This window comes from Sphingomonas sp. CFBP 13720, from assembly GCF_014842075.1.
Lineage (GTDB): Bacteria > Pseudomonadota > Alphaproteobacteria > Sphingomonadales > Sphingomonadaceae > Sphingomonas.
The window spans coordinates 1-57671 of sequence record NZ_JACYVA010000005.1 but is presented as its reverse complement, the minus strand read 5'-3'; the positions used below and the strand labels follow the sequence as shown (position 1 = coordinate 57671).

The following is a 57671-nucleotide window of genomic DNA, read 5'->3' as shown; positions in this document are numbered from 1 at the left end:
GCACGCGATCCGCTCGACCGGCGGTTCGATTCGGTACGGGCGCTGCTGGTCGCCGACCCGGCGCGCGGCCTGCGCGAGGGCATGGCGCTGGAACACGACGCGGCGCTGCGCAAGGGGCGCACAAGCCGGTTGGTGGCTGCGAGTAAATGGCTTCAGGCCGAAGCCTATGTCCGGCTGGACGATACAGCCAATGCACAGCGCAAGGTCGCGGAGGCGCTCGCGATCCTCCAGAAGGTCCGGCCCCGAACATCGATCGAAGGCGACGTGTTGCGGACGCGCGGCGATATGGCCGCCGACCGCGCCGACGTATCGCGCGCACTGTCGGATTATCAGGGGGCATACCGGGTCTATCGCGCCACCGGCAATCCGCGCGGGCAGGCAATGGCGTTGCTCAGCATTGGATCGCTGTATCGCGAAGGCGCCGATTTCGACGCCGCGCTACGCTATTACGGACAGGCGATCGATACCTATGACGCCGACCCGCTGTTGCTGGTGTCGCTCCTGAACAATCGTGGAAACGTCCTGACCGACATGGGCGAGTACCGCCGGGCGATCGTCGATTTCGAACGCGCGCTCGACGGGGTCCGCAAACTCGACAATCCGGCGTTCGAAACGCAGATTCTTCGGAATTTGGCGCGCGCGCAGCGTGGAACCGGTGCGACTGACCTCGCATGGCAGACCGTCGGGCGCGGGATGCGATTGGCGCGGACGCTGAATTCCAAGGCGACCCTCGACCAGTTCCGCACGCTGGCAGCAAGATTGGCGATCGACCGGGGTGACAAGGCGCTGGCGCATGAACTCGTCGACACCGCCTTCGCAGGCGTCGATCTCGAAACCACGCCGCTGGCTTCGCGCGATAACCATGGCAATGCCTATGCCGTCTATCTCGCCACTGGTGATACGGCCAAGGCGCTGGCCCATCTGGCGGCGCTCGACCGGCTGAACGAACGCGCCACGCAGGTCGCGATTTCGGCCAAGACCGCGCTGATGGCGGCACGGTTCGACTTCCAGAACCAGGAACTGCGCATCGCGCGGCTCCAGCAGGAAGAGTTGCGCCGCAAGGTCGAGCTCGAACGCGCCGGTGCGCGGTTCCAGCGTATCCTGTTCGGCGCGATCGCTGCGGCGGTCGCAGTGCTCGTTGCGCTGTTGTCGTTCGGTGTCGTGACGCTGCGCCGCAGCCGCAACGCGGTACGCAGCGCCAACGTCGAACTGGGCGCGACCAACGCGGCGTTGGGCAAGGCGCTCAAGGCGAAGGGCGATTTTCTGGCTACCACCAGTCACGAGATCCGCACGCCGCTGAACGGCATTCTCGGCATGACGCAGGTGATGCTGGCGGACCCGGCGTTGACGCCGTCGCTGCGCGATCGGCTGGATATCGTCCATGGCGCGGGGCGGACGATGGTGTCGCTGGTCAACGACATCCTCGACGTCGCCAAGATGGAGGCGGGCAATTTGAGCGTCGAACGGCTGCCGACCGATCTGGTCGAAACCATCACCGACGTGGCGCGGCTGTGGCGGCAACAGGCGCGGGACCGTGGGATCGCGTTCGTGCTCGATATCGGCGACGTGCCGCGCTGGATCGAAGGCGATCCGGCCCGGCTGCGCCAGATCGTGTTCAACCTGTTGTCCAACGCGCTGAAATTCACGCAGGCAGGCGAAGTGGCGGTGCGGGTGACGGACGCGGACGGGCGGCTGCGAATCGCGGTGTCCGATTCGGGTATCGGCATTCCCGCCGACAAGATCGACGACGTGTTCGAATCCTTTCACCAGGCCGATACCAGCACGACGCGCAATTTCGGCGGCACCGGGCTGGGGCTGACCATCTGTCGCAACCTCGCGCGGGCGATGGGCGGCGATATTCTGCTCGCCAGCGTGCCGGGCGTCGGATCGACCTTCACCGTCGACCTTCCTCTGGTCGAGGTGGCGCAGCCGGGTGACGCGACCGTGCCGTGCGTCGACGATGCGTGCCGGTCGCTGATCGTGCTGGAACGCAATCCGATCGCGCGCGGCATGTTGCGTGGCCTGTTCGAAGGAAAGGCGTCGACGGTGGAATTCGTCGACGATGCCGATGCGCTGATCGCGCGCGCCGAACAGGGCGGCGTGGCCGCCATCCTGGTCGATGCCGCCGGTTTGCGCACCGCATCGGCCGATCCCGATGCCGACATCGCCCGCATAACGGAAACCGTCCGCGCCACCGCCGCGACGGGCGTTTTGTTGTTGCCGCGTGGCGAGGATCCATCGATCGATGCGCCCGGCATGCGGGTCTTCGCCAAGCCGGTATCGGGAGCCAAGCTGATCGAATCGCTGATCATTCCGCCTGCGACCGAAGATAGCCCTTCGGCCGCTCTTGTATCCGACGCAGCGTAGCGCGATAGCTGGTTCCAATATGTGTCAATCGCGCCCACCCTGTACGGACCGGACACGACGGTCATGAACATCCTCTATATCGAGGATGATGCGATGAACCGCCGGGTCGTGCGCGATATGCTCGACGTCGCCGGTGCGACCATGACCGAAGCCGATCTGGCGATTGAGGGATTGCGCCGGATCGACGACGAATCGTTCGATCTGGTACTGCTCGACCTGCGCATGCCGGGAATGGACGGGTTCGAGACCATCGCCCGGATCCGCGCGCGGACCGATGCCAAGCGAACGCTGCCGGTCATCATCGTCACGGCCGATACCGCCGTCGACCTGACCGAGCGCTGTATCGCAGCGGGTGCCGACGAAGTCCTGTTCAAACCGGTGGCGATGGATGCGCTGTTCGACGCGATCGGACGCATCCTTGCACGCAGCGGCGGTGCCGACCTGCTGTTCTGAGCCGCCCGGCTGGGTGCTTGCTCGCACGCGTCACTCCTGTTAGGGGGACGTGTCACGCCGCGGCCCTGCTTCGGCGAACCTATTTCTATTGCGATTTAAGATTCGGAGTTAGACGGCCCCATGCAGATCATTGTCCGCGACAATAATGTCGATCAGGCACTTCGCGCGCTGAAGAAGAAGCTTCAGCGCGAAGGCGTCTATCGCGAGATGAAGCTGCGCCGTCATTACGAAAAGCCGTCCGAAAAGCGTGCGCGCGAGCGTGCCGCGGCCGTGCGTCGCGCCCGCAAGCTGGAGCGCAAGCGCGTGGAGCGCGACAGCGCACGGTAAAGGCCGTGCCGGCATGAGCGCCGGCACCACCATTCCAAGCGTTGCGGTGTGCTATTGACGCACCGATAGGGGTTCCGATGTCCATTACCGCTGTTCCGATCCATCCCGTAAAGTCGCGTTACCTCGTCTGGGTCTGGGGCGGTATCGCGCTGGCGCTGGTGCTGGCCGCCAGCCTCGCATGGGCAGGCACACGAACCGGTGTGGGCTCGTTCCTTTCCGACAACGCCGGGCGTCCGGGCGTGGTGACGACCGCGAGCGGATTGCAGTACGAAGTGCTGGACAAGGGCAAGGGTGGGCCGACCCCTACCGATGCCGACGTGACGCTGGTCAACTATGTCGGCAAGTTCGTCGACGGGGCCGTGTTCGACAAGAGCGAGCGTCCGACGCCGATGTCGCCCAAGGGCGTGGTGCCGGGCTTCGGCGAGGCGCTGAAGCTGATGCCGAAGGGTTCGCGGTATCGGTTCTGGCTGAAGCCCGAACTGGGCTATGGCGCGCCGCGACCGGAAGGGGCGCCGCCGATCCCGTCGGAAATGGCGGAAATGGCGACCAAGGTTCTGGTGTTCGACGTCGAGATGGTCGACTTCATCCCCGAAACGGTACTCCAGCAGATCCAGATGCAGCAGATGATGCAGCAACAGGGCGCGGGTGCGCCGCCGCCGCCGCCGTCGGGCCAGTAAGGCAACCAGTCACGTGTCGAACCGAACGATGCCGGAAGCAATTCCGGCGTCGTTTTCGTTTGAGGGCCAGCGTGCTAGATCGCCCGGCGACGGGAGGGTTGGCGGGAGCGGAATGACGTTGGCGAAGAATTCGCAAAGGGCGCTGACGACGACGATCGGATCGATTCGTCGCGTTCGGTGGCGTGTTCTTGCGATCACGATCATGATGGGCATGCCCGGCGCGTCGGCGCTGGCGGGCGATACGGCGTCACTGGAAGTCCTTCGCGCGGGCGACGTGCGGTTGGCGACGATCGGCTATCGGCTGGCGCGGGCCAATGCGACATTGTGTGTCGATCGTGCGCCGGTGACCGGCATGGTCGTCCATGCGGTCGATCAATATGCCGCGGCGGAACAGGCCGATGCGCGGCGAGTTTTCGGATTCGAAACCGCGATCGCGGTTGAAGGCGTGGTGCCCGGCGGCGCGGCCGCGCAGGCGGGGATACGCGCCGGCGACTCGATCGTGCGTATCGCGGGCAAGCCCGTGCCGGCAGCACGGGGAACGGGGCATGTTGCGACACGCGACGCGTTCGTTGCGCTGCTGGACGGGCAGGCAGCCGACCGGCCGCTGGCTGTCGTCCTGCGACGCGCCGGAGTGGACCGGAGCGTTACCATCGCGCCGTCGCCGGGTTGCCGGACGCTGTTCGAATTGCGTGTCGGTACGGCGTTCGATGCGGCGGCGGACGGGCGGCTGGTCCAGATATCGAGTGCGTTCCTAGACCGGTTCACCGATCCCGAACTGGCGGTCGTCGTCGCACATGAGCTGGCGCATAATATCCTGCGCCATCGCGTGCGGCTGAACGCGGCGAAGGTGAATCGTGGGCTGTTGAGCGAATTCGGCCGGAATGGACGGCTGTTCCGTCGGACCGAGGACGATGCCGACCGGCTGGGCGTTCACCTGTTGCGCAATGCCGGTTGGGACCCGGCGCTGGCGGTCGCGTTCTGGCGCGGACCGGGCGCGCGCATCGACGGCGGCATCTTTCACAGCCGGACGCATTCGTCCTCCGGCACCCGCGCGACCCTGATCGAGCGGGAGATCGCGGCATTGCCCGCAGGGGCGGCGATTCCGTTCACACCGGTAGTGCTGGGGACGAGAGATCAGCCGCTGCGATAATGGCATGGGTGGCTGGGGACGGACTGGCCTAAACCAACGGCGGCCGCGGGTCGCGCGGCATTGAGTACGGTGTTGCCCGCCTTACTGGCAGGTCACGCACGTTGCTCCGCCGGTAAGCGGCTACGCCATTGGCGGGGTGATTCGGACGGGTGCCGGGTGTCATCCCGGTCCGCTCGTTAGCGAGCCATAGGGCGACGTAGAACGAAACGGTCCGCTCGACATTCCGGTCAGGCGTTTGCCGAGGAAGGATCGTCCTCAACGCCGACAGGGCCGAGCTTCCGCTCCGCCGCCGAACGTCGCCGCGGCGAACGGCATTCTCCATCCGTTGCAGGCAAAAAAATAGCGGCCCGAAGGCCGCTATTCTCTCAACAGAGCGATAAAGCTCAGTTGCTGTCCGCATCGTCATCGCTGTCGGCGACGACGACGATGCCGGCGACAACCGCTGCAGCGGCGAGCAGAGCGACGATGATGCCGCCGCCAGCCAGCTTGTTCTTTTCAGCGACCGGTGCCGAAGCGCGAGCCGACTTGGCAACCGACAGGCTGGCGGCCGGGTTCGACGCGGCGAGGGCCGGCGAGGTAACGAGCGACGCGGCAGCGGCCACGGCGAGAATCTTGTTGAGACGCATTTTCAAACTCCCTTGCTTGAACTCAGGCGGACACATGTCCCAAGATTGCGCAGTGCGCAACCCATTTTCGACCGACCCTGTTGCGATGCGGCAGGTCTATGGCCCCATGGCAACACTTGTTCATCGAACATCGTAATTAACATCCGAGTAATATATTGCCGAATTGTTACGTAACGATTTTATTTGAAAACCTGTGACAGTAAAGCCGTCGATCAATCGGAAACGGTGATCGGCCAAGCCGCATCGCCTTCGAGTCCGACCGCCGAAAGACGACCGCTTTGATAGGCGCCGGTGTCCACTCCGATGCGGTGCGGCATGAAGGCGACCGCTTCGCTGATCGTATGACCATGGACGATGCGGTGGGACAGCAGCCCGCGATGGTCCAGAAACGGTTCGCGAATCCAGCGCAGGTCGGACGGTTTCTGCGCGTCCAGCGCGATGTCCGGGCGGATGCCGGCATGGACGAAGGCATAGTCGCCGATCACGATCTGGTCCTCGAACCCGCGCAGGAAGGCGATATGATCGGCCGGCACAGCGGCATCGATCATATCGGCCAGTTCGGCATATCCGGCAGCATCGTAGCTGTCGCGATCGATGCCATAGCTCAGGATCGTTTCGCGCCCGCCGATCCGGGTGAAGGTGCGCAACGCGTTAGGCCGTCGTTCGATCGCGGCCAGAAACATCTCTTCATGGTTGCCCAGCAGGAACCGGGTCGCGAGCGGCCCGGCGTCCAGCTCGCGCAGCCGGTCGATCGCACCCGCCGAATCGGGGCCGCGATCGACGATATCGCCAAGGAAGATGCGAGTCGTCGCCATCGGCGCACGCGCCGCGTCGTCGGCGGCGATCGCGTCGATCAGCCGGTCGAGCAGCGTGCGACAGCCGTGCACGTCGCCGATGGCGTAGACGCGCTGTCCTTCGGGAATGCGGAAGACCGGTGTCGAGCGGCGACGACCGGCGAGTAGTTTCTTGAGCAACGGCAAGCCTTGCGACGCATAGGACGGGTGGGGTTCCGGTTTCCCTAGCTTCCTGCGACGCGCGACGCCAGCGTGCTACAGCGTTACCAGCCGGTCTTCGTCCAGCGTGGCGAGCAGTTCGATCATGCCCCCGCCGTCGACGCCCAGCGCCTGTGCCGACGATCCGGCCAGCGCCAGTCCGGTCTGACAGGCGATGATGCGCACGCCGCTCTCCGCCGCCATCGCGCGCAATTCGTCAATAGCCGGCAGTCCGGGCGGGACCGGATGGGTCTGTCCCAACAGTGCGACTGCCCCCTCATGCAGATATACGCGTGCGCGGCCGTCCAGTGCCGCCGTCGCGCATGCCAGCGTCAGCGCGGTGCGCAATCGGTCCGGGTCGCCGGTTGCGACGACGACGGTCAGGCCGCGCATCGGCAGCCGGGATCCTTGACCAGTGTCAGCGTGCGGAAACGGAACGCCAGAAGGTCCGCGATCAGCAACTTGCCGGCGGGATCGTCGCCGAATCCCACGATCGCGCGCATCGCCTCCAGCGCGGCCATGCTGCCGATCACGCCGGTCAGTGCGCCCAGCACGCCCTGATCGGCGCAACTGACATCCGCCCGGTCGGGATCGTCGCCAACGAGGCAGCGATAGCAGGGCAGGGCGGGTTCCCAGCCGCGAAACACGCCCAACTGTCCCTCGAACGATCCGACCGCCGCCGACACCAACGGCACCCGTGCCTTCAGCGCAGCGTCGGCCACCGCCAGCCGCGTCGCGAAATTGTCGCAGCCATCGACCACTACATCGGCGCCGCGCAGGATGGCGGGCGCGGAGTTGGCATCGATCCGCAGCGCGATCGGATCGACCGTGACGAACGGGTTGATCCGGGCGATGGCGTCCATCGCCGCCGCCACCTTGGGCCGCCCGATATCGCCATCGCCGAACAGCGTCTGGCGTTGCAGATTGCTGGCATCGACCACGTCGTCGTCGACCACGACCAGCGTACCGACCCCGCCCGCCGCGAGATACTGAAGCGCAGGCGATCCGATACCGCCTGCGCCGATCACGACGACCCGGGCTGCTTTCAGCGCGGCTTGGCCCGCGCCGCCGACTTCGCGCAGCACGAGGTGCCGGGCATAGCGATCGAGTTCGGCGTCCGAAAAATTCATGCCGGCCAATCGAACAGGATCGTGGCGCGATACCATCCGCCGTCGTCGACCAGCCGGGGAATCATGTTGTTGCGCGAAAAGCTGATGACCAGTCCCGCAGCATATTGTTCGACCACCGGACACGCGATCGCGCGGGGGATGGTGGCCCGGACCAGCCCTTCACTGCCGATCAGGACGGCGACGTCGACCTGTACCTGCATCCGTCCGTCGACCGGTGCCGGGGCGGGACACGCGGTGCGCTGCATTTCCGTCGCGACGAAGCCGGTCATGCGCGGCGTTACGCGCGGCGCGTGGCGATAGGGCAGCGGCGGCAGCCGGTCCCAGTCGATCGGCCGCACGGTGGCGACGCTCGCCGGTGGCACCGCCTGCGCCGGTAGCTGCGGCACGACGCCGCCCAGCAGCGCGAGCGCGATCACCGCCCGGTGGACCCGAATCCGCCGATGCCGCGCGCCGTGTCGTCGAGCGTCGCGACCTCGACCAGCGCAGCGCGGGTGACGGCGGCGGGAACCAGCTGCGCGATGCGTTCGCCGCGCACCACATCGAACGGCGCGTCCCCCAGATTGGCGAGGATCACCTTCACTTCGCCGCGATAATCGCTGTCGATCGTGCCGGGGGTGTTGAGACAGGTGATGCCATGGCGCAGCGCGAGGCCGGAGCGCGGACGGACCTGGACTTCGTACCCGTCCGGGATCGCCAGCGCGAAACCCGTGGCGACTGCTGCCCGTGCACCGGGGGCCAGCGTCAGCGTTTCGGCGGCGACGACATCCATCCCCGCCGCCCCGGCGGTGGCATAGGCGGGCAGCGGCAGGCCGTCGCCATTCGGGAGGCGCAGGATTTGCAGGTCGATCATCGGGTCATCGCCGTCCGCGTGGGTGATACGGCCGGGGCGGCGGCGATGCGGCGGACGGCGTCGATCAGGTCGCGATCGCCCAGCAGGTCGTGCCCGCGCCCCGGCAGCACGCGGTAGTCGGTCGCGATCCCGCGCAGGGCCAGCGCCTCGGCATAGGCGCGCGAGAAACGTTGCGGCGTTTCGGTATCGTCCGACCCGACCAGCAACGCGACCCGCGTACCGGGCGCGATGCCGCCGACGGTCATCAGCGGATCGAAGCTGCCCGGCGATCCGGTGAACGCAATGCCGCGCCGCTTCGCGATGTACCGGCGCCATTCGGGCAGCATGCACGGGCATCCCGCCAGCACGACACCGTCCACCAGCCCCGGCCGCAATCCGGCGATCGTCGCCGCCATTGCCGCGCCGCCCGATTGCCCGACCAGCACGGTGCGCGCCCGGGGATAGCGTGCGCGCCATGCCGCGACCGTGTCCGCGACCGCGCCGATCCGTTCGACGGTATAGCTGTCGCCGACGGTGCCGCCGCGCAGCCCGGGCGACCGGTTGCCCGCCGCATCACCATAGCCCGGGCGCAGCAGCGCCACCGCGCGTGCGCCGGGAATCGCATTGGAAATGGCGTGCGTCGCGTCGACGAACGACGCCGGCACGACCCCGTCGCCATCGCCGTGCAGCACCAGCACCAGCGTCTGCACGTCGCGCGGGGCGTCGGGGCCGAACGCCTGTCCGGCCAGCTGCGGCGGAACGGGCGGCGGCGCGGTCGTCGTGCACGCGGCGAGCGCAAGCAGCATCGGAAAGAATTTAGCGAAGCGCATCGGCGATCCTGTCGGCAAGGCGATCGGCGATCTCGCTTTTGGGGGCATCGGGCCAGCGTTCGGCACCGGCGGCGGTGACCAGATGCACTTCGTTGCGATCGCCGCCCATCACGTCGCCGCCGACATCGTTGGCGACGATCCAATCGGCGTTCTTCGCGGATCGTTTGGCCGTGGCATGGACGAGTACGTCGTCGGTTTCGGCCGCGAATCCGACCAGCAGGCGCGGGCGGCGGTCGGATGCGCCCAGCGTCGCGAGAATGTCGGGGTTGGGCCGCAACGCCAATACGGGCGCGCCGCCGTCCTTCTTCAGCTTGGACGGGGCGGCGTCGACGTGCCAGTCGGCGACGGCAGCGACCATGACGGCGACGTCGGCCGGCAATGCCTGCGTCACCGCATCGGCCATCTCGCGTGCGGTTTCCACGTCGATCCGGTCGACCCCGGCAGGCGTCGCCAGTGTTACCGGCCCCGCGACCAGCGTCACCCGCCCGCCCCGCGCGGCGCAGGCGGCGGCGATCGCGAAACCCTGTTTCCCCGACGACCGGTTGGCGAGATACCGCACCGGGTCGATTGGCTCGTGCGTCGGCCCTGCGGTGACGAGGATATGCCGTCCGGCCAGCGACGGCGCCGGTTTCGAGGCAGGGGTGCCGGTTAACGCTTCGATCGCGGCGACGATCGCATGCGGTTCGGGCAGTCGACCGGGACCGAATTCACCGCACGCCATCGGACCTTCATCGGGTTCCAGTACGGTGATGCCGTCGCCGCGCAGGGTGGCGATGTTGCGCCGGGTGGCGGGATGCTGCCACATCCGCACGTTCATCGCCGGGACGGCGAGCACCGGCTTGTCGGTCGCCAGCAGCAGGGTGGTCGCCAGATCGTCGGCAACGCCGCCCGCCATCCGCGCCATCAGATCGGCGGTAGCGGGGGCGACGACGACCAGATCGGCCTGCCGGCTGAGCTGGATATGGCCCATCTCGGCCTCGTCCTTCAGATCCCACAGGCTGGTGTGCACCGGCCGTTCGCTGAGCGCCGCCAGCGTCATCGGCGTGACGAAATGCGCGCCGCCATCGGTCAGCACGCAGCGCACGTCATGGCCGCCACGGCGCAGCAGGCGGATCAGCTCGCACGCCTTGTACGCGGCGATGCCGCCGCCGACGATCAGCAGGATGCGTGTCATCGCGTGATCCTGTGCACCCGAACGCGCCGTCTGTCGAGAAGGCCGCGCGTCAGATCGCGGGTGGCATCGGGTACGAAGGCGAGACCGACGAGGAAAGCGGGGGCGACGACCAGCGCGATCTCTGCCCGGCCCGTCAGCGCGGTCGCCAGCGCATAGCCGCCGAACACCAGCGCCGCCCGCCCGCCAAAGGGGCCGGGCGCGGCGATCCAGCCCGCCAGCGCCAGCAGCGCGACCGGCGCGCCGATCCATCCGGGCAGCAGCGTCAGTACCGTCGATTGCGCCATGGTCGCGGCGAACGGGCCAGGTACGTGCAGCCCGCCCCACCATGACGTGGCAGGATCGAGCGGCCCGGTGGCGAGCCCCGCCGCACGCGCGTGGAGCGCGAGAATCGCGAGGAACACCGCCACCACCATCGCCCAGCCCAGCGCCTCGTGCCGTCGACGGTCGAACAACGCCGCGCCCAGCATTACGACCGCGTAGAGCGCCGCCGTCTCGCGCAGCAAGGTCGCGCAACACGCGATCGCCGCCGCTTCGACCCAGCGATCCTCGCGCCGCATCGCCAGCGACCATGCGATCAGCAGACCGGCCCAGATGTCGTGGACGCGCACCAGTCCCGGCTGGACGAACGCGACCATTCCGCCGGCCAGCAGGAAATATGCGGTGGTCCGCGCGGCGGGGCGGACGAACCATTCGCGAATTCGCTGCGCCCATGCCAGCACGCTCGCGACCGCGATACCCAGCAGGATCAGCACGACGACGATATCGGGCAACGCCGCCTGCACCACCGCCAGCGTCGGCAGGCGGAAGGCGGGCAGGCGCGCGGGGACTTCGCCTTCGGCGCGCAATGCCTGTGCCGCGACCGAATAATAATCGCCGCCTTCGCGCATCTCCTCGACGATCGCATCCTGCGCCACCGGGTCGGGGCGTGCGGGCTCGCCGGGTAAGACGAGCACCGCGAGCAAGGCCGCGACGATCAGCAGCAGCACCGCCACCGCATGGCCGGGGCGCAGCGACGCGAACCGGCCGGGCGTGCCGAGCCACACCGGCGGCCGCGCGCGAATCATCCCAGCAGCGCCACCAGCGCCGCACCGATCGCACCGCTGCCGATCGAAACCAGTGCGTACCGCCAGCCGCTGTCGGTCCGCACCACGGTCACGTCGCGCAGCGGGGGGGATGGGGGGGCGCCGCCGGGGCCGGGGAACCGTGCTTCTATATTGCGGATCAGGTCCGGCAGCCGGGCAAAGGTGCGCAGGTCAGTGATGATCCGGTCGGCGACGATCGCTTCCGGCCCCAGTTCGTCGCGAATCCAGCCGCGCACGAACGGTGCCGCCGTTTCCCACAGGTTGATATCGGGATCGAGCGCGGTCGCGACCCCTTCGACCATCACCATCGTCTTTTGCAGGAGCAGCAGGTGCGGTTGTGTCTGCATGTCGAAGTCGCGGGTGATATTGAACAGCGAATCGAGCATCATGCCGACCGACATGTCCTTGACCGCAAGGCCCCGCATCGGTTCGCCCACCGCGCGCAGCGCCGTCGCGAATTCGGCGACGTTGTGATGCGCGGGGACATAGCCCGCCTCGAAATGGATTTCAGCGACACGTCGGTAGTCGCCGGTGATGAGGCCGTACAGGATCTCCGCCAGCCATACCCGCGCGCGCCGGTCGATCCGGCCCATGATGCCGAAATCGATCGCGGCGATGCGTCCGTCGGCCAAGGCGAACAGATTGCCCTGATGCATGTCGGCATGGAAAAATCCGTCGGCGATCGCCTGTCGCAGGAACGCGCGCACCAGCCGCGTCGCCATCGCGGTCAGATCATGCCCCGCCGCGACCAGCGCAGGGCGATCCGACAGCTTGATGCCGTCGATCCATTCGGTGGTCAGGATCTTCGACGTCGTACGCTGCCAGTCGATCGCGGGGATCACGAAGTCCGGTTCGGCCTCCATCCCGTCGGCCAGCTCGGACGCCGACGCCGCTTCGCGCCGCAGATCGAGTTCGCGCGCGGTCCAGCGCTTCATCGTCTCGATCACCAGCCGTGGGCGCAGGCGGCGCAATTCGCCGCCCATCGTCTCCAGCTTGGTCGCGGCCCATTCATAGGTGTCGATCGCGTCGAAGAACTGCGCCTCGACCCCCGGACGCAGCACCTTCACCGCGACCCTGCGACCATCGGTGGTAACGGCGCGGTGCACCTGCGCGATCGATGCCGCGCCGACCGGCGTTTCCTCGATCGAGGCGAACAGCGCGTCGATCGATTGCCCGAGGCCCGATTCGATCGCCGGGCGAATGATGTCCCATGACAGCGGCGGCAGCGCGTCCTGCAACGTCAGCAGATCGTGCGCCACGTCCTCCCCGACCAGATCGGGACGGGTCGCCAGCGTCTGCCCCAGCTTGATCGCCGCCGGGCCAAGCGCCGCGAACGCCTCCGCATAGCGCGGCGTCTTCGGCACGCGCGCGCCGAGCCGGGCGAGCCGCACGACGCGGCGCAACCGCACCGGACTGCGCGGATTGCGCTCGATCTCGATCAGCGCGCCATGCCGCGCCAGCGTGCGGCCCCATTTCAGGATGCGCCAGTAATGGGTGAGGGTGGAGGTCATGCGACCCTTCGGCCCGATGACGCCGCCGTCAAATCTTCCATCCGCTATGAATCGCGACCAGCCCGCCCATGATCGGCTCGACCCGCGTCCGCACGAACCCGGCGTCGGCGATCATGCGTTCGAACGTCGGCATGTCGGGAAAGCGGCGGATCGATTCGACCAGATAGCGATAGCTGTCCTCGTCGTTCGCCAGCAGCTTGCCGAGCTTCGGGACCAGCTTGTGGGAATAGCCGTCATAGACGTCGGCGAACCCCGGCCACGTGACCGTCGAGAATTCGAGGCAGAAGAACCGCCCGCCGCGCTTGAGCACCCGGTGCGCCTCACGCAACGCCTTCGGGATATCGGTCACGTTGCGGATGCCGAACGCGATCGTATAGCCGTCGAAGAACCGGTCGGGGAACGCCAGCACCTCCGCATTCTGTTCGGACCAGACCAGCCCGTCGATCCCGCGCTTGGCCGCGCGTTCCATGCCGACGTCGAGCATCGCCGGATTGATGTCGGACACGGTCACCGCCGCGCCGTATTTCGCCATGCGGAACGCGATGTCGCCGGTGCCGCCGGCCATGTCGAGAATCTGTTCGCCCTTTTGCGGTTTCACCCGCGCGACGAAGCGATCCTTCCACAACCGGTGCATGCCGCCCGACATGGCGTCGTTCATCAGATCGTAGCGCGAGGCGACGCTGGCGAAGACGTCGCCGACGCGCCGGGTCTTTTCGGCGGGGGCCACCTGTTCGTAGCCGAAGGATACCGTTTCGTTCATGGCGACAGCCCTAGCCGCGCCTTGTGGCAGGAGCAAACCGAACCTAGCTTCCGCGACCGATAACGACGTGCGGTCGACGCCGCCGTGCGGGAACGCACCAAAGGACGCCGCATGCCCGAATTGCCCGAAGTCGAGACCACCGTGCGTGGGCTTACGCCCGTGCTGGGCGGACAGCGCCTGACACGGGTCGTCGCCAACCGCGCCGACCTGCGTCGCGCGATGCCGGTCGATCTGGGCCAGCGGCTGACCGGGGCGACCGTCACGGGGTTGCGCCGACGTGCCAAATACGGGCTGATCGATACCGATCGCGACGATACGCTGATCTTCCACCTCGGCATGTCGGGGCGCTGGCGGGTCGATCCGGCCGAGCGGCTGGTCCACGATCATCTGGAACTATCGACCGCGAACGGGCGGCAGGTGGTGCTGAACGATCCGCGCCGTTTCGGGTCGATCGACCTGATGCCGACCGCCGAGGTCGCGACATGGCCGCCGTTCGTCGCGCTGGGGCCGGAGCCATTGGGAGCGGACTTCACCGCCGATCACCTCGTCCAGCGATTCGCGGGGCGGATCGCGCCGATCAAGCTGCTGCTGCTGGACCAGCGGATCGTGGCCGGGCTGGGCAACATCTATGTCTGCGAGGCGCTGAACGTCGCGCGAATCGCACCGACCCGGCCGGCGGGACAGGTGGCGCCCGAACGCCTGTCGGCGCTGGTCGACGCGACTCGCGCCGTCCTGCTCGCCGCGATCGAGGCGGGGGGATCTACGCTGCGCGACTATGCCCGGCCGGATGGCGAGCTGGGCTATTTTTCCAAACAGTTCCGGGTATATGGCCGCGAGGGCGAGGCGTGTCCGTGCGGCGGTGTCGTGGAGCGTCGGGTAGATGGCGGTCGGTCCACCTTCTGGTGCGCGCGATGCCAGCGATAGTTGACCGGCGGCGCCCGAGCCGTTAAGGGGCGCACCTTCACCGGTCGGGTCCTGCCCGTTCGGACCCAATCATTTCGAAAAGTCGAGGACGGCATGGCGAATACGCCACAGGCGAAGAAGCGTATCCGGCGCAACGCGCGTCGCGCGGAAATCAATGGTGCGCGCGTCGGCCGCATCCGGACCTTCGTAAAGAAGGTCGAAGCGGCGATCGTCGCGGGGGACCGTGAAGCAGCCACCACTGCGCTTGCCGGTGTCCAGCCCGAGCTGGCCCGTGGCGTCGCCAAGGGCGTGCTGCACAAGAACACTGCGTCGCGGAAGTTCTCGCGTCTGACCAAGGCGGTCGGCGCGATCGCCTGATCGCCTGAACGACTGCAAGAAAATCGCCCCGCCGACCCCGTGTCGGCGGGGTTTTTCGCGTGTCCGTCGCGGACGAACCGGACGGATCGAGCCCGGTTGGCGACTGGTTATTTGGTTCCTGTAACAGGGGACGAATCAACCCGTTCAAAAACGGCGGAAATGCGTGGATTCGACTCCGCCGCGCTACCGTTAACTATGTAAAATACTGATTAAAAACGATAAAAATTAAATCCGACGCGTTTCTGCGGGCCGTGGCGTGTCAACTGCCTTTATTTCGGTTTCGTGACTTGATCGAATCCCGCCACGGTTCCTAAACAGCAACTCCCGCCGCCGGTCAGGCGATCGGGACCGGTACAAACCGTCGCGAGCGTCCATCGTTCGAAACGGTGGACGGGGGCCTTTTGAACGACAGAAACCGCGCGGCGGAAAGGCATGCCTTTTCGCGCCGGAGAGGTGTGTGCGAGTGACAATGCCGGTGAATCATGAACAGGTGGAGGTTGCGGCGGCATGGGCCCGCGTGCGCCAGAACCTGCGCATGTCGGCCGGACAGCGATTGTTCGACCGCTGGCTGAAACCGATGGAACTGGTCGCCGACGACGACGCCGGAGTCGTACGGCTGGCACTGCCGTCGGCATTCATGACCGATTGGGTCCGCAACCATTATGCCGAACGGCTGACGCACGAATTTCGCGCGCACCTGCCGCAACTGCGCGAAGTGGTGGTCGAGACCGCCAGCACGCTCGCCGCCCGAGTCGTCCCCGCCGCGCCGGTCGCGGACGCCGTGGACGCGGGCACTGACATGGACGCAGCGGTGCCGGTGACGCCGTCGATGTCGACGCCCGCCATCGTGACCCGCACCGCCGCCGAACGGCCGGTGTTCGACGCCCGCTACCGATTCGACCGGTTCGTCGTGTCGGCATCGAACCGTGTGGCGTTCAACGCCGCCAAGGCGCTGGCCGAACCCGGCGTGCCGCGGTTCAGCCCGCTGTATCTCCATAGCGGCACCGGCCTGGGCAAGACGCATTTGATGCATGCGATCGGCCATGCGTTCCTTGCCGCCGATCCGTCGGCCGGCGCGGTCTATCTGCCGGCCGAGCGGTTCATGTTCGAGTTCGTCGCGGCGGTTCGTGCGCGCGATACGCATGCGTTCAAGGCGCGGCTGCGCGGGCTGGACCTGCTGATGATCGACGACCTGCAATTCGTTGCGGGCAAGGATGCGACGCAGGAGGAATGCCTCCACACGATCAACGCGTTCATGGATGCGGGCAAGCGCGTGGTCATCGCCTGCGACCGCTCGCCCGGCCTGCTCGAAGGCATCGACCCCCGGCTGGTGTCGCGACTGGGCGCGGGGCTGGTGGCGGATATCAAGCTGCCCGAAACCGATCTGCGTCAGGCGATCCTTGCCGCCAAGCTGGCCGAGGTGCCGGGCATGGCCGTGCCTGACGAGGTGCTGGAACTGCTGGCCGGACGGATTCGCGGCAGCGTGCGCGAACTGGAAGGCGCGTTCAACCGGCTGGTCGCCTATGCGTCGCTGACCGGCGATACGATCGATATGGCGTTCGCGCATGCGACGCTGGGCGAAATGTTGGCCGGACCGGCACGGCGCGTCACGATCGACGATATCCAGCGCGCGGTGTCCGCGCATTTCGAGGTCAAGCAACTCGATCTGGTATCGGCCCGCCGCGCGCAGGCGATCGCCCGGCCGCGGCAGGTGGCGATGTATCTCGCCAAGCGCCTGACGACGCGATCGTTGCCCGAGATCGGCCGTAAATTCGGCAATCGCGACCATTCGACCGTGATCCATGCCGTGCGCCGGATCGAGGAACTGCGCGGCACCGACCGCGAGATCGATGCGGCGGTCCGCACGCTGCTGCGCTCGCTCGAAGGCTGAGCGGCCCGACATTCGTTCGCCGGGCGCACGCTCGGATCTGCACAGCCCGCCGATCGAGAATGGACCCGGTTCATAACGGCCCGGTCGTCGCGCGATGACACCGCGATGGTCGACTTGCTGCGCCGTGGGTCGGTGTTTGCCGGGGCGGCGTTCGGGTGCGGGAAGGAAGAACTGATTCACGCGAAGGCGCGGAGACGCGAAGGGGTTGCGCCATCGGCAACGCCTTCGCGCCTTCGCGCGGAACCGACCTGCTTACGTGATGACGTCCGGCTCGTTCCGTCCGGTATGCTCGCGGATCGACGCGAGGGTTTCGGCGGCTGCCACCAGCGGAGCCAGCGCATCGGCGGTCTGCTGGTCGAGGTCGCCGTCCACGGGTTCGTAGCGTTCGATATACACGCGCAGCGTCGCGCCCTGCGTCCCCGTACCCGACAGGCGGAACACGATCCGCGACCCGTCGACGAACAGGATGCGGACGCCTTGGTTGCGGCTGACCGATCCGTCGGTGCTGTCGTGATAGGTGAAGTCGTCGGCGGTCGATACGGTCAGGGCACCGATCGCGGTGCCGGGCAAGGTCGCCAGCCGATCGCGCAGCGCGGTCATCAACGCGTCGGCGCCTTCCTGTGCGACGCCTTCATAATCATGACGGGCATAATAGTTGCGGCCGAAGCGCGACCAGTGCGCAGTCATGATCTCCACCACCGGCAACCGGCGGACGGCTAGGATGTTGAGCCACAGCAGCACTGCCCATACGCCGTCCTTCTCGCGAACATGGTCGGAGCCGGTGCCCGCGCTTTCCTCACCGCAGATCGTGACCAGTCCGGCGTCGAGCAGGTTGCCGAAGAACTTCCAGCCGGTGGGCGTTTCGTACAGCGGTATGTCCAGCGCCTGCGCCACCCGGTCGGCGGCGGCGGAGGTCGGCATCGACCGGGCGATGCCCGCGATGCCCCCGGCATAGGCAGGCGCGAGATGTGCGTTGGCGGCCAGTACCGCCAGCGAATCGGACGGGGTCACGAAGATGCCGCGCCCGATGATGAGGTTACGGTCGCCGTCGCCGTCCGACGCTGCGCCGAAATCGGGCGCATCGTCGGCCATCATGCGTTCGTAGAGTTCGTGCGCGTGGACCAGATTGGGGTCGGGATGATGCCCGCCGAAATCGGGCAGCGGTTCGGCGTTGACGACCGAACCCGCCGCCGCACCCAGCCGGCGTTCGAGTATCTCCGTCGCATAGGGGCCGGTGACGGCGCTCATCGAATCGAACGACAGGCGGAACCCGCCCGCGATCATCGCGCGGATCGCGTCGAAATCGAACAGCGTCTCCATCAGGTCGGCATAGGCGGCGACCGGATCGATCACTTCCACCGTCATCGCGTCCACCGTGGTTTCGCCAAGGCGGTCGAGGTCGACCGTGCCGGCATCCGATAGGCGGTAGCGATCGATCACCAGCGTGCGGGCATGCAGCGCGTCGGTGAAGCTTTCGGGGGCGGGGCCGCCATTGGCGACGTTATACTTGATTCCGAAATCCTCGTCCGGCCCGCCGGGGTTGTGGCTGGCCGACAGGACGAGCCCGCCGATCGCGGCGCGGCTGCGGATGACGTGCGACGCGGCGGGAGTGGACAGGATGCCGCCCTGTCCGACGATCGCGCGCGCGAAGCCGTTGGCGGCGGCCATGCGGATCGCGGTCTGGATGACGTCGCGGTTCAGGTAGCGCCCGTCACCGCCGATCACCAGCGTCGCGCCGTCCTTGTCCTCGACCACGTCGAACACCGACTGGATGAAGTTTTCGGCATAATGCGGCTGCTGGAACACCCGCACTTTCTTGCGCAGGCCCGACGTGCCCGGCTTCTGGTCGGTAAAAGGCGAAGTTTCGACGATGGTTACGGCCACGATCATCCCCCTGTGAAATCGGGGGCGGTGTAGCGCAGGAACGGACGGGCTTGAACCGTCATCTTCGATGAAGGACCCGCCCGGCTCAGCGGCCGTTCGGGAACTCGCGAAGGCAGGCGGTCAGACCTGCAACCCCACCGCGCGCTGCGCCGCGAGCAGCGTCGGTCGCACCAGCGCTTCCGCCTTCGCCGCGCCGCGCGCCAGCGTCGTGCCCACCGCGTCGCGATCATCGAGCAGTGCGACCAGCCGGTCGCGGATCGGTCCCAGCGTCGCCACCGCCAGATCGGCGAGCGCGGGTTTGAACTGGCCGAATCCCTGTCCGGCGAACCGGTCTAGCACCGACTGCGGTGCTTCGTTGGCCAGCGCGGCGAAGATGGTGACGAGGTTGCGCGCCTCCGCCCGTCCGGCCAGCCCGGCGAGATCGCCCGGCAACGGTTCGGGATCGGTCTTCGCCTTGCGGAACTTGGTCGCGATCAGGTCGTCGGTGTCGATCAGGTTGATCCGGCTCATGTCCGACGGGTCCGACTTGGACATCTTCGCACTGCCGTCGCGCAACGACATGATGCGCGGCGTGTCCTCCGGGATCATCGGTTCGGGCAGGGGGAACAGGTCGACGCCGAAGTCGAGGTTGAACTTGGTCGCGATATCGCGCGCCAGCTCCAGATGCTGCTTCTGGTCCTCGCCCACCGGGACATGCGTCGCGCGATAGCCGAGAATGTCGGCGGCCTGCAGCACCGGATAGGTGAACAGCCCGACGCTGGCGCCCTCACGGTTCTTGCCCGCCTTGTCCTTCCACTGCGTCATGCGGTTGAGCCAGCCGACGCGGGCGGTGCCGCCCAATATCCATGCCAGCTCGCTGTGCGCCGGGACGCGTGCCTGATTGAACAGGATCGACCGGTCGGGATCGATCCCGGCGGCGAGCAGCGTGGCGGCCATCTCGATCGTGTTCGATGCCAGCGTCGCCGGATCGATGCTGACGGTCAGCGCGTGAAGATCGGCGAGAAAGAACAGGCAGGTATCGTCCGCGCCCATGCTGTCCTGCAATCGCACCCAGTTGCGGATCGCGCCCAGATAATTGCCGAGGTGAAGATTGCCGGTGGTCTGGATGCCGGACACGACGCGCATGGGAAGTTCCTTCAAGCGGCGCGCCGCCGCAGCAGCGCGCGAAGATCGGCCAGCCGGAACGCTCCGGTGGCAAGACAGGCAAGGGCATAGACGACGCAGCCCGCGCCGACGAGGGCGCCCATGCCGATGACGCGGGTCAGCACCGCGCCGGTGGTCCATGGCGCGACCAGCCGGTCGGCAAAGAACAGCGCGACCCCCATCATCAGCGCGGCGGCGGCGAAGCGCGGCAGCCGGTGGGTCAACTGGCGATCGAGCGCAAAATGTCCGCGCCGGCGCAGCGCGACATACAGCATCGCGACGTTGATCCATGCGGCGACGGCGGTCGCGAGCGGCGGACCGACATGCGCGATCGTCGGGATCAGCGCGAGGTTGAGCACGATGTTGACGACGATCGACCACATCGCGAACCGCACCGGCGTCCGGGTGTCCTCCCGTGCATAGAAGCCCGGCGTCAGCACCTTGATCAGCACATAGGCGGGCAGGCCGAGCGAGAAGGCGGCAAGCGATTGCGCGCAGCGGATCGTATCGTCGGCACCGAACGCGCCATGCTGGAACAGCGCGCGGATGATCGGTTCGGCGACGGTCAGGAAAGCGATCGTCGCGGGCAGGGTGAGCAGCAGCGCGAGTTCGATCCCGCGATTCTGCGTGTCCATCGCCCCGGCATCGTCCTTGCGCCCCAATTGCCGCGAGATGGTGGGAAGCAGGATCGTGCCGAGACCGATACCGATCAGCCCCAGCGGCAACTGGTTCAGCCGGTCGGCATAATAGATGTACGAGATCGATCCTTCGTCGAGCAGCTTGCCCGACAGCGCGGTCGATATGACGAGGTTGACCTGCATCGCCCCCGCGCCGGCGGCGGCGGGAACGATCAGCCGCAGCATCCGCCGCACGTCGGGCGTCAGTCGCGGACGGCGCGGCCGCAGCGATACGCCTGCCCGGTGGCAGGCGAACAGCAGCCAGCCCAGTTGCAATGCGCCGCCCGCCGTCACCGCCCATGCCTGTGCGCGGGCGGTGGCATAGGGATCGGGACCGTGAAACCACAGCAGCGCCACCACCATCGCGACGTTCAGCAGGATCGGCGCGGCGGCGTTGACCCAGAACTTGTCCAGCGAATTGAGGATCGCGCCGAGCAGCGAGACGATCGATATCAGCAGCAGATAGGGGATCGTGATCCGCGACAGCGTGACGGCATAGGCGAATTGTTCGGGTGCCGGATCGTTGAACCCGCCCGACAGCAGGTAAGTGAGCGGCCATGCGGCGACCAGCATCGCCGCCGTGGCGAGGATCAGCACGGGCAGCAGCACCGACAGCACCGCCTGCGCAAAGGCGAGGCCGGCGGGCAGGCCGTCGCCTTCGGCCACCTTGCGGTTGAACATCGGCACGAAGGCCGCGTTGAATGCGCCTTCGGCGAACAGCGCGCGGAACATGTTGGGCAGGCGGAAGGCGACGAGGAACGCATCGGATGCGAACCCCGCGCCGACATAGGTCGCCTGAAGCGAGTCGCGACCCAGTGCGAGGACGCGGCTGGCCAGCGTCAGCCCGCCGACCGATCCGAGCGATTTCGCCAGTTTCATGAAGTTACCGGCTCAATCGCTCGGAGAGCGTCGGTCAGGCGTGGCCGACCACTTCGCCCAGCGCGCCGGCCTGACCATTGGCCTGCGACAGGTACAGCTGCGCGAAATCGATCGGTTCGAGCATCAGCGGCGGGAACCCGCCGTCGCGCACCGCGTCGGCCAGCACGCGGCGGGCGAAGGGGAACAGGATACGCGGCGCTTCGCCCAGCAGGAACGGCTGAAGATGCTCGTCGGGAATGTTGCGCAGGCCGAACAGCCCGGCGAACGACAGATCGACCAGATACATGACCTGCCCTTCGATCTCCGCGCGCGCCTCGATCTTCAGCACGACCTCGTGGACGCCGTCGCCGACCTGGCCCGCACCGATATTGAACTGGACGTCCAGCTTCGGCTGGCCCGCGATCTGGTACACGCCCGGCGCGCCGGGGTTCTCGAACGACAGGTCCTTGACGTACTGCGTCAGCACGTTGACCGCCGGCTGGCTGTCGTCGCCGTTCAGGAAAGCGTCGTCAGCGGGCGCGCCGCCATTTTGTTCGTCCATTGCCGCATCCTTGCGAAATCGGGCGGAAAGCTTTGTGGCCTGCCGCGTTTCAGGTTGTCGGCGCGCCTAGCAGCCGCTTGACCCTGTTTCAACGGCTGGACAGGCGGCAGGTGGTTTGAAACCTTCATCGATCGCGCCTATGTTCCGTCGATTGGAAGGAAGTGTAGGCATGGTGGTCTTTGTCGTCCTGCTCGCGTTAGTCACGGCGTTTCTCGCGCTGCGGCTCTATGCGGTACTCGGAAAGCGGACGGGGCACGAGCCGTTGCCTCGCCCGGCCGAGGAACGAGTCGGCCAGCCGCCGGTGGCGCGCACGATCGAGGTCGCGGCCGAACCCCGCGAGGTCGGTCCGCGCCATGTCGAGCGTGGTGCCGAATCGGGCCTGCGCGCGGTGATCGCCGCCGATCCGACGTTCGACGTCGCTCAGTTCGTCGAAGGCGCGAAATCGGCATACCGCATGATTCTCGAAGCCTTCTGGAAGGGCAACGAGGAGACGCTGGAATGGCTGACCGAGCGCGACGTGCGCGCCGCGTTCGCCGAAGCGATCGCCCAGCGCAACGCGGCAGGCCATGTTCTCGACAATCGGCTGGTATCGATCGAACGTGCGATGGTGACCGAAGCGAGTGTGGAAGCCGGTGTAGCGCGCATTTCGGTGCGGCTGGACGCGGATATCGCGTCGATCACGCGTGATGCCGACGGCAACCTGATCGCCGGGTCGTTGTCCGATGCGGTCGAGACGCATGACGTATGGACGTTCGTGCGCGCGCTTAAGAGCAGCGATCCGAACTGGAAGCTCGCCGACACCGACGAAGCCTGAGTCGATGCACAGGGGGGTAGGCGCGGCGCTGACCGCATTGCTGCTGGCTGGCTGTTCCAATTCGATCGTCCCGCGCGGGGTCGATTCGGTTTCGACGGTGCCGCAGCGGTCGGTAACGGCGGCCGGTGTCCCGGTGCGCCAGCCTACCGCTGCGACCCCGTTGCCACCGATCACGGGCGCACCCGCCCTGGCCGGCGCGGCGACGGCGCTGGCCAGCGGGATCGTTGCCGGACCGCCGGTCGCCGGGCTGCCGATCTCGGCGGACGCGGCCGCTCGTGCGTTGGGATCGTTCCGCACGAGTTGCCCTTCGCTGGTCCGTCGAGTGGATGCGACCGGGCTAACGCGGGGAGCCGACTGGCAACCCGCCTGCGATGCGGCGCGTACGACGGCCGATCGCGACGCGACGGCGTTCTTTGCCCGCTGGTTCGAAGCGGTGCAGGTCGGCGATGGCAAGGCGTTCGCCACCGGCTATTATGAACCGGAAATCCACGGCTCGCGCACGCGGCGCAGTGGCTATGAAGTCCCGGTCTATGGCGTCCCGGCCGATCTGGTCGAAGTCGACCTTGGCCTGTTTTCGACCGACCTGAAGGGGCGGCGGGTGCGCGGACGCGTTGATGGGACGCGATTCGTGCCCTATTTCGATCGTACCGCGATCGAGCAAGGCGCACTGGCCGGCCGCAATCTCGAAATCGCATGGGCGGCCGATGCGGTCGAAATGTTCTTTCTGCAGGTGCAGGGGTCGGGTCGGTTGCGGTTGCCCGACGGCGGCGTGATGCGGATCGGCTATGCCGGGCAGAACGGACGCGACTATACCGGCATCGGCAAGCTGATGCGCGACCGCGGGTTGCTGGCGCCGGGACAGGCGTCGATGCAGGGGCTGATGGCGTGGCTGCGCGCGCATCCCGAAGAGGGACGCGCGATCATGCGCGAGAACAAGAGCTTCGTCTTCTTTCGTGAACTGACCGGGGCGGGGCCGCTGGGCGCGATGGGCCATCCGGTGGTCGGACAGACGAGCGCCGCCGCCGATCCGAAATTCGTGCCGTTGGGCGCACCGGTGTTCCTGTCGATGGATCGTACCGATGCGACCGGATTGTGGGTCGCGCAGGATACCGGCGGAGCGATCAAGGGTGCCAACCGGTTCGATACCTTCTGGGGCGCGGGGGACGATGCCCGTGCGATCGCCGGCGGCATGTCCGCGCGTGGCACGTCGTTCCTGCTGTTGCCGCTGGGCACGCTCGCGCGGTTGAAGTCCGGTGCCGCCCCGGCGCCTTGACCCCGGCGAGGCGGCGCTGTGGGCAAAGGTGATGGCGGGCGTCCGGCCGCTGCATCCGTCGCGTCCGACCGGCGGGACGCCGACTTCCCCCGCGCCCAAGCCGTTGCCCGCCCGGCCGATGCCGCGACCCGGCGCGGTCGTCACCGCACCCATCCGCGCGCCGCGCCAACCGGGACCGCATCTCGACGGCAGTTGGGATCGACGGCTGGCCCGGGGCGTGGTGTCGCCCGATACGACCGTCGATCTGCACGGGCATAGTCTTGCGTCCGCACATGCATTGCTCAATCGCGCGCTGGGCGAGGCCATCGCGGCCGGTGCGCGCGTGCTGCTCCTCATCACCGGCAAACCGCGCGTCGACGCGGGCAAAACCGCCGGTCGGGGCGCGATTCGTGCTGCGGTGCACGACTGGATCGGTGCCTCCGCGCATGCCGACCATATCGTGTCGATCCGGACCGCCCACCCCCGTCATGGTGGCACCGGGGCCCTGTATCTGATCCTTCGCCGACCCCGCTAAGCTACGGACGAAACACCGGTTTTTGTGCCATAATGGTGCAGTGCGACGAACCGTTGCATAACGGCGCTATGTTTCCGTGCGAACCCGGGAACGATCTGGTTATCAAAGAGTAAATGCCTCGGTCGCCACATGGCGTCGCGAATGAACCGGGGGCCATCACCATCGGAATGCCGTTTCGCCGCACTGCGGGGGGAGGCGGAATCGAGCGGTGCGGGTCGGGGGTATGCCATGTCGGCTGCGTCCCGTGCCACCCGGGCATGTTGGAGGATATACGCATGGCTTTCCGCAATAACGATACGCTCATCAGCACGGCCAACACCCAGATCGTCGCCGCCAACGGCACGGACGACACCTATGTCGCGGACGGCGCAACCGCGTTCGTGATCGAGGCCGGTGCCGTGGGCGATGATACGCTCATCGGTTTCACCTCGAACGATTCGCTGATCAACACCGTCAAGATTTTCGACGGCAACAACGATGGTTTCGTCCAGTTCGGCCCGAACGGCGTGCTCGACATCGATCGGACCGCGCGCAACAATCCGGGTAACGATCAGCTCCAACTCGTCGGCAGCGCAGCCGATGTTCTTGAGCTCCGCTATCTCGGCGCCAAGGGCGGCCAGCACGTCTATGCCGATTCGGCCACGCTGAAGAACCTGTGGACGCCGTTCGGTGCGAACAACGTCATCGAAGGTGACGTCAGCGACGACACGTTCGACCTGTCGGGCGGCGCGCGCGTGCTGCTGCATGACAACGCACTGGGTCTGAACCTTGGCGGTGACACGATCACCAACTTCGGCAACGACGATCTGCTCGTCACGACCAGCCAGCTGTTCGACCGCGACAACAGCGGCGTGGTGACGTTCGGTTCGAACCAGGTGCTCGACACGTCGGGTGCCGAAGGTCCGTCGGCAAGCGATCCGTCGACCGGCCCGGGTGGTCAGCTCGATTTCAACAGCCCGGACGACCTGTCGGTCACGTTCCTGGGTTCGAACGAAATCAACGGCGTGACCTATTACTACTATGGTTCGGCCGACACGACGGTGTCGCCGTTCGCCGGCGAATGATCGTCTGATCTTCGCAGTGAAGTGAGAACGGGGTCCGGTGCCGCAAGGTGCCGGGCCCTTTTTTCTATCGGATCACGACCGCCGGTCGGGCCTGTGCCACCAGCATGGCGGTACGCTTCGCCCGTTGCCATTCGAGGAGGTCCGGGCTCAGCGCAACGCAGACGATCGTTAGCGCCGCTGCGGCCCAGCCCATGTCGATCGCGACGCGCGCCGCATTGCTGCGATGCGGACGCCCGGCGATCGCGATCGTGGCTTTTCGCCGTTCACCCTGCCGCCGTTCCGCGCCCGGCGGAACCGGATCGGCGGTGCGGCGGCGGTCGTGCTGCCGCCGGCGTTCGGGGTGCGACAGGGTGCGATAGGCCGCGATGATTTCGGCCGCGCGCGCCGCTGCATCGGCTTCGGGCGCGATGTCGGGATGCCATCGACCTATCAACCGTCGGAACGCGCTGCGGATCTGCGCGTCGTCCGCTCCACGATCGACCATCAGTATCGTATAGGGATCGGCCGTTGCCGCCATCGTCCGCCTCGATTGACTATCGAACAAGGGCATTGCTACGGGACTGGTTGCGGTGCGGTTGAGCAGCAGGCTTAGCGCGATGTTCACCGTATTGCCCGACGGGCACGAATGCGGACGGGGCGAATGATGGACCGGGTGGATACGAGCAGGATCGGACCGGTCGACGTCGCGGTACTGACCGAACGCAACGCGATCGACGCGATCGACGACCGGATTTCGGCAGGCGGCGGGCAGATCGTGACGTTCTGCAACGCGCACAGCGTCAATCTCGCGCGCGACGTGCCGCCACTGGCCGATGCCTATGCCGACAGCCTCGTGCTGAACGACGGGATCGGGGTCGATGTCGCGCGACGGCTGCTGTACGGCGCACCGTTTCCGGCCAATCTGAACGGCACCGATTTCATGCCGGCTTTCCTGTCGGGCAGTGCGCACGACCTGCGCATGTTCCTGTTGGGTAGCGAACCGGGTGTCGCGGGACGTGCCGCCGATATTTTCGCCCGCGATTATCGTCGGCACCGGGTGGTCGGCGTGCAGGACGGATATTTCGATCCGTCGCGCGAAGAGACGATCGTGGATACCATCGCGCGCAGCGGCGCCAATCTGGTCATCGTCGGCATGGGCCAGCCGCGGCAGGAGCTGTTCGCCGCACGCCATGCCGAACGGATCGGCGCCACCATGATCTGTGTCGGCGCGTATATGGACTTCGTATCGGGCAATTTCGCCCGTGCGCCCGAATGGATGCGGCGCGTGCGGCTGGAATGGCTGTTCCGGCTGGGGCTGGAGCCGACGCGACTGTTCCACCGCTATGTCATCGGCAATCCGCGGTTCCTGCGCGACGTTTTGCGGGACCGTGCGCGGAAAACGCGATGAACGCGATTTTAAACTAAACCCGCAACAGAATATCGATATGCCACAAAGCATAGAGTGAACCCAGAGGTCGCGAACGGGCGGCGGGACGGGGTCTTCACAATGCTTGGCATCAATCTATCGGGCGCCGAATTCGGCAAGAACGATACCTATGGCTTCGACTATATCTATCCTGCGGCGAAAGACCTGAGCTTTTACGCGCAACAGGGAATCACGCTCGTCCGCCTGCCGGTGAAGTGGGAACGGCTGCAACCCGACCTCGGTGGCGAACTGGACAAGGCCGAACTGTCCCGGCTGGTCAAGTTCCTCGACAATGCCGAGAAGGCCGGCGTCAAGGTCATCATCGACGTCCATAATTACGGCCGGTACGACGGCAAGGCGATCGGCACCAGCGCGGTACCGATCGAGAAGTTCGCCGATTTCTGGGCAAAGATGTCCAGCGCAGTCGGCTCGAAGCCGGCCGTACAGGGCTATGACCTGATGAACGAGCCGCACGGCATGCCGAACAAGCTGGCATGGCCGCAGGCGGCGCAGGCCGCCACCGATGCGATCCGTGCGCTGGGCGACACCAACACCATTTTCGTCGAGGGCGAACAATGGGCCAACGCAGCCAACTGGGCGGCGAACAACCCCAATCTCGACATTCACGACCCGCTCGACAACCTCGTCTACGAAGCACACCTGTATCTCGACAAGAACGGATCGGGCACCTACGCGGGCAGCTATGACCAGGAAGGCGCGACGGCCGATCTGGGCGTCCGCCGCTTGAAGGGGTTCGCGACGTGGCTGGAAGAGCGCGGCGCAAAGGGCTTCATCGGCGAATTCGGCGTACCGTCGGACGATCCCCGCTGGCAGGTCGCACTCGACAATCTGCTGGGTGCGATGAACGACTATGGCATTTCGGGCACCTATTGGGGCGCCGGTCCGTGGTTCAACGGCTATAATGTCGGACTGATCGACAAGCTGGGCAAGCCGAAGGCGTCGCTCGACACGCTGCTCGCACGACTGGACGACAGCCTCGACGTCGGGCTGGCGCAATTGTGGAGCGACAAGCCGGTCCTGTCGGACATGGGCGGTGCAGCTCGTGGGGCATTGATGGGCGATGCCGGGGCCAATGTGCTGACCGGCGGTGCGGGCAACGACATCCTCGATGGCGGCAAGGGTGCCGACACGATGACCGGCGGTGCCGGCAACGACACCTATTATGTCGACAACGTCGCCGACAAGGCGATCGAGCGGGTCGGTGAGGGCCATGATCTGGTCCGCGCGTCGGTGGACTGGACGCTGGCCAACTCGTTCGAGGATCTGACGCTGGATACCGGCGCGATCCGTGGCACCGGCAATTCGCTGGCCAACCGCATCATAGGCAACGCCGCCGCCAATATCCTGAGCGGGGATGGCGGCAACGACACGCTGGACGGCGGCGCGGGCGCCGATCGCATGGCGGGGGGCAAGGGCAACGACACCTATTACGTCGACAATGTCGGCGACACGGTGAGCGAAAACGCGAACGAAGGCACCGACATCGTCGTCACGACGGTCGACTGGACGTTGTCCGGCAATGTCGAGAACCTGACGCTGACCGGCGCTGCGCTGCGCGGGACCGGTAATAGCAGCGACAATGAACTGGTCGCCAACGACCTTGGCAACTTCCTGTACGGGCTGAAAGGCGACGATCTTCTGGAAGGCGGCGCCGGTCGCGACTGGCTGGACGGCGGCGAGGGCGAGGACCGGCTGGACGGCGGCGCGGGCGATGACATCCTGATCGGCGGCGGCGGTCGCGACTGGCTGACCGGTGGCGCGGGGCGCGACACCTTCCGTCTGACATCGCGCAACGATGCCAAGATGTCGGCGATGGACCGCATTCTCGACTTTACGCACGGACAGGACGTCATCGACCTGTCCGCGGTCGATGCGAACACCAAGACGTCGGGCAACCAGGCGATGAGCTTCATCGGCAGCGCCGACTTTTCGCGCAAGGCGGGGCAGCTGCGGTACGAACAGGGCGACGGCTATACGCTGGTCGAAGTCGATGTGAACGGCGACGGAAAGGGCGATATCGGCCTTCGGCTGGAGGGCTATACCTACAAGATGGACGCCAGCGACTTCATCCTCTGAACGATCGGGGGCCGGTTACCGGCTCCACGACGACGACGAAGCAAAAGCCTGTCCTGCGAAGGCAGGCTTTTGTGGTTTGGGATGCCGCATCGTAGGAAGCGTTTCCTGCCGACGGGATCGTATGCGACTGCGGCATGCTGCCATCCGTCGGCAACGCTCCGGCGCTCCAACGTTATTGCGTTGGTTGGCTGGAACGTATCGGCGTCCGGCCCCTCGACGGCGTGCCGTGACCGGGAAGAATTGCCTTCGTCCCGTGCATGCGAACGAGCGAACGGCGCTAGATCACTGGCGACATGTTCCGCATGATCTCATCGGCCACCAAGCGCGATCCCGCGTTGGTCAGATGGTCGTCGTCGCGGAACAGAACCGAACCGCCCAGTTCCGTTTCGCAGATATCGCCTTTGCAGAACCGGCCGCGCGGCAGAACGACATGCACCCGATCGCTGGCGAACTTGGCCAGTATGCGGTCTGCTTGCGGACCCCATTCATGATCGGTCGGTTCGATGCGGTCGCACTCATCCTCGCCAAAGCCGAGTTTGGCGGCGCGGGCGAGACAGGTTGCCGGCCAGACGCTGAATTCCGGCGTCGACCCGACAAGAATGATTCGCGCATTGGGCAAGGATTTGTCGATGCGGGCCGTGATGAACCGGATCGCATCCTCGAACGTGCGATAGGCGGCGGCGCGGTCCTTCCCATTCTCTTCATAGATCCCGGGCAGGATCGACGACCAGCGCGCGCTGACCACGACGGTATCCGTATCGGGCCGACGCGCAGCCTCTGCCAGCGCCAGATCGTAGAGTTTGGCGCACTCGCCCGGATTCTTGCCGACGTGAAGATAGAGCGTGACCGGGCTGCACCCGGAAACGCTGGTCTGGCGGACTTCGAACCCGTTCTTGCCGGCATAGGATGCCAGCCCCGGCATCAGGTGATCCGCGTGCGAATCACCCCACAGCAGCACGTCATAGCCCGCCACGCGATCCGGCGCGCCGGCGGTGCAGTCCGACGGGTCGCTCAACGTACCGAGCTGGGCCGAGTGACACCGGCTGCGTCGCGGGTTGATGTCGTCGACCGCACGTTCGGCAGCCAGCACCTGTGGCGAGGCGAGGAAGCGCAGCCCCTGCGTCTGCACCAATGCCAGTCCGCCCGCGCCGAGGATCGCGAAACACGCGACGCTGGCCGACAATACCTGTCCGCGCGTCATGGTGAAGCCACCGCTCCGGCCGCGGAACGGCCGCTCGACATAGCGCAGCGACCATGCCGCCAGCGCGAACGCCGCCAGCACCGCCACGGCGGCTTCCGCGACTTCGAGCGGGCGGTTGAGCGCGATGCGCGGGAACACCAGCAACGGCCAGTGCCACAGATAGAAACTGTATGATGTCAGCCCGACGAACAGCACCGGCTTTACCGACAGCGCACGTCCGACCAGTGTCGAATGTCCCTGACCCGCATGGATCAGCAGCAGCGCGCCAAGGCATGGCGGCAACGCGGCCAGACCGGGGAACGGCGTCGCTTCGGTGTAGAGCGCCATCGGCACGACGATCAACGCGATGCCCAGTATCGCCGCCGCGTCGCACAGCTTCGCCGAACGGAAGGCGGGGATCGCGCCGACCGCGAGCAGGGCGCCGAACCCGAGTTCCCATGCGCGATAGGGCAGCAGGTAGAAGGCCTGCGACGGATCGGCCTGTACCGCCCATGTCGCGGCGAGCAGCGAGACGACGACCGTCGCCCACACGAACCCGCCCAGCATCCGCCGCCGCCCCAGCTTTACCAGCGCGACCGCGATCAGTGGCCAGACGATGTAGAATTGTTCCTCCACCGCCAGCGACCATGTATGCAGCAGCGGCTTTTCGGCGGACGCGGTGTCGAAATATCCGCTGTCCTGCCAGAAGATGATGTTCGATGCGAACAGCGCGACGCCGAACAGGCTCTTGCCATAGGATCGCAGCTCGTCGGGTGGCAGGATCACGGTCGCCGCGATCGTCGATGCGATCGCTACGACCGCGAGCGCGGGTACGATCCGCCGGAAACGCCGCTCGTAAAACCCCGCGAGCGAGAAGGTGCCGGCCTCGGCTTCGGACCGGATGATCGCGGTGATCAGGAACCCCGACAGCACGAAGAACACGTCGACGCCGACGAAGCCGCCGGGCAATGCGTTCGGAAAGGCGTGGAACAGCACCACGCCCCCGACGGCGATGGCCCGCAGGCCGTCGATGTCCGCGCGATATTGTCGTACCATGCGTCGAATCCCTGATGACGGCCGTATACCGTACATACGGAAGTCGACCGCACAATCGAGTCAAACCTGCGTTACATCCTTGGCTGGTCTGGCACAGACGGGACGGGTCGGGTCAGCGGGCGTCAAGCACGCGTGCGGCATCCAGGCCGGTCGCCGCCGCCAGCGCTCGAAGATCGTCCAGATCGTCGCGCATCGCCCGTTCGATCCGCGTCAACCGTTCCTCGATCGCCGTGAGCCTGGCCGACACTCCGTCGCGGTCGATTGTCCCCGTGTCCTGCTTCACAGCGTCCAGCCCCATTCGTACGTACCGTCTGCTCTTATTGCCGATCAGTCGTTAACATGTTGCAGGAGAAGGCAAAAAAATCCAGACTGTTCTTCTGGACGGTCGATTCCGCACCATTTGGGGACGGTGACGTACTATTTACCGGTTAGACGTGATCGTATAACGCGGCGGCATTATGTTGCGCTTGCGAAGGAATCGCCATGACCGGACTACCCCTCGTGTCGGTGGTCAGTGCGTTCTACAATCGCGGTGATCGCGTTGCGGAGTCGGTCGGCAGCATTCTGGCGCAGACCTATCCCAATCTGGAAGTCGTGATCGTCGACGACGGATCGCGCGACGACACGCTGGCGCAGTTGCAGGCGCTGGACGATCCCCGGCTGCGGATCATCACGCGGGAAAATCGCGGTTTCGTCGCATCGATCAACGAAGCGGTACGCGCCAGTCGCGGTGAGATCGTGGCGATCCACGGGTCGGGCGACCTGTCGCTGCCCGATCGCATCGCGCGTCAGGCGCAGGCGCTGATCGACGATGCCACGATCGGTGTCGTCGGATGCTGGGTCGAGAATGACGAAACGGGCGCGGAGGGCAGCCGCCTGTTCCAGGCACCGGGCGGTCTTCCATTCCATACGACGTTGTTGAAGCGTAACCTGTTTACGCATGGTGAAGCGATGTTCCGGCGTAGCCTGTATGATCGGGTCGGCGGGTATCGCGAGTTCTTTCGGTTCGCGCAGGATCGCGACCTGTGGCTGCGCATTTCGCGCTTCGCCGAGTATGCGATCGTCCCCGAAGTGCTGTACCGCCGGTACAAGCCGGAGGGGGGCGTCAGCGCCGATCCCGAAAAGCTGGTGCTGCAAGCCTATCTGTCGGATTTCGCGGTGCAATGCGCCCGCGCAGTCGACCGGGGCGAGCGCGACCCGATCGATCGGCACGGCCATCTGGCGCCGTTCCTGCGCGAGAAGCCCGAATTGTTCGCGCGCAAGCTGGCATGGTTCGGCGCGCGGTTGATGGTGCAGGGCGATGTCGAACGCGGCTGGCCGATCGTGCGCCGCGCACGGGGCGAAAGCGACAGCCGCCAGGTCCGCATGATTCACGCGCTGGCGGGCACGCATCGCAAGCCTGCGCTGTGGAACCGTATCGGCCGTCCGATGCTCGCCCGCCGCCTTGCCCAGTTCCGGCAGGCGAATAGCTGACCCCGCGCCGCGACCCCGGAGGCGGCGGTGTCCGTGGGGTAACGTTAGGGGCCACGTCACGGCTGGTGGGAGCCGTCCGGTACTGCCCAACAATCGTAGCGCGGGGTAGGTGCAGTCCGAGGCGGAACTGGGCGCGACGTGGCACGACGATCTGGACGCGATGCTGCGTGCGATCAATCTGCTGACCATCCATACCGCGCGCGATGCCAATAGTGAAAACCTGATCGACGCGCGCCGGATCGCGCCGCTGCGCCGCCACGTCTATCTCATCAACGCGTCGCGTGGCGGCATCGTCGACGAAGAGGGGGTACGGCCCGACGGTCATGGCGATGTGCGTCCGGCACGGCCGGACGGTTGCAGTGAGGAGCGCGCGGGTCGTCCGGTGCGGCCCGACGGTCGTAGCGAGGCGTACGCGCTGTCCGTTACGGCCCGAAGGTCATCGCTCGGCAAGTGCGTGCCGTCCTACGGCTCGATGGCCGTAGCGAGGTGAGCGCGCCGTCCGGTACTGCCGACGTTTGTGGCGAACAGGGGGCCGCCGTTCGACCCGGTTCGGTTCGAGGATGGTTGCCGGGAGTGCGTGTGCTGTCCGCCGCCGCACGGCGGCAGTAATATCGAGGGTGGGGACCGACTGGGCGAAGCAATGAGTTTGGTCGCGCCGTCCGGCATCCCCCCGGCGGCGCAATGAAGTTGGCGGGACCGCGCGGCACTTTCCGGTAGTATCAACAAGGAGCGCGGGCGCTGCCCGTAGCAGTAGCGAGGCCGGTCGCGCCGTCCGCCACCGCCTTGGCGGCAGTGCTGCGGATCGGGCGTGCCGTCCGCGAGCAGCAATACCCAGTTCGTGCGCGCTGTCCCGCACCGGTGACGAGGATCATGGGCGCCGTCTCACGCCGCTAGCACCGGTCACAAGAGTGATTGCGCCGTCGGCACCGTTCAGCAGCAACGCCGCCGAAGGCGGCACCGTCCGGCTGCGATCTTCGGCAGTACCGCGTTCGGCAGCACCGACCGGGGTCGCCACCGGCGACCCCGTAGCGATCAGCGGATCAGGATGCTGCCGACCACCGGAATGTCGTTGCTTTCCAGTCGCGGCAGCAGCGTTTCGAGCGCCGCGAACGGCGTCCGTTCACGCTCGACCAGTAGCAGCACGCCATCGGCTCCGCGCGCGATCGCGGCGGTGACTTCGGGGGGCTGATTGCCGGCATCGATGATCGCGAAGCGATGGCCCAGACGGATCGCGCGGATCTGTTCGACCAGCGAAACCCGCTCCACCGTTTCGGGCAGGGCGGCGATCGCCGGGCCGGCGGCGATCAACGACAGGTTGGGCACCGGCGTGGCGACGACCGTCGTCTCGCGATCGAGCGCACCCGACAGCAACGAAGTCACACCTTCGACCGGGTCGAGCCCGAACAGCGCATGCTGCGTCGGTGCGGCGAAATTGGCGTCGACCAGAAGACCGGGATAGCCGAGTTGCGCGACCAGCGTCGCCAGATTGGCGGTGACGCCCGGCGCATCGTCGGTCCCGACCGCCACGACGACCAGCACGCGCATGTCGCCATGTTCCAGATCATCGGGCACGAACAGTGTCGAGCGCAACGCACGCAGCTTCACCGTCAGGGGATCGTCAGGCGCATAGGCGGCGACGACCGCGCGGCTGACCCCGGTCTGGTCGGGATCGATCAGCGTGCCGGCTTCGGCATGCGTCGCGATCGTGCGTTGCAGATGGTCGGGCGCGACGACGCCCAGATCGACGACCGCTTCCGAAAAGCTGGCCCCGGTGCGGGCGCGATACGCCTCGATCCGGTCAAGATCGTCGCGACCGATGCCGTTGGCATCGATCACCGTCGTTTCGAGATCGGTGTAGCCCGCGTCACCGCCGGGCCTGTTGCTGGAACGCAACCTCATGCTGTCGCTCCCTTGCCACCAAAGCCCAGATTGATCGAACCGCGCGTGAGGTCGGCAAGGACCGCCACGCCGGTCGCCGCTTCGAACCCGTCGACCGTCCGCACCTTTGGACGGCGCCATTCGAGGAACAGCGCGATGATCATCCCGAAGAACAGCCCGCCCAGAATCCCGAGCAGCAGCCGCAGCCCGACATCGGGGCTGGACGGCAGCGTCGGCGCGGTCGCGCGATCGAGCACGCTGACGTTGGTCTGCGGAATCTCGCTCTGTAACCGCATTTCGTTCAGCCGGCCGGTAACCGCGTCATAGGCGGTGCGCGCGGTATCGACGTCGCGTTGCAGCACCGACATCTCGTCCTGTGCGTTCGCCAGCCGCAGCACACGCTCGCGCTGCGCGGCGACGAGACCACGCAGGCTGGCTTCGCGACTGGCGGCGGCGGCGCTGTCGGTACGGACCGCAGACACCGCGTTGCCGACCGCCTGCGACCGGCGCGACTGCAATTCGCCCAGTTCGGCACGGCCGGCGGCAACCAGCGGGTGGTTCGGCCCCAGCGTCTGGCGAAGCTGTTGCAGTTCGGCGGACTTGCCGGCGATCTGGCTGTCCAGCCCCTGGACGACGCCGGACTGCTGGGTGGAGGAGGAGGTTCCGACGGAGGTGTTCGCGCGGGCCTGCGCCTGCGCCAGTTCGGCCTGCGCACTGGTCATCTGCTGCGACAATTCGCTCAGCTGCGCCTGTTCGATATCGAACCGCCCCGCGCCGACAAGGCCGCGTTGCTGCTGGAAGCTGCTCAACCGGCGCTGCGCGACCTCCAGCCGGTCGCGTGCATCGGTGATCTGCGATTCGAACCATTGCGAATAGACGCGGGCCGGATCGATGCGCAGCTGCAACTGCGTCTGGACATAGGCCTCGGCGAACGCGGTCGCGAGACGCGCCGCCACATCGGGATCGCCGCCCTTGTAGTTCACGGCCAGCACGTTGGTATTGCGGGTCGTGACCACTTCGAGCGGGCCGAGCAGCCGCCGCCCGATCCATTCGCGCAGGCCAAGGCCATGGGTGCCCGATGCGCGGTACGCGGCGACCAGTTCGGGCTTCTTGTCATAGCCGAGCTGTGCGGCGACGCGTTGCGCGACGATGCCGCTGCGGATGATTTCGGCCTGCGTGCCGAGCACGGTCGACGCCTTCGACGCGCTGCCGCCACCCTTGGCCGCGACCGGATCGGCCTGTTGCAGATCGAACAACAGCGTTGCGGAGGCGGTGTAGGTCCGCGGCGATTGCCACGTCCAGACCGCCACCGCCGCAAGCACGGTCAGCGCGGTCAGCACGATCAGGCGCCACCGGCTTTTCAGCGACTCCAGATAGTCCCAGACATTCATTGCATGGTTCCTTCGCTGGAAACCGGGTGGCCGGATGCGGTCATCCGTGCCGTGACACACATCGATAACAGGAATTGCGGGGCCAGCACGTCATCGAACGCCAGCCGCAGCGACCCTTCCTTCATCCGGCCGAGCGCCGGACCGAACGCTTCGATCAGCAACGGGGCGGCGTCGGGGTCGAACCCGTCGCGCTCCAGCGCGTCGGCCAGATCGGCGGGGGTGAATTCCAGCCGGACGGCGCATTCGCGCGCGAAACATTCGAGGATCGCGACCGGCCAGCGCGGGTCGGCCAGCGCCGCTTCGAACAGCGCGGCATCCCGCGAATTGGTCGCGCTCCACACGCGGCGGGCGCGTTCCAGCCCGGCGAGCATCGTCGGCTCATCGACTTCCCGACCGCCGCCGTCGATCGCGGCAAGGCAGGATTGCAGGCTGAACAGCCGCATATGATAGGGCGATCCGCACGCGACGAAGCGCAGTGCCGCCAGCGCGCCCGGCGCGATGGCGACGCCGATCGCGCTGCTGGTCGACCGGATGAAATTGGCGACCTCCACATCCGAAATCGGCTTCAATCCGACGGCGGTCAGGTGACGGCGGACCGATGCGTGGACGTCGATCAGTTCGCCGACATCGCCCGAAATTCCGACGAACACCAGCCGCACGCGCGACCGCATGTCGGCAAGCAGCTTGATGAGCAGCGCCAGTTGCGCTTTCGTATCCGCGTCTTCCAGCCGGTCGAATTCGTCGAGGATCAGGACCAGTTCGTCGCGGTTCGCGCGGGCCAGCAGCGCGGCGACCGATCGCGGCGTGGGCGACGACGATACCAGATCGACCGCGCGCGCGAATTCGTCGGCACGCAGTCCGAACGGGGCCGGACCCATTTCGTGGAGATAGGGCAGGATGATCTGCCCGAAATCGCCGCTGCCGGCGCAGGACAGATAGATGATCGTCGCGCCGCGTTCGTCGGCCATGGTGCCGAATACGCGGACCAGCGAGGTCTTGCCGCTGCCGCGCGGACCATAGATGACCGCGTGCATGCCGCCATCCAGCACCGCTTCGCGCAGCGCGGTCAGTTCGGCCTGACGACCGAACAGGTCGCGTGGATTGTCGACCGGCTGGTTCGCGCCGAACAGGCGGATGGCCAGCGCACGCGTGCGTTCGGCCCGTTGTTCGGGCGATACCGCGCGGGGCGGCGCGGGCGGCGCGACCGTGCGGGGGCGGGGTGCCTGTCCCGCCTGTGACGCGATCCGCAACGGGTCGGGCAGGCGCGACTGGCCATTGCCGGACAGCCCGCGAAACAGGACGCGAACGCGTGCAAAGAGTTGATTCAGCATTTGATCCCCCTTGCGCCGTATCGGGTACATCCCGCGTCGCACTTCCATCGCATACTCATCGTGTCTTGCCTATTGCTTCACGACGCCATCGACCCGGCGCCCAGCGCGGTGTCGGGATAGCGTTCGGGGTGTAGCAGCCGCTCGCCGATGCCGTCCCAGCCGGGGAAGGCGCGGGGCGCGATCGTTCCCGCCGCCGCCAGTGCGCGCGATACCGCGCCGGTGATCGATGTCGCGTCGTCGTTGACGTAGCCGAAGCGCGAGGCGACGTCGCCCGCGGCGAAATCCGGACAAGCGGCGGGCAGGCCGAGATATTCGTATTGCGCCAGCTTCAGGCTGGATTCGGCGAGATATTCGACGCCTGCCGCGCGGTGATAGGGCGCAAGGCCGATCGTCGCGTGGCGCAGCCATGGCAGGGTGTCGCGGAACGGCATTTCGTCGTGCAGCACGACGTTCGCCGGCGCATCGAACGTCCGCCCGCATCCGATGACGTGGAACGTCACGTCGGGAAAGGCGGGGGCGGCGATGCGGAAGAACTGTTCGTCGAACAGCATCGCGCCGACCGACACCGCATTGCGTGTACCCGGCGCATAGGGCTGCACCCCGGTATCGGCGAAATCGGACGGATCGATGCCGAAGCCGATCCGGGTCAGCCGGTCGCCCGCCCAGCCGAAATCTTCCGCCATCACGCTCGACCGCAGGCTGATATGATGGACCAGCGCGCCGTCCTTTTCGAGGCGGCGGCGAACATAGGGGTGTGCGCCGACGGTATCGAGCCGGTCGGTCGCGTAATAGATGATGCGCGCCGTGGGGTTCAGCCGGCGGATGCGGCGCAACAGGATCGCGGCGACCGTCGCCTCGACCACCACATAGTCCGCTTCGGCGAACATCGCGTCGACGTCGCGGTTGGGCAGTTCGGCATAGAGCGGGAACAGCGTCCCCATCAGCGTGTCGCCGATGCGCGATCCGGTGGCAAAGGGATGGAACGCCGTGCGCCACAGATAACAGCGGATGCCGTCGACCGTTTCGTACCGGTTCGCGCGGTCCCACAGGAACAGGCGCGAATCGCCCTTGCTGCGCGACAGGCGGCTGAACCGGGTGGACAGGAACGTGACGTCATAGCCGCTCTGCGCCAGCGCACGCGCGATCGGATGGATGCTCGCGCGCTTGGCCGTACGGTAATCGTGGAACGCGGAAACGAAGACGACCCGTCGTTTGCTCATCCGCTGTTCCGTCCTGCTCAGTTTCACGCGCCGCGCCGACGATCCGACCATGGATACGCCTGCCGGCCGGGCGAGCAATGGCTTGCGCGGGACCGTCGGTCAACCTTGTCGTGCCGCATTGCGGCATAACCATATACTTGTGCCGGCACAGTCGTTAAGGCGCGGATCGAAGCGTAAGGGGACTTTTGCGAATGACCGATCCGTCTGTTCCGGCCGCCGGTACGGTGCCGATCGTTTCGATCATCATTCCGGTCTATAATGATACACATCGTCTTGGACTGTGTCTTGATCTGCTGGCACGTCAGACGATCGCCGACCGGGCTGAAATCATCGTGGTCGACAATGGATCGACCGAGGACATGACCGCGCTGAAGGCGCGCTTTCCCGAAGTGCGGTGGCTGAGCGAAGCGATGCCCGGCTCCTATGCGGCGCGCAACACCGGCATCGCCGCGGCGCGCGGCACGTTGCTGGCGTTCACCGATTCGGATTGCCTGCCATCCGCCGGCTGGCTGGAAGCGGGCATCGCGCCGCTGATGGCGAGCGACGGGCCGAGCTTCGTCGGCGGTTCGATCGATCTGGTGACGACGGGCGCGTCGGGGCTGAAACCGGCCGAGGTGTTCGACCTCGCGGTCGGGTTCCCGCAGCGGCGTTTCGTAGAGGTCGTGCATTTTGCGATGACCGCCAACATGCTGACCCGTGCCGACACGATGGCAAAGGTGGGGCCGTTCGCGACGTCGATGAAATCCGGCGGCGACCGCGAATGGGGCAACCGCGCGTGGCGGACGGTCGGGCCCGGACTGTATGTCGAGGCGGCGAAGATCGGCCATCCCACCCGGTCGACCCAGGCCGAGGTGATGAAGCGCGTCCGCCGCGTGGCGGGCGGCGAACGGGATCGTCAGCCGGGCTGGGCCGAATGCCTCGCCTTCTGCGCGCGGCAGTTGCCGCCGCCGCGCCGGGCGATCCTCGACATCGCGGCGATCGATCCGGCGGTCGCCGCATGGCCGACCAAGGTCGGGGCAATGGCCTTTGCCTATCGCACGCGCTTCTCGCTGATCCGCTATCGCCTCGCGCTGCAATTCGGTGGCGAATCGCAGCGTTCATGATCGGCGCGGACAGTTTTGACCGATCGGTCGCGAACGCATACAGCGGGGCGACGAGGGGCAAGGGGAGTGAAGGGGGGATGAGCGTGCCACGGATCGTCGCCGCGACGGCTGGCATCATGGGGCTGGCCGCGTTCGCACCCGCTGCGCATGCGCAGGAAAACAAGTTCGAACTGTCGCTAGCGGTGGTCGAGGTGTACGACTCCAACCTGCTGCGCATCAACAACGATGGCGGCGGGCAGACGGACAATCTGTCGATCGCGCCCCGCATCACGCTGGACTACAGCCGCCGTCTGGCCCGGCAGCGTATCTTCGCCAATGGCTATGCCGGTTATGCGTGGAACGACCGGTTCACCTTTCTGAACCGGCAGGACGTGGCATTCACCGGCGGCGCGGACCTGCGCGCCGGCCCGCGATGCCGCGCCGAAGTGACCGGCAGCCTGTTCCAGGCGCAGTCCGATCTGGAAGATCTGGGCGAGATCATCCGCAACGTATCGACCGCGCAGGACTATTCGCTGCGGATGAGTTGTCCGCGACCATCGGGTTTCTATCCGGCGGCGTCGGCGGGCTTTTTCCGCATCGAGAATTCGGAACGACGCCGCGACCGCGATCAGTCGATCATCGATGCCCGGGTCGGGATCGCCTATCGCCGGCCCGCGCTGGGCGATGCGCAACTGTTCGGTTCGCTGGCGTCGATCCGCCGCGCGCGGGAAGTGCTGACGCCCGCCGGCCCGGCGAAGGACGTGACCGAGGTCCGGTCGGTGGGGCTTCGCCTGTCGCGCAGCGTCGGCACGCGGATCAGTGCGCAGGTGGAAGTCGCCTATACCGACGTCGCGCCGCAACTGCCCGGCGTCACGCCCTTCGCAGGCATCACCTATTCGGGCGAGGTCGGGTACAAGCCGGTGTCGCGGCTGGGCTTCAGCGCCGGATTCGGCCGATCGGTCGCGGCGCGCGGCAATGTCGGCACCAGCTATTACCTGCAACAGCAGGCGAGTTTCGGTACGAACCTGACGATCAGCAACCGGACGTCGGTCGGTGCCGACCTGCGGCTGGCCGAACGGACGTTCCGGGGCGAGGATCCCGAATTCCAGCTGCGCCCGCGCGGCAAGGACACGCAGGTCACGGCATCGGCGAACATGCGGTATCGCCTGCTCCAGCCGCTGACGCTCGAACTGCTCACCCGCTATCGCAAGCGGGCTGCCGATAATGAATTTTACGACTATGACAGCTTTTCGGCGACATTGTCCGCAATGATGCGCATTTGATTCGGAAGGACTTGGGATGAAGGGGTTCGTCAGCTTCGCCGTGGCGTTCGCGTCACTGGGCGCGGCCGTGCCGCCGGCCGCGGCACAGTCCGTATGGAGCGGATATCAACTGGGGGCCGAAGACCAGATCGAAGTGCAGATCTTCGGTCAGGGCGGCTCCACCGTGAAGACGCGGATCAAGTCCGACGGCTCGATCACCCTGCCGCTGGTCGGCCGGGTCGAGGCGAGCAACCGCACCACGCAGGCGCTGGCCAGCGCGGTGCAGGAACAACTCAAGCGCGGCGGGTACATCAACAACCCGATCGTGAACGTCGAGATCCTCGAATATGCCAGCCGTACCGTGACGGTGCTGGGCGAGTTCAATCGTCCGGGCATCGTCCCGCTCGACCGGCCGGTGACGCTGACCGAACTGGTCGCGCGTGTCGGCGGGCTGAAAGAGAGTGGCGCGGATATCGTCGAGGTGCGTCGCGCCGGCGGCAAGATCGAACCGTACAGCCTGATCCTGATCGCGCGGGGGCGCACGCCCGACGTCGCGCTCCAGCCGGGCGATGCGGTGTTCGCGGGCACCGCCCCGCAATATTATATCTATGGCCAGATCGGCAACGCGGGCACGTTCCGCATCGCGCCGGGCATGACGGTGCGTCAGGCACTGGCCCGTGCCGGCGGCCCGACGCTGTCGGGATCGGAACGCAAGGTCACGCTGTACCGCGCCGGTCGCGAACTGGACGCTGACCTTGCCGGGCTGGTCCAGCCCGACGACGTGCTGTTCGTACGCGAGCGTATTTTCTGAGCTACTGCGGGCGGGCGTCCCCGGACGCCGGCCCGCCACTGCTCCAACAGGCATCCGGATGATATGAGCGACGATACCCGTATCGAGGATCGCGATCCGGTGTCGAGCGCCGGACCGCCCGGATCGATGAAGCGCAAGCTGGCCGCCGGTGCCGGCTGGATGACCGGGCTGCAACTGGCGTCGAAGGTCATCGAGGTCGGGTTCATCGCCGTGCTGGCGCGCATCCTGTTCCCGCATGATTTCGGCGTCATCGCGGGCGCGACGATCTTCATCCAGCTCGCGACGCTGTTGGTCGAGGTCGGGATCGGCGCGACGATCGTCCAGATTCCGGGGCTGACCCGCGACGATATCCGCATCGCCGGCACGCTCGTCTTCCTGAACGGCATCCTGTATTTCACGCTGGCGCAATTGCTGGCACCGCTGGCGGGCGAATTCCTGCGGATCGACGGCGTGACGGAGGTGATCCGCGTGCTGGCGCTGGTGTTCATCATCCAGTCGTTCGGGATCGTGCCGGAAAACCTGCTGGTGCGGCAGCTCGACGCGCGGCGGGTGATGATCGCGCAGTTGCTGGCGCGCGTCGTCGGCACCGGCGGGATCGGCATTCTGCTGGCGTGGATGGGCTGGGGATATTGGGCGCTGGTCGCCGCGACGCTGGCGGAAACCGGGTTCAAGGCGATCTGGCTGGTCGTCATCGTCCGTCCTCCGATGCGCCCCCTGCTCAACCGTGCGGGTGCGAAGCGGCTGATGCGGCGCGGGGCGGGCTTTTCGATCGCCAAGGTCATCAACTTCTTCGCGCTGCGCGCCAACAACATGGTCGTCGGCCGCACGATGGATGCCGCCGCGCTGGGCCTGTATTCGCGCGCGTTCAACCTGATGAGCGTACCGTCCGACCTGTACAGCCGCATCGCCGAACGGCTGGTGTTCCCGGCGATGGCGCAGGTGCAGGACGATGCGCCGAAATTGCGCGAGGCGTTTCTGCGCGGCACCGAACTGACGTCCGCGATCGGCATGCCGATGTCGGCGCTGCTGGCGGTGCTGGCCCCCGAAGTCATCGACCTGATCCTCGGGTCGCGCTGGGGCGCGGTGATCGGGCCGTTCGCGATCCTGTGTTCCGCGACCTATTTCCGGCTGGGCGCGAAGGTCGGCGGATCGTTGCAGCGGGCCAAGGCGGCGACCGGACCGATGATCACCAACCAGATCGTCTATGTCATCATGGTCGTCGGCGGTGCGTTGATCGCATATCCGTACGGTATCAACGCGGTGGCGACGGCGGGCAGTATCGCCGTCGTGGCCTTCTATATCGTCGTCAATTTCAACGCATGCCGGCTGGTGAAGGTGTCGCTGGGCGATTTCGTGCGCAGCCATATGAACGGCCTGCTGCTCGCGCTGGTCGCGACATTGTGTGTCCAGCCGGTGGTGTGGGTGCTGCGGATGAACGGCGCGCCGACGCTGGTGACGCTGTCGGTGTCGGGTGCGGTGCTGTCGCTGCTCGCGCTGGTGCTGTTCTGGCTGCGTCCGCGCTGGCTGCTCGGCGATTTCCTCGTGTCGTTGCTGGACAGCGCGGCGCGGATGCTGGGCCGGGTCCGCCGCCGGGGGGCGACGTCTTGACCGTTCCCCGCCGGGGCCGGGCAGGGCCGCTGGCCGCGTTGGCGCTGGGGGTGGTGGCGATCGCCGGGTTCGGCGCGACGGTGCTGACCGGGGCCAGCGACGGCGGGGCGAGGGCGGTCGTCGATACCGCGCCCGCCCCCGGTGCCGCCCCGCGCGCCACGATGCCGCGGTTCGGCATCAACCTGTCGGGGGCGGAGGCGAAGGCGAACGATGCGGTGCGCCCGTCGATGGACGATGTGCGCAATGCGATCGACCGGCTGCAGTTCGACCTGATCCGATATCCGTTCCGGCCCGACCGGATGACGCCCGCCCGGATCGCCGAGCTGCGCGGAATCGTCGATTTTGCCAGATCGCGTCGCGTGCCGGTGATCCTCGACAATCATTCGTCGCGCTGGCAGCCGGTGCCCGACCAGATCGCGTTCTGGAGCGGGCTGGCACGACGCTTTCCCGATGACGGATCGGTTCTGCTCGACCTAGTCAACGAACCGCGCCGGGTGCCGTGGATGCAATGGGCGACCGATGCCAAGGCAGTGATCGCCGGGTTGCGCAAGGCGGGCATTCGCCACCCGATCCTGCTGGAATGGCCGGGATATTCGGGCATCACCCGGTTCGACAAGCACGAGCCGTCGAGCAAGGAATGCGCCAGCGCCGCCTGCGCGCTGGAGCGGACGCCGGGGCCGCTCGATCCGGCGGACAACACCTTTCTGAACGGGCATCGCTATTTCGATGCCGACGGATCGGGAACGAAGGCGGCGTGCAAGAAGAAAGACGGCCAGCCGCGCACCGAAAGCGGGTTCGACCGGTTCGCCGCGCAGCTGCGCAAGCGCGGCTGGAAGGGATACATCACCGAAAGCGCGTTCGGCGGCTATGGCGCGATCCCGGCAAGTTGCCGCGCGGTGGGCGAGGATGCGGTGGCGGACCTGCGCGCCAATGGCGACGTGCTGCTGGGCGTGACATGGTGGGGCGGGGGGCGGATGTGGCCCGATCGCTACCCGTTCAAGATCGAATGCGCCAAGGCGGAACGGATGCGCTGTCCGCTGTCGGACTATCAACGGATGATACGGCCCGCCCCGCGCGGCGAACGGGGAGTTGGACGATGACCGGAGCGCCCTTGTCGATCACGCATGTCGTGCGGCAATTCCATCCCGGTATCGGGGGTATGGAGGAATGCGTGCTGCAACTGGCGCGCTATCAGCTGGCCGACGGGCACCGGGTCCGGGTGGTGACGCTCGACCGTATCTTCGACGAACCGGACGGCCGGCATCTGCCGCATCGGGATGCGGTGGACGGTATCGACATCCGTCGTGTCGGATGGCGCGGATCGAAGCGCTATCCCGTCGCGCCGGGCGTGCTGCGCCATCTGGGCGGCGCGGATATCGTCCACGTCCACGGCGTCGATTTTCTGTTCGACTATCTGGCGCTGACCCGCCCGATCCACCGCCGCAAGCTGGTGCTGTCGACGCATGGCGGGTTCTTCCACACCCAGTTCGCCGGCAAGATGAAGGAACGCTATTTCGCGACCGTCACCCGCGCCGCATTGACCCAATATGCCGCCGTCGGCGCGTCGAGCACCGCCGATTTCGAGCGGTTCGGCCAGATCCGTCGCCGCGACCTTACCCTGATCGAAAACGGGGTGACGCTCGACAAGTTTCGCGGGCTGGCCGATCCGTCGGCGCGGACGGTGCTGTATTTCGGGCGATTGGCACCGAACAAGGGGTTGTTCGAACTGATCGCATGGTTCGCCGCGATGCATGGTGTCGATCCCGCATGGCGGTTGATCGTGGCCGGCAAGCCGATGGGGGTCACCGCACAGGAATTGCGCGATCACGCGGCGGCGAACGGCGTCTCCCATGCGGTCGAGGTCGTCGTGACGCCGACCGATGCGCAGATCGCCGACCTGATCCGCCGGTCGTCGGTCTATGCGTCCGCGTCCAGCTATGAAGGATTCGGCCTTGCCGCGATCGAGGGGGCATCGGCGCATCTGTATCCGGTGCTCAACGCGATTCCCGCGTTCCAGCGGACCGTCGCGACCATGGGGTTCGGACGCATCGTCGATTTTTCGGACCCCGAATCGGGCGCGGCGTTCGCGTGGCATTACCCGGAGGTCGAGCGGCCCGATCCGGCGGCGCTCGACACGCTGCTTGATGCGCGCTTCGGATGGCGTGGCCATGTCGACGCGTTCGAACGATTATATCGCGGCGTTCTGCGATAAGGCATAGCGGCCCGTCCGAGCCGCGCTTCTATCCGGCGCGCCGACGGATGGCGCGGCACTTGCTTCGCCATGGCAATTGATCCATGCACGACACAATTATCGCATGGCAACATCACGATAACACTCTGTCATTACAGCATGGCGATCGAATAAAAACCGGGGGTCAACGGGTGACGAAAATGCCGTCCAATTCCGCATCGGAAATTGTCGGCGTGGCACCAAAGTCGCGATTTTGGTTAACGCCGCACGCATTGCGTCTGCGGCTGTACGCGGCCTTGCTGACGCTCGATTTTCTGGCGATCGCGATCGGTTTTCTGCTGCCCAGTCATCTGCTGCGGTCGGATTTCGGCCTGGTCGAATTATTGATCGTAACCAGCACGGTGTACACTGGTATCGCGTTCAATTCCGGTGCGTTTTCGCTGCGTTCGGCACAGGACGTGTCGGTCGACACCGCGCCGGCGGTCCGCGCGCTGTTGTTCACCTATGGCGTGCTGTTCCTGCTGTCCTATTTCCTGAAACTGGAACGCGATCTGTCGCGGTTGCTGCTGGCGGTCGCGATGGCGGTCAGCACGTCGTTGCTGGTCGTGTTCCGTCAGGCGATGGCGATGTACGTCGAATCGCGATTGCGCGACCGCCTGCTGGTACGGATGCTGATCCTCGACGGTTCGGAGTTCGAGGCTCCGGCGGGGTTCCGGGTGGTACGGGCGCAGGACATCGGCCTGTCCCCCGACCTGCGCGACCCGGCGATGCTGAACAAGTTCGGTCAATTGATCCGCGAATGCGAACGGGTAGTGGTCGCGTGCGGCAGCGAATCGTGCAGCAACTGGGCGATGATGCTGAAAGGCGCGAACGTGCGCGGCGACGTGGTGGTCGACGCGATCGAGACGTTCGGGGCGCTGGGCGTGTCGCATGTCGGCGGGCGCCCGACGCTGACGGTATCGGTCGGGCCGCTGTCGCTGCGCAATGCCTTTGCCAAGCGCGCGTTCGATCTGGCCTTCTGCATCCCCGCGCTGGTGTTCCTCGCGCCCGCGCTGCTGCTGACGGCGCTGGCGATCAAGATCGACAGTCCGGGGCCGGTGCTATTCCGGCAGCGCCGCGTCGGACGCGGTAACGAGTTCTTCGACATCCTCAAGTTTCGCAGCATGCGGGTCGAGAGCTGCGATGCGGACGGCAATGTATCGACCAAGCGCGATGACGATCGCATCACCCGGGTCGGCTATTTCATCCGCCGCACCAGCATCGACGAACTGCCGCAGCTGCTCAACGTCCTGTTCGGCCACATGAGCATTGTCGGACCGCGTCCGCATGCGCTGGGATCGATGGCGGGCAATCACCTGTTCTGGGACGTCGATGCACGGTACTGGCATCGCCACACGCTGAAGCCCGGCATCACCGGTCTGGCGCAGGTTCGCGGTTATCGCGGCGCGACGAACCATGTCGAGGATCTGACCCGCCGGTTGCAGGCCGATCTGGAATATGCCGCCAACTGGTCGTTCTGGCGCGATATCGGTATCCTCGCCATGACGCTGAAGGTAGTGGTGCACCGCAACACCTACTGACCGCCTGGGGGGTTCCGGCGTTCGGGCTCACCGATGATGGGAATCACGATCGATGCTGGCGCGACTTGCACAATTGGCGCCGGTACGGACGGCGATCGCCAATATCGGACAGCCGGTCCGGCTGCTCCTGTATCGCAAGGCTCGCCTGTCGGCGGCACGGATCGGCGGCGGCGGGCGGCTGTCGATCGGTAAATACTGGCCGGGACAGGTGCCGCACGCGGCGGAGGTCACCGTCCGGCCCGGCGGCGCGATGACCGTGACGGGCAATTTCGTGCTGCACCGGGGCGTCCGGCTGCGTGTCGGCCCGACCGGGCGGCTGATGCTGGGCAGCGGCTATCTGGCGGACGACGTCCGGATCGATTGCCACTGCGCGATCACGATCGGCGACCGCGTGGCGATCGCGGCGCGGACCGTCATCATGGATACCGATCATCACCACCTGTCGGGCGCGCGCGCGCGGGAAGCGCCGGTCGTGATCGGCGACGATGTCTGGATCGGGATCGGCGTCATCATCGTGAAGGGCGTCACGATCGGATCGGGCGCGGTCGTCGCCGCCGGATCGGTGGTGGTGAAGGACGTTCCGCCGCGCACGCTGGTCGCCGGCAATCCCGCGCGCGCGATTCGCGAAGTCGAATGGACGCTCTGACCGCGATTCGCAGCGGAGCGGGTACAATCTTTCTATACGTTCGCTTCGCCTGAAGCATCGCGCGCCGTCGGGCGGGGACGGGGGCCTGATCGGGCGATATCTCGCCGATATGGGGCGAGCGGCCAGATTGCAGCTACTTGCGCGCCAACGACGCAATCCTTCTGCGGCACTAGCGATCGGCGAACCTCGGTTCGAACAGAACGCGGAAGAACAACAACGGCAACGTGAAAACCATTTATTAACTATTTCACGGTTAATACGTGGCTAACCTTGGCACGCAATGCGTCGCGCAAAGATTTGGTAAGACATCTGCTCTATCTGTTCTTGCACACAGATGGAGGATGCCGTGAACTTGTCGGCCCGCAACCTAGTTCTTGATACCCCGACGCGTCGGGACGACGATCGTACGCCGGTCGGCCGCACCTGTATCCTGCGTGTCGCGTCGCGACCGCCGGTCGTCAGCGAATTGCTCGACCTCACCCGGTTCGGCTGCCGTATCAAGACGCGGCAGGCGCTGGCCGCCGAAGAGCTCGTCCAGCTCGGCATCGCCGGGGTCGGCGGGATCGAGGCGCGGGTCGTGTGGCATGGCGAGGAAGGCTATGGCTGCGAGTTCCTGATCCCGCTGCGCGCCGGTGCGGTGTCCGCCGCGACACAGGAAAACGTCGTGTCGCTGGACGTCGCGCCGGTGGCGGTGCCGTTCAAATGGCCGATCCGGTATCGCGCATTGTTCCTCGTCGCCTATGCCGTCGCACCATGGCTGGCGGTCGGTGCGATCGGCTATGCGGCGATGCACGCCTTCGGCTGATCGTTCGGCGTAGGGCGACCGTTCAGCCGGTCGCCCCGCGCAGCATGTCGGGGCGGCGGGGCGCGAAGCCCGCCTTGAGCCGTTTGACGGATACCGGCGGCATGTGCGTCGCGCGCATGTAGCCGAGCAGCAGCCACAGCAAGGGCGCGGACTTCATCGAGAAGGTGCCGGTGCCGCCGATCAGCAGCCAGATATAGATATAGACGCTGGCCGCCCATGCCGCCCGGCGCGCGATCGGCGAACTCTGCGGCACGACGATCGTCAGATACGCCCAATAGGCGATGGCGCCGATTAGCCCCATCGATGCGATGACGAAGCCATATCCCGTGTCGCCGGTGCGCGCGATCAGCGCCGGAGCGCCGAGGATCAGGTCGCCTGCCGACATGTTGTTCAATACGCGATAGGTCGTGGCGATCCGCCCGATCAGATCGTCGCCATAGCGGACCCGCGCGAAGGCGAAGATGATGAACGTCGCCGCCAGCGACAGCGGCGGGATCAGCGCCGCCCAATAGCGGGGCAGGCGCGGAAACACGAAATATCCGATCAGGAACAGCGGCGCGAGGATCGCCGACATGCGGGCATTGTTGGTGACCACGATCAGGATCACGGTCGCCAGCGTCAGGATCCGTTGCAGGATCGGCAGGCGCGGCCACATCGTGCAGAGATAGACCATCGACACGATCGAGAAACAGTTGATGCCGACCTGTTCGAGAAAGATCGAGGACGTGCGCGGGCCGCTGTACATGCCGAACGAGAAGCGTCCTTCATATTGCACGGTCCCGGCCGCCAGCCCGATATCGTCGAATTCGTTGACGACATAGCCGCGCGTCTTCGACAGATAGTCCGCCGGCCGGAAGATCGAGGCATAGGTTTCGACGTTGCTGATCTCGATCAGCAATACCCCCAGCGCGACGGCGCAGCTCAGCACGAAGGCCCGTCGGAGCATCGGTTCGTCGAACCTGCTGCCCAGCATGGTGAAGCCGACGATGATGAGGACGTTGCGCACGCCTTCGATCATCGGACGTTCGAACAGGATCGATCCAGCCAGTGCTACGCCGACGATCGTGCCAAGGAACAGGATCGACGGCGTATCTTCGCGTCGCACGCCGTCGCGATAAAGCGACAGGCCGATCGCCAGCGCGATGATGAGGATCTCCGTCGCGACGACGATCCCGTTGTTCATCGGTGCGCCCGCAGCGGCGGCGGCGGCGAACAGGCCGTTATAGCTGATCGCGAAGGCCGGGATCAGCGGAAGCCACAGGTCCATCGGCCGCGTGCCGGAACCGCCGTCGCGCGCAGGCGCAGACTTCATCGAACGGTTTTCCCGCCAAGGCTCAACCGGATATATTCACCGACATCGGCGATCCCGAGCAGGACGAGGATCGCTTCCGCCTTCAGCCGGGTCGCCAGCGGCGCGTCGGCCGCCAGCAGCACCTTTTTCCCCCGCCGCCCGGTTTCGAGCAGATTCTTGCCCAACGCACGCGGCAACCGCATGCGGCCGTGCGTGCGATCCCAATGGCCTCCGGTCAGCCGACGGCGCTTTTCGAGCAGCGCCGAAAAGGTCGCCCGCGTCGGATGGAGCACGATCATCTCGGGTTCGTAGATCATCGTCCGGCCCGAGTCGCGCACCCGCATGCCCATATGATGGTCGCCACCCGACTTTACGGTTTCGTCGAACCCGCCGGCCTCGACGATCGCCGCGCGCGGGCTGAGCCAGTTGGCGGTGGCACAGGTGCCGCTGCTCGCCTGATGCTGGGGAAAGGCGACGACCGCCTCATAGCTTTCGGCCCAGCCGCCCGCGTCGCCGCCCGCTTCGCTGAACAATTTGATACGGCCCGCCACGACGCCCAGATTGGGTTCGGCCTCCGCGCGCGCCATCGCGGTCGACAGCCAGCGCCGGTCGGGAATACAGTCCGAATCGGTGAAGGCCAGATAGTCGCTGCTGGTCGCGGCGATGCCAAGGTTGCGCGCGGCATAGGAGCCGGGTTTGGTCTGCACCAGCACGCGCACGCCGCAGCGTTCGGCCCGCGCGGCGGTATCGTCGGTCGATCCGTTGTCGATCACGACGATCTCGTACAGATCGGCGGGATAATCCTGCGCCTTCAGCGCTTCGACGCAGCGTTCGAGCTGATCGGGATTGTTCCACACCGGCACGAGAACCGTCACGTGCTTATGTTCACTCGCCACGATGATCGTACCCCCTGATATTCGACACTTCGTACCGGCCCTTAGCAGAGCCGGTCGCGCTTTGCGAAGGGGGCGGCGGGGTTGCGGAAACNGCCCGACGTCGCTGCCGATCGCGCTATAGACATAGTAGCGCACGCCGTTCTGTTCGATCATGCCGTCCAGTTCGAGTGCGGAGGCGCCGGTGATCGCCACCGTGCCGCCGGTTCCGGTCAGGTCGAGGACACCGCTGCCGAAGCGGATGATGCCATCGCCATTGTCGTCGTTCAGTGCCGATGTCGTGACGATCATGTCGCGGTTGGTGAAAGCGAGCGTATCGTTGCCCGTTCCCACCGCGCCGCCGGTGTCGAAGAAGAAGATGTCCGATATCTTCTTGCTGCTGCTGCTGCGCAGCGTTTCGTCGCCACCGCCGCTTTCGGTGACCTGCTGGTTGGCGCGGGCCACCGGACGGACGCGGGCATCGCCATAATAATAGATGCCGTCCTCGACACCCAACAGGCGCAGGCCGCTGGTGCCGCTCGCCCCGACCAGCGTGACCGCATCGCCATCCGACGAATCGAGCAGCAGGGTCGCGCCGCGCCACGTGATGATGCCGTCATTGTTGTTGTCGCGCAGTGCCTTGTCGACGGCGAGGATGTCGCCCCGCTGCCAGTCGGTCACACGATCCGCGCCCGATACGCCCGAAATGCGCAGTTCGAACACGTCGCGCCCGGCACCGCCGGTCAGGACGTTGGCGACCCGGTTGCCGATCAACAGGTCGTTGCCGCCGCCGCCGACCGCATTTTCGATGACCGTGCCATAGGCGATCGAGATGTTGTCGGTGAACAGGCCCGACGTCAGCCCGAGCTGTTCACGCAGGTCGGTATAGGCATCGAACGTCGCCTGGCTGCGCGGGGCGAGGCCGAGCAGCGCGCGATTGGCATTGACCTGTTCCAGCGTCAGGAACGCCTCGATCCCGCCGCCCGACGAGAATGCGCCTTCGTTCAGGTCGATCACCGACGGCGTGTTCCAGCCGGAGAAGTCGAGCGTATCGGTGCCGCCGGCATCGTAGATCGCGACGATCGGCGCCTTGTTCTTCGTGAAGTCATATTCTTCACGATTGGCCGTGTTGTTGAAACCGTAGACGGTGGCACCGGTCCGCGTGGTCGTATCGGCGCCATAAATGCGCTGGATCGCGGCGATATCGTGCACCAGCGGCGTCGCGGCATAGCCGAAGCGCAGATTGGCCCAGTCGATGTGCTGCGCGCCAGTTTCCGCCGCGTCGAAATAGCTCATGATCGAATATTGCTGCGAATCCTGCGCATAGCTGGCGTCGTTCGCATAGCTGATCGGGTCCGGCACGCCGTCGCCGTCATCGTCGTCCAGCGCGTCGTAATCGCCGGGATGGCTCAGCCCCAGCGAGTGACCCAGTTCGTGGACGATCGTCGTCTTGGCATAGAAGCTGTCGTCGAGCGGAAAGAAGTTCGAGCTGACGAAGCCGTCGATCCAGACGTCGCCGCTCAACCGGCCATAATCCTCGAACCCGTCGGCCGCCGCCGCCGCATCGAACACGCTGCCGAATGGCAGATAGGCATAGGCCTGCGCACCGCCGGTATAGGTGTTTCCAAAGGTGATGTCGGCATTGTAGGACTTGGTTTCCTGGAAGCTGATCGCCACCAGATCGTCCCACAGCGCGATGCCTTCGCGGGCGATGCCGCGCTGGCCCGCGTTGAACACCGAAAAGTCTGCCCCGTAAAAGGCTTCGTTCAACGCGCTCGTGCTGGTGGCATCGACATAATAGCTGTTCAGCAGTTCGTCGTAACTGTTCCAGAAGCCGAAGTTCAGAACGCCGTCGGCCAGTTCGCCATAATTGTTCTTCAGCCACGAATAGCCGCTGCGGTTCAGGATGGAAGCGACCTGTCCGACCGAAGCGATCGGCTTGTCGGCATAGCTTTGTCCGGCGAACGGATCGAGCGAGATGGCAGGCGCCAGATCGTCGCCGAAGGTCGGCCAGTCGCGTTCGGCGTGTACTTCGCCCTCGGCCAGTTGCATCGTCATCCCGGATACTCCCTGTTGAACTTGGTGGTCGGTCGTGTCGTACGCCACGGCAGCAACCGGTCGAACGTTCGCCGCGCCAGCGCGTCGAGCCCTTCGTCCGGCAAGGCAGTCATGCGTGGCGGCGTCCATTCCCCCTGCGAATCGTCGATTTCGATCGATGGGCGGGCGGAAAGGGCGATGGCGTGCCGTCCGTCGACGGCGGCCAGATCCGCGACCAGCATCAGCGTGCCGGTCGACGGTTTCGTATCGAAGGCGATCGGCATCGGCGCACCGCGACGTGCTTCTGCCAGCAGCGCAAGGCACTGGTCGGTCGTCGCGTTGACGCATTGAAACGCGATCTGTCGCGCCGCGCGCCACAGCGGCGATGGCGCCGCGGCGGATTGCAGCACCAGCGCCGCCGTTGCCAGCCCGATCGAACGGTCCCGTTTCCAGCGCGGCATGTCGAACTCCCCGGTACGTCGTTGACAGTGTGGCCAAAACCAGCGGGTCCGCAAACCGTTTTTTAACCATGTACGCGATGGGCGAGCGGCGTTGCCGAAAGGACGCATAACTGTCCCACGCGGGCACAATCGACTATTCCGTTATTGCACTGCAACGAATAATGTTGCCGCGGCACTAACCATTGATAGAAACCATCCGCACGCAGCTATCGTTGGAGAACCCCGTGAAACGGATTGCAGACGGCCGATCAGGCGCACCAGAGGTGCCGCCGCTGATCGCCCTTGCGACCGAATTGCGCCTCGGCGAGCGTCCGCCGCGTATGGACCAGCTGCTGTGGCTGTTGTTCGTCCGGCAGGGGCGGGGCCGGGTGCTTGCCCTGATCCGCTGTGCCCAGCATGCGCACCGGCAGGGGCGTCCGCGCCTGACCCGCTGGCTGTGCCGCCGTCTGCAACGCGAATTCGGTTGCTACGTCCAGCCGGACAGCCGGATCGCGCCGGGCCTGAAAATGCCGCATCCCCAAGGGATCGTCATCGGCTCCGGCACCGAGATCGGCAGAAATTGCACGATATTCCAGCAAGTCACGCTGGGCGGGGCGCGGATGGGTGACTGGCAGGACGGCCGCTATCCGGTCCTGCACGACAATGTCATCCTGTTCGCGGGCGCCAAATTGATCGGTGGCGTCGTGATCGGCGACGGTGCGGTCGTCGGCGCTAACGCGGTCGTCCGTGGCGATGTGCCGGCGTCGCATGTCGCGGTTGGCGTGCCGGCTCGTTGCCTGCCGTTGCGTGTGGGTGCCGATACCGAGGCCTGAACGGGCCATCCTGTGAAACGTTCGGTTCGGCGTCGTCGTCCAGATACCGGCATGCGCTCAACGGTGAAAAGCCACCGCCTGCCTCGGTATACTATTTGTACAATCGTTTTAACGCTTCCGTTACTCTGTCAGGCGGCAGAAACCCGGAAACATTGTTAGGGTTAATTACTGTCCTGTATTTGGACGTTGAGGCTAGAGGACTGTTTGCAACTGCGGAATCTGGTTGACAGCAAATAAACGAATTTATAGATGCAGCGCCAAGGAGCGGGCCCTTCCGGGAAGTGCGCTCAACGAATTGTCTTTCAGGGAGAAAATAAAATGGCTTTCCGCAACAACGATACGCTGATCCAGACGGCGAACACCCAGGTCGTCGCCGCCAACGGTGGCGATGATGTTTATGTCGCAACCGGCGCCACCGCGTTCGTGATCGCAGCCGGCGCAGTCGGCGATGACTCGTTCATCGGCTTCGATTCGAACGACTCGCTGATCAACACCGTCAAGATCTTCGACGGCAACAACGATGGCTTCATCCAGTTCGGCCCGAACGGCGTGCTCGACATCGATCGGACCACGCGCAACAACCCGGGCAACGACCAGCTGCAGCTCGTCGGTCCTGAGTCGGACATCGTCGAGATCCGTTACCTCGGCGCCAAGGGTGGCCAGCATGTGTACGCCGATTCGGCGACGCTGAAGAACCTGTGGACCGAATTCGGTGCAGCTCGGGTCACCGAAGGCACCGTCGGCAACGACACCATCAACTTCGGCGCCTCGTCGAAGGTTCTGCTGGTCGACAACGCACTGGGTCTGAACCTCGGCGGTGACACGCTGACCGGCTTCGGCAACGACGATCTGCTCGTCACCACCAGCCAGCTGTTCGACCGCACCGGCAACGAAATCGTCACCTTCGGTCAGAACCAGGTTCTGGACGTTTCGGGTGCCGAAGGTCCGAAGTCGAGCGATCCGACGACCGGCCCGGGCGGTCAGCTCGACTTCAACGCGCCGAACCTGCAGGACGTGCACTATCTGGGCACCAACGTCATCAACGGCGTGGAATACTTCTACTACGGCACCGCCGGTTCGACCTTCGATCCGACCGCCGGCGCATAATAGCGTACCGCGCCGTCCGACCGGACGGCACGGTAACGAACAGGGCGTCAGCGTATTCCGCTGGCGCCCTTTTTCGTATGGATTGCCGAAGGGCAGGGGGTGCACGATATTGCCGGTCGTATCGTCCCATGTCGTCGCGACACGATATGCGATCGGTATCCGCCGCCGCTAAGTGGTGGTGACGGGCCAGTGCTTCCGGCGGGCGTTCTGGAACGAAGCCGATCGCCCGATCACGCGATCGATCGCCTGGTTCTGGCGCGTTAGCCAGCGCCTGCTTTCGTTGCTGCACCGCGATATTCGTAACAGTCGTTAATGATGCAGCGCGATAGAGATTCGGGGTTCGCCACGAAAGGCGAGGCACCGTCGATCGGGAAAGGTCGATATTCGCTACCTCAGAGCGGCTTGGGATCAGCGTGCACTATCGTCACCCCCCTGTGGGCGACCGCTTACGCGACGAACTGCTTTCGGCCTGTCATCATGTCGCTCGTCGGTCGCGTTGTGGAAAGCAGTGCTGCTCCGTTTCGCGTCGGCGAACCAAACCCTAACCGTGGCTAGAGCGTTTTCCGGCCACTTCGAACCGCCGTCATCGCCCTTTGGGCGCCTGCTTCTCCGGGGGGCGCTTTCGATCCGGGCCGGCGTTGCTCGTCGGTCGCGACGCGTCCGCCTCGTTTCCTCCTCGCGCCTCGCCCCGAACCGAAATCACCGTCGTCTGGTGATCCAACGTGATCCGAAACCGCTCTAGGACGCACGGTGATCGGAAATTGTACCGGGAAGGATCGCCATGCATCGCGATGGTCCCCGGGCGCCCTGCACGATCGTCGCCCCGAACCGGTTCCAATGTCCGACGTCCCGCCATCGCCGCGAGCCGAGCCAATTTGCGCATCGTTAGCGGTCGATTTCACGCCGGAACGTCTCGGGGGAACCGGCACGCGGTCCAGTTTGCGCTGAATAGCGACCGGCCCCTGCAGGGTGTTCGCCGTCGGATCGACGGTATTGCCCGGTCGCCGGGAAATTCCGGTCGTCCGCGACGACCTGCGGTCGATCAGGCGCTGAAACAGTCGTGCATGAACGGCGGAATACGCTGCATCCACACCGCGCCGGGCGCGCGTTGGCCGGGCATCTCGCCGGTCGAAGGCATCGTAACGCCTGACTCGAGGATCGCCTCCGCCACCGCCCGGATCTCGCTCGGCGCGAGGATTTCACTCATCGGATCGCCGCCCATCGTCTCCACATTGGCGATGACGGCGCACAGACGTTCCAGCTCCATATCCACTCTCCACGCTTTCGTCTGGGATAGGACCGAAACGTGAAGAATCGGTATCGCCGCGGACGGTCCATCATGGCGTCGCTCCACGACGAACGCCAGCGGACCGATCGCCCGTAAAACAGGACGGGCAGCGACCCTGTTGGATCGCTGCCCGCCCGTATGCGCTTCTGTCCGTCGGATCAGAAGCCGATGTCGGCCGTGTCGGTGCCGGTCGTGCCGACCAGCGAGTAGACATAGTAGGTCACGCCATCGCGCAGGATCGAACCGTCGAACTCCAGCGAGTCGACTGCGGTCCCCGTCGTGCCCTTCAGCAGGATCGAACCGGTATCGTCGGGCAGGCCGAACTTGCCGGCGACGCCAGTGACGATGCCATCATTGTTGCCGTCCGCCAGCTTGCTGGTCGTGACGACCAGATCGCGCTTGCCGAAGCGGCCGATCGAGTCGTCGCCGAGGTCGAGGCCGAGGCCGGTGTCGAAGAAGAACACGTTCTTCGCCTTGTCGCCGGTATCGCCGTTGAAGGCGTTGTCGGCGAACGTGCCTTCCTTCGCCCCCTTCGGACGGACCGCGGCATCGCCGTAGACCGAATGACCAGCAACATCGGTGCCGAGGAAGCGCAGGGCGTTGACGCCGTCGAGCTGGACGAAGTCGCCGACCTTCGGTGCGTCGATCGATACCTTGTTGCCCGACAGCGCGATGATGCCATCGTTGTTGCCGTCATACAGCTTGGTATCGACCACCAGCAGGTCGGAATGACCGAAGTTGGTGACGCGATCGTTGCCGGTGGTAGCCGCCGATGCGAAGTAGAAGACATTCGAACCGTCGACACCGGTCAGCACCTGCGCCGCGGACGACGAACCGTTGACGAGGTCGGGCAGCTTGAGCAGGTCGAGCAGCGGATCGATCGTCACGACCGGCACGACCGGCGCCTTCTCGACCGTC

General features: G+C 66.0%; 56 protein-coding genes (1 of these 56 running past the window's edge). 27 read left to right on the top strand and 29 right to left on the bottom strand.

What is annotated here, in order from left to right; genetic code table 11:
* The 4 genes from IFT55_RS11655 to IFT55_RS11640 form a co-directional block, all read left to right on the top strand.
* On the top strand, nt 1-2367 hold the 3' portion of the coding sequence (locus IFT55_RS11655; protein WP_192092218.1) for an ATP-binding protein. 54 nt of this gene lie to the left of the window's left edge; the window shows 2367 of its 2421 coding nt (coding positions 55-2421); the start codon falls outside the window, past its left edge; the stop codon is at nt 2365-2367.
* 63 nt (nt 2368-2430) lie between these two features.
* The gene (locus IFT55_RS11650; protein ID WP_192092511.1) at nt 2431-2820 is read left to right on the top strand and encodes a response regulator; all 390 of its coding nucleotides are present in this window, start codon (nt 2431-2433) and stop codon (nt 2818-2820) included.
* Between the two features lie 120 nt (nt 2821-2940).
* Nucleotides 2941-3147, top strand: a complete 207-nt coding sequence (gene rpsU / locus IFT55_RS11645) for a 30S ribosomal protein S21 (protein ID WP_019368605.1) — start codon at nt 2941-2943, stop codon at nt 3145-3147.
* A gap of 77 nt (nt 3148-3224) precedes the next feature.
* Nucleotides 3225-3824, top strand: coding sequence for an FKBP-type peptidyl-prolyl cis-trans isomerase (locus IFT55_RS11640; RefSeq protein ID WP_192092216.1), 600 nt, complete (start codon nt 3225-3227; stop codon nt 3822-3824).
* 9 nt (nt 3825-3833) lie between these two features.
* Here IFT55_RS11640 and IFT55_RS11635 read toward each other — a convergent pair whose 3' ends face one another.
* Entirely contained in the window at nt 3834-4037 is a 204-nt protein-coding gene (locus IFT55_RS11635; RefSeq protein ID WP_192092215.1) for a hypothetical protein, read from the bottom strand.
* On the opposite strand from IFT55_RS11635, the gene IFT55_RS11630 reads away from it, so the two are divergent.
* Entirely contained in the window at nt 4027-4974 is a 948-nt protein-coding gene (locus IFT55_RS11630; protein ID WP_192092213.1) for a M48 family metallopeptidase, read from the top strand. The two genes, IFT55_RS11635 and IFT55_RS11630, sit on opposite strands and share 11 nt — an antisense overlap.
* 383 nt (nt 4975-5357) lie before the next feature.
* Here the strand turns inward: IFT55_RS11630 and IFT55_RS11625 are convergent, their stop codons facing one another.
* The 11 genes from IFT55_RS11625 to IFT55_RS11575 form a co-directional block, all read right to left on the bottom strand.
* Complete coding sequence (locus tag IFT55_RS11625; protein WP_192092210.1) at nt 5358-5600, bottom strand: hypothetical protein; 243 nt, start codon at nt 5598-5600, stop codon at nt 5358-5360.
* A gap of 212 nt (nt 5601-5812) precedes the next feature.
* The gene (locus tag IFT55_RS11620; RefSeq protein WP_192092208.1) at nt 5813-6574 is read right to left on the bottom strand and encodes a metallophosphoesterase; all 762 of its coding nucleotides are present in this window, start codon (nt 6572-6574) and stop codon (nt 5813-5815) included.
* A gap of 75 nt (nt 6575-6649) precedes the next feature.
* Entirely contained in the window at nt 6650-6985 is a 336-nt protein-coding gene (locus IFT55_RS11615) for a DsrE family protein (RefSeq protein ID WP_192092206.1), read from the bottom strand.
* The gene (locus IFT55_RS11610; protein WP_192092204.1) at nt 6973-7722 is read right to left on the bottom strand and encodes a HesA/MoeB/ThiF family protein; all 750 of its coding nucleotides are present in this window, start codon (nt 7720-7722) and stop codon (nt 6973-6975) included. The genes IFT55_RS11615 and IFT55_RS11610 overlap by 13 nt, the downstream gene beginning before the upstream one ends.
* Nucleotides 7719-8138: a hypothetical protein gene (locus IFT55_RS11605; protein WP_342029297.1), complete on the bottom strand. Its 420-nt coding sequence runs from the start codon at nt 8136-8138 to the stop codon at nt 7719-7721. The genes IFT55_RS11610 and IFT55_RS11605 overlap by 4 nt, the downstream gene beginning before the upstream one ends.
* Nucleotides 8135-8572, bottom strand: coding sequence for a dUTP diphosphatase (gene dut / locus IFT55_RS11600; protein ID WP_192092202.1), 438 nt, complete (start codon nt 8570-8572; stop codon nt 8135-8137). The genes IFT55_RS11605 and dut overlap by 4 nt, the downstream gene beginning before the upstream one ends.
* The gene (locus tag IFT55_RS11595) at nt 8569-9381 is read right to left on the bottom strand and encodes an alpha/beta hydrolase (protein ID WP_192092200.1); all 813 of its coding nucleotides are present in this window, start codon (nt 9379-9381) and stop codon (nt 8569-8571) included. The genes dut and IFT55_RS11595 overlap by 4 nt, the downstream gene beginning before the upstream one ends.
* The gene (gene coaBC, locus IFT55_RS11590; RefSeq protein ID WP_192092198.1) at nt 9368-10555 is read right to left on the bottom strand and encodes a bifunctional phosphopantothenoylcysteine decarboxylase/phosphopantothenate--cysteine ligase CoaBC; all 1188 of its coding nucleotides are present in this window, start codon (nt 10553-10555) and stop codon (nt 9368-9370) included. The genes IFT55_RS11595 and coaBC overlap by 14 nt, the downstream gene beginning before the upstream one ends.
* Nucleotides 10552-11619, bottom strand: a complete 1068-nt coding sequence (locus IFT55_RS11585; RefSeq protein ID WP_192092196.1) for a hypothetical protein — start codon at nt 11617-11619, stop codon at nt 10552-10554. The genes coaBC and IFT55_RS11585 overlap by 4 nt, the downstream gene beginning before the upstream one ends.
* Nucleotides 11616-13148, bottom strand: a complete 1533-nt coding sequence (gene ubiB, locus IFT55_RS11580; protein WP_192092194.1) for a 2-polyprenylphenol 6-hydroxylase — start codon at nt 13146-13148, stop codon at nt 11616-11618. Before ubiB ends, IFT55_RS11585 begins: the two co-directional genes overlap by 4 nt.
* Nucleotides 13149-13176: 28 nt before the next feature.
* Entirely contained in the window at nt 13177-13908 is a 732-nt protein-coding gene (locus IFT55_RS11575) for a class I SAM-dependent methyltransferase (protein ID WP_192092192.1), read from the bottom strand.
* A gap of 111 nt (nt 13909-14019) precedes the next feature.
* Between IFT55_RS11575 and mutM the strand changes: the two genes are divergently transcribed.
* The 3 genes from mutM (at nt 14020) to dnaA (ending at nt 17080) form a co-directional block, all read left to right on the top strand.
* On the top strand, nt 14020-14832 hold the full coding sequence (gene mutM / locus IFT55_RS11570) for a bifunctional DNA-formamidopyrimidine glycosylase/DNA-(apurinic or apyrimidinic site) lyase (RefSeq protein ID WP_192092190.1): 813 nt from the start codon (nt 14020-14022) through the stop codon (nt 14830-14832).
* Between the two features lie 93 nt (nt 14833-14925).
* A complete protein-coding gene (gene rpsT, locus IFT55_RS11565) occupies nt 14926-15189 on the top strand; it encodes a 30S ribosomal protein S20 (protein WP_192092188.1) in 264 nt (87 codons plus the stop codon).
* 469 nt (nt 15190-15658) lie between these two features.
* Nucleotides 15659-17080, top strand: a complete 1422-nt coding sequence (gene dnaA / locus IFT55_RS11560) for a chromosomal replication initiator protein DnaA (protein ID WP_192092186.1) — start codon at nt 15659-15661, stop codon at nt 17078-17080.
* A gap of 252 nt (nt 17081-17332) precedes the next feature.
* Here the strand turns inward: dnaA and IFT55_RS11555 are convergent, their stop codons facing one another.
* From IFT55_RS11555 to secB, 4 genes are all read right to left on the bottom strand, one after another.
* The gene (locus IFT55_RS11555; RefSeq protein WP_446740723.1) at nt 17333-18964 is read right to left on the bottom strand and encodes an alpha-D-glucose phosphate-specific phosphoglucomutase; all 1632 of its coding nucleotides are present in this window, start codon (nt 18962-18964) and stop codon (nt 17333-17335) included.
* A gap of 120 nt (nt 18965-19084) precedes the next feature.
* Nucleotides 19085-20089: a tryptophan--tRNA ligase gene (gene trpS / locus IFT55_RS11550; protein WP_192092182.1), complete on the bottom strand. Its 1005-nt coding sequence runs from the start codon at nt 20087-20089 to the stop codon at nt 19085-19087.
* 11 nt (nt 20090-20100) lie between these two features.
* Nucleotides 20101-21663 (bottom strand): murein biosynthesis integral membrane protein MurJ, encoded by a 1563-nt coding sequence (murJ, locus tag IFT55_RS11545; RefSeq protein WP_192092180.1) that lies wholly within the window; start codon nt 21661-21663, stop codon nt 20101-20103.
* A gap of 34 nt (nt 21664-21697) precedes the next feature.
* Nucleotides 21698-22204, bottom strand: coding sequence for a protein-export chaperone SecB (secB, locus tag IFT55_RS11540; protein ID WP_192092178.1), 507 nt, complete (start codon nt 22202-22204; stop codon nt 21698-21700).
* A gap of 172 nt (nt 22205-22376) precedes the next feature.
* On the opposite strand from secB, the gene IFT55_RS11535 reads away from it, so the two are divergent.
* From IFT55_RS11535 to IFT55_RS11520, 4 genes are all read left to right on the top strand, one after another.
* Nucleotides 22377-23018, top strand: a complete 642-nt coding sequence (locus tag IFT55_RS11535; RefSeq protein ID WP_192092505.1) for a Tim44/TimA family putative adaptor protein — start codon at nt 22377-22379, stop codon at nt 23016-23018.
* 4 nt (nt 23019-23022) lie between these two features.
* Nucleotides 23023-24291 (top strand): murein transglycosylase A, encoded by a 1269-nt coding sequence (mltA, locus tag IFT55_RS11530; protein ID WP_192092176.1) that lies wholly within the window; start codon nt 23023-23025, stop codon nt 24289-24291.
* Complete coding sequence (locus IFT55_RS11525; protein ID WP_342029296.1) at nt 24272-24805, top strand: Smr/MutS family protein; 534 nt, start codon at nt 24272-24274, stop codon at nt 24803-24805. The genes mltA and IFT55_RS11525 overlap by 20 nt, the downstream gene beginning before the upstream one ends.
* Before the next feature lie 275 nt (nt 24806-25080).
* Nucleotides 25081-25869 (top strand): hypothetical protein, encoded by a 789-nt coding sequence (locus IFT55_RS11520; RefSeq protein ID WP_192092174.1) that lies wholly within the window; start codon nt 25081-25083, stop codon nt 25867-25869.
* Between the two features lie 64 nt (nt 25870-25933).
* On the opposite strand, the gene IFT55_RS11515 is transcribed toward IFT55_RS11520, so the two are convergent.
* Nucleotides 25934-26386: a DnaJ domain-containing protein gene (locus IFT55_RS11515; protein WP_192092172.1), complete on the bottom strand. Its 453-nt coding sequence runs from the start codon at nt 26384-26386 to the stop codon at nt 25934-25936.
* 126 nt (nt 26387-26512) lie between these two features.
* Between IFT55_RS11515 and IFT55_RS11510 the strand changes: the two genes are divergently transcribed.
* Both IFT55_RS11510 and IFT55_RS11505 read left to right on the top strand, forming a co-directional pair.
* A complete protein-coding gene (locus IFT55_RS11510) occupies nt 26513-27256 on the top strand; it encodes a WecB/TagA/CpsF family glycosyltransferase (RefSeq protein ID WP_192092168.1) in 744 nt (247 codons plus the stop codon).
* Between the two features lie 99 nt (nt 27257-27355).
* Nucleotides 27356-29371 carry a cellulase family glycosylhydrolase gene (locus IFT55_RS11505; protein WP_192092166.1) on the top strand — a complete coding sequence of 672 codons (2016 nt, stop codon included), beginning with the start codon at nt 27356-27358 and terminating at the stop codon, nt 29369-29371.
* A gap of 277 nt (nt 29372-29648) precedes the next feature.
* Here IFT55_RS11505 and IFT55_RS11500 read toward each other — a convergent pair whose 3' ends face one another.
* Both IFT55_RS11500 and IFT55_RS11495 read right to left on the bottom strand, forming a co-directional pair.
* Nucleotides 29649-31607: an acyltransferase family protein gene (locus tag IFT55_RS11500; protein ID WP_192092164.1), complete on the bottom strand. Its 1959-nt coding sequence runs from the start codon at nt 31605-31607 to the stop codon at nt 29649-29651.
* Between the two features lie 112 nt (nt 31608-31719).
* On the bottom strand, nt 31720-31890 hold the full coding sequence (locus IFT55_RS11495) for a hypothetical protein (protein WP_192092163.1): 171 nt from the start codon (nt 31888-31890) through the stop codon (nt 31720-31722).
* 200 nt (nt 31891-32090) lie between these two features.
* Between IFT55_RS11495 and IFT55_RS11490 the strand changes: the two genes are divergently transcribed.
* Both IFT55_RS11490 and IFT55_RS17700 read left to right on the top strand, forming a co-directional pair.
* Nucleotides 32091-33080: a glycosyltransferase family 2 protein gene (locus IFT55_RS11490; protein WP_192092161.1), complete on the top strand. Its 990-nt coding sequence runs from the start codon at nt 32091-32093 to the stop codon at nt 33078-33080.
* A 109-nt stretch (nt 33081-33189) separates the two neighbouring features.
* Nucleotides 33190-33570 carry an NAD(P)-dependent oxidoreductase gene (locus tag IFT55_RS17700; protein ID WP_342029295.1) on the top strand — a complete coding sequence of 127 codons (381 nt, stop codon included), beginning with the start codon at nt 33190-33192 and terminating at the stop codon, nt 33568-33570.
* Between the two features lie 542 nt (nt 33571-34112).
* Here the strand turns inward: IFT55_RS17700 and IFT55_RS11480 are convergent.
* The 4 genes from IFT55_RS11480 to IFT55_RS11465 all read right to left on the bottom strand — a co-directional run bounded on the left by IFT55_RS11480 (nt 34113) and on the right by IFT55_RS11465 (nt 38900).
* Nucleotides 34113-34979, bottom strand: coding sequence for a hypothetical protein (locus tag IFT55_RS11480; RefSeq protein WP_192092159.1), 867 nt, complete (start codon nt 34977-34979; stop codon nt 34113-34115).
* Complete coding sequence (locus IFT55_RS11475; protein ID WP_192092157.1) at nt 34976-36349, bottom strand: GNVR domain-containing protein; 1374 nt, start codon at nt 36347-36349, stop codon at nt 34976-34978. Before IFT55_RS11475 ends, IFT55_RS11480 begins: the two co-directional genes overlap by 4 nt.
* On the bottom strand, nt 36346-37680 hold the full coding sequence (locus tag IFT55_RS11470) for an AAA family ATPase (protein WP_192092155.1): 1335 nt from the start codon (nt 37678-37680) through the stop codon (nt 36346-36348). The genes IFT55_RS11475 and IFT55_RS11470 overlap by 4 nt, the downstream gene beginning before the upstream one ends.
* A 77-nt stretch (nt 37681-37757) precedes the next feature.
* Nucleotides 37758-38900 carry a GumK N-terminal domain-containing glycosyltransferase gene (locus IFT55_RS11465; RefSeq protein ID WP_192092153.1) on the bottom strand — a complete coding sequence of 381 codons (1143 nt, stop codon included), beginning with the start codon at nt 38898-38900 and terminating at the stop codon, nt 37758-37760.
* A gap of 191 nt (nt 38901-39091) precedes the next feature.
* Between IFT55_RS11465 and IFT55_RS11460 the strand changes: the two genes are divergently transcribed.
* From IFT55_RS11460 to IFT55_RS11420, 9 genes are all read left to right on the top strand, one after another.
* Nucleotides 39092-40003: a glycosyltransferase family 2 protein gene (locus IFT55_RS11460; RefSeq protein ID WP_192092151.1), complete on the top strand. Its 912-nt coding sequence runs from the start codon at nt 39092-39094 to the stop codon at nt 40001-40003.
* A 77-nt stretch (nt 40004-40080) separates the two neighbouring features.
* Entirely contained in the window at nt 40081-41265 is a 1185-nt protein-coding gene (locus IFT55_RS11455; protein ID WP_192092149.1) for an outer membrane beta-barrel protein, read from the top strand.
* Nucleotides 41266-41281: 16 nt separating this feature from the next.
* Nucleotides 41282-42055: an SLBB domain-containing protein gene (locus IFT55_RS11450; protein WP_192092147.1), complete on the top strand. Its 774-nt coding sequence runs from the start codon at nt 41282-41284 to the stop codon at nt 42053-42055.
* A 63-nt stretch (nt 42056-42118) separates the two neighbouring features.
* The gene (locus IFT55_RS11445) at nt 42119-43663 is read left to right on the top strand and encodes a lipopolysaccharide biosynthesis protein (protein ID WP_192092145.1); all 1545 of its coding nucleotides are present in this window, start codon (nt 42119-42121) and stop codon (nt 43661-43663) included.
* Nucleotides 43660-44763, top strand: a complete 1104-nt coding sequence (locus IFT55_RS11440; protein WP_192092144.1) for a glycoside hydrolase family 5 protein — start codon at nt 43660-43662, stop codon at nt 44761-44763. The genes IFT55_RS11445 and IFT55_RS11440 overlap by 4 nt, the downstream gene beginning before the upstream one ends.
* On the top strand, nt 44760-45875 hold the full coding sequence (locus tag IFT55_RS11435; RefSeq protein WP_192092143.1) for a glycosyltransferase family 4 protein: 1116 nt from the start codon (nt 44760-44762) through the stop codon (nt 45873-45875). Before IFT55_RS11440 ends, IFT55_RS11435 begins: the two co-directional genes overlap by 4 nt.
* Before the next feature lie 251 nt (nt 45876-46126).
* Nucleotides 46127-47434, top strand: coding sequence for an exopolysaccharide biosynthesis polyprenyl glycosylphosphotransferase (locus IFT55_RS11430; protein ID WP_192092142.1), 1308 nt, complete (start codon nt 46127-46129; stop codon nt 47432-47434).
* A 52-nt stretch (nt 47435-47486) separates the two neighbouring features.
* A complete protein-coding gene (locus IFT55_RS17600) occupies nt 47487-48080 on the top strand; it encodes an acyltransferase (RefSeq protein ID WP_274604043.1) in 594 nt (197 codons plus the stop codon).
* A gap of 346 nt (nt 48081-48426) precedes the next feature.
* Complete coding sequence (locus IFT55_RS11420; RefSeq protein ID WP_192092138.1) at nt 48427-48885, top strand: PilZ domain-containing protein; 459 nt, start codon at nt 48427-48429, stop codon at nt 48883-48885.
* 22 nt (nt 48886-48907) lie between these two features.
* On the opposite strand, the gene IFT55_RS11415 is transcribed toward IFT55_RS11420, so the two are convergent.
* The 4 genes from IFT55_RS11415 to IFT55_RS11405 form a co-directional block, all read right to left on the bottom strand.
* Nucleotides 48908-50197 (bottom strand): hypothetical protein, encoded by a 1290-nt coding sequence (locus IFT55_RS11415; protein ID WP_192092136.1) that lies wholly within the window; start codon nt 50195-50197, stop codon nt 48908-48910.
* Nucleotides 50194-51072: a glycosyltransferase gene (locus IFT55_RS17240; RefSeq protein ID WP_206757250.1), complete on the bottom strand. Its 879-nt coding sequence runs from the start codon at nt 51070-51072 to the stop codon at nt 50194-50196. The genes IFT55_RS11415 and IFT55_RS17240 overlap by 4 nt, the downstream gene beginning before the upstream one ends.
* Nucleotides 51073-51164: 92 nt before the next feature.
* A partial coding sequence (locus IFT55_RS17785; protein WP_446740725.1) for a M10 family metallopeptidase C-terminal domain-containing protein occupies nt 51165-52344 on the bottom strand: 1180 nt, incomplete at its 3' end.
* 758 nt (nt 52345-53102) lie between these two features.
* Nucleotides 53103-53546 carry a hypothetical protein gene (locus tag IFT55_RS11405; RefSeq protein WP_192092132.1) on the bottom strand — a complete coding sequence of 148 codons (444 nt, stop codon included), beginning with the start codon at nt 53544-53546 and terminating at the stop codon, nt 53103-53105.
* Between the two features lie 224 nt (nt 53547-53770).
* On the opposite strand from IFT55_RS11405, the gene IFT55_RS17695 reads away from it, so the two are divergent.
* Nucleotides 53771-54358: a serine acetyltransferase gene (locus IFT55_RS17695; protein WP_192092130.1), complete on the top strand. Its 588-nt coding sequence runs from the start codon at nt 53771-53773 to the stop codon at nt 54356-54358.
* A gap of 318 nt (nt 54359-54676) precedes the next feature.
* A complete protein-coding gene (locus IFT55_RS11395) occupies nt 54677-55465 on the top strand; it encodes a hypothetical protein (protein WP_192092128.1) in 789 nt (262 codons plus the stop codon).
* A gap of 1042 nt (nt 55466-56507) precedes the next feature.
* On the opposite strand, the gene IFT55_RS11390 is transcribed toward IFT55_RS11395, so the two are convergent.
* Together IFT55_RS11390 and IFT55_RS11385 are read right to left on the bottom strand one after the other, a co-directional pair.
* Entirely contained in the window at nt 56508-56732 is a 225-nt protein-coding gene (locus tag IFT55_RS11390; RefSeq protein ID WP_192092126.1) for a hypothetical protein, read from the bottom strand.
* A 179-nt stretch (nt 56733-56911) separates the two neighbouring features.
* Nucleotides 56912-57671 (bottom strand): hypothetical protein (locus IFT55_RS11385; RefSeq protein WP_192092124.1); only part of this gene is annotated, 760 nt, incomplete at its 5' end.

Bases quoted from the DNA above. Each gene is read 5' to 3' on its own strand.
- IFT55_RS11595 (WP_192092200.1), bottom strand. From the start codon at position 9,381: ATGCGCTTCGCTAAATTCTTTCCGATGCTGCTTGCGCTCGCCGCGTGC.
- IFT55_RS11415 (WP_192092136.1), bottom strand. From the start codon at position 50,197: ATGAAGTCTGCGCCTGCGCGCGACGGCGGTTCCGGCACGCGGCCGATG.
- coaBC (WP_192092198.1), bottom strand. From the start codon at position 10,555: ATGACACGCATCCTGCTGATCGTCGGCGGCGGCATCGCCGCGTACAAG.
- murJ (WP_192092180.1), bottom strand. From the start codon at position 21,663: ATGAAACTGGCGAAATCGCTCGGATCGGTCGGCGGGCTGACGCTGGCC.
- IFT55_RS11630 (WP_192092213.1), top strand. From the start codon at position 4,027: ATGATGGGCATGCCCGGCGCGTCGGCGCTGGCGGGCGATACGGCGTCA.
- IFT55_RS11625 (WP_192092210.1), bottom strand. From the start codon at position 5,600: ATGCGTCTCAACAAGATTCTCGCCGTGGCCGCTGCCGCGTCGCTCGTT.
- IFT55_RS11575 (WP_192092192.1), bottom strand. From the start codon at position 13,908: ATGAACGAAACGGTATCCTTCGGCTACGAACAGGTGGCCCCCGCCGAA.
- IFT55_RS11610 (WP_192092204.1), bottom strand. From the start codon at position 7,722: ATGAATTTTTCGGACGCCGAACTCGATCGCTATGCCCGGCACCTCGTG.
- IFT55_RS11585 (WP_192092196.1), bottom strand. From the start codon at position 11,619: ATGATTCGCGCGCGGCCGCCGGTGTGGCTCGGCACGCCCGGCCGGTTC.
- IFT55_RS11635 (WP_192092215.1), bottom strand. From the start codon at position 4,037: ATGCCCATCATGATCGTGATCGCAAGAACACGCCACCGAACGCGACGA.
- IFT55_RS11640 (WP_192092216.1), top strand. From the start codon at position 3,225: ATGTCCATTACCGCTGTTCCGATCCATCCCGTAAAGTCGCGTTACCTC.
- IFT55_RS11390 (WP_192092126.1), bottom strand. From the start codon at position 56,732: ATGGAGCTGGAACGTCTGTGCGCCGTCATCGCCAATGTGGAGACGATG.
- IFT55_RS11470 (WP_192092155.1), bottom strand. From the start codon at position 37,680: ATGCTGAATCAACTCTTTGCACGCGTTCGCGTCCTGTTTCGCGGGCTG.
- IFT55_RS11435 (WP_192092143.1), top strand. From the start codon at position 44,760: ATGACCGGAGCGCCCTTGTCGATCACGCATGTCGTGCGGCAATTCCAT.
- IFT55_RS11395 (WP_192092128.1), top strand. From the start codon at position 54,677: ATGGCTTTCCGCAACAACGATACGCTGATCCAGACGGCGAACACCCAG.
- IFT55_RS11480 (WP_192092159.1), bottom strand. From the start codon at position 34,979: ATGAGGTTGCGTTCCAGCAACAGGCCCGGCGGTGACGCGGGCTACACC.
- dnaA (WP_192092186.1), top strand. From the start codon at position 15,659: ATGCCGGTGAATCATGAACAGGTGGAGGTTGCGGCGGCATGGGCCCGC.
- IFT55_RS11475 (WP_192092157.1), bottom strand. From the start codon at position 36,349: ATGAATGTCTGGGACTATCTGGAGTCGCTGAAAAGCCGGTGGCGCCTG.
- IFT55_RS11500 (WP_192092164.1), bottom strand. From the start codon at position 31,607: ATGGTACGACAATATCGCGCGGACATCGACGGCCTGCGGGCCATCGCC.
- IFT55_RS11490 (WP_192092161.1), top strand. From the start codon at position 32,091: ATGACCGGACTACCCCTCGTGTCGGTGGTCAGTGCGTTCTACAATCGC.
- trpS (WP_192092182.1), bottom strand. From the start codon at position 20,089: ATGCGCGTCGTGTCCGGCATCCAGACCACCGGCAATCTTCACCTCGGC.
- rpsU (WP_019368605.1), top strand. From the start codon at position 2,941: ATGCAGATCATTGTCCGCGACAATAATGTCGATCAGGCACTTCGCGCG.
- IFT55_RS17600 (WP_274604043.1), top strand. From the start codon at position 47,487: ATGCTGGCGCGACTTGCACAATTGGCGCCGGTACGGACGGCGATCGCC.
- mutM (WP_192092190.1), top strand. From the start codon at position 14,020: ATGCCCGAATTGCCCGAAGTCGAGACCACCGTGCGTGGGCTTACGCCC.
- secB (WP_192092178.1), bottom strand. From the start codon at position 22,204: ATGGACGAACAAAATGGCGGCGCGCCCGCTGACGACGCTTTCCTGAAC.
- ubiB (WP_192092194.1), bottom strand. From the start codon at position 13,148: ATGACCTCCACCCTCACCCATTACTGGCGCATCCTGAAATGGGGCCGC.
- IFT55_RS11510 (WP_192092168.1), top strand. From the start codon at position 26,513: ATGGACCGGGTGGATACGAGCAGGATCGGACCGGTCGACGTCGCGGTA.
- IFT55_RS11650 (WP_192092511.1), top strand. From the start codon at position 2,431: ATGAACATCCTCTATATCGAGGATGATGCGATGAACCGCCGGGTCGTG.
- IFT55_RS11450 (WP_192092147.1), top strand. From the start codon at position 41,282: ATGAAGGGGTTCGTCAGCTTCGCCGTGGCGTTCGCGTCACTGGGCGCG.
- IFT55_RS11465 (WP_192092153.1), bottom strand. From the start codon at position 38,900: ATGAGCAAACGACGGGTCGTCTTCGTTTCCGCGTTCCACGATTACCGT.
- IFT55_RS11505 (WP_192092166.1), top strand. From the start codon at position 27,356: ATGCTTGGCATCAATCTATCGGGCGCCGAATTCGGCAAGAACGATACC.
- IFT55_RS11515 (WP_192092172.1), bottom strand. From the start codon at position 26,386: ATGGCGGCAACGGCCGATCCCTATACGATACTGATGGTCGATCGTGGA.
- mltA (WP_192092176.1), top strand. From the start codon at position 23,023: ATGCACAGGGGGGTAGGCGCGGCGCTGACCGCATTGCTGCTGGCTGGC.
- IFT55_RS11405 (WP_192092132.1), bottom strand. From the start codon at position 53,546: ATGCCGCGCTGGAAACGGGACCGTTCGATCGGGCTGGCAACGGCGGCG.
- IFT55_RS11445 (WP_192092145.1), top strand. From the start codon at position 42,119: ATGAGCGACGATACCCGTATCGAGGATCGCGATCCGGTGTCGAGCGCC.
- IFT55_RS11455 (WP_192092149.1), top strand. From the start codon at position 40,081: ATGAGCGTGCCACGGATCGTCGCCGCGACGGCTGGCATCATGGGGCTG.
- IFT55_RS11520 (WP_192092174.1), top strand. From the start codon at position 25,081: ATGGCTTTCCGCAATAACGATACGCTCATCAGCACGGCCAACACCCAG.
- dut (WP_192092202.1), bottom strand. From the start codon at position 8,572: ATGATCGACCTGCAAATCCTGCGCCTCCCGAATGGCGACGGCCTGCCG.
- IFT55_RS11460 (WP_192092151.1), top strand. From the start codon at position 39,092: ATGACCGATCCGTCTGTTCCGGCCGCCGGTACGGTGCCGATCGTTTCG.
- rpsT (WP_192092188.1), top strand. From the start codon at position 14,926: ATGGCGAATACGCCACAGGCGAAGAAGCGTATCCGGCGCAACGCGCGT.
- IFT55_RS11615 (WP_192092206.1), bottom strand. From the start codon at position 6,985: ATGCGCGGCCTGACCGTCGTCGTCGCAACCGGCGACCCGGACCGATTG.